Genomic DNA, 56,682 nt, shown 5'->3' with positions numbered 1-56,682 from the left:
TATGAAGGCCGAGCAGCTAAAGTTATTCTTGATAACAGCAAGCTTGAAGAGGTAGAGAAATACTACCAAGCGTGTGCAGAAGCTGGCACTAATGAACATCAGATAGAAGAGAGCAAGAAAGCTTCTGCCAATATGAACGCGATTCTTGGCGACCCTGACCGTATTGAAGCTTTGGCGAAAGACTTTGTTGAACATTATGAAGGGCGAGTTAAAGAAGGTTCCACGATAAAGGGCAAGGCGATGTTTGTCTGTGCGAGTCGTGAAATCGCGTTTGATTTTTATAAGCAAGTCAAAATCTTAAGGCCAGAATGGTTCGAGGAAAAGCTATCAATTGATGGTGTCGAGCTGACGGATAAAGAGAAAGAAGAGTTAAAGCCACTTGCGATGGTGCAAATGGTGATGACGCGCGGCAAAGACGATGATCCAGATCAGTACAGCCTACTAGGGACAAAGGAATATCGAAAATCACTCGACCAGCAGTTTAAGAGTCCTAAGTCGAATTTCAAAATAGCCATTGTAGTCGACATGTGGCTAACAGGTTTTGACGTTCCTGAATTGGATACTATCTACATCGATAAGCCGTTGCAGAAACACAACCTGATTCAAACTATCTCACGTGTTAACCGTAAGTTTGAAGGCAAGGCGAAAGGGCTCGTTGTCGATTACATTGGTATCAAGTCGCGTATGAATCAAGCCTTAGCGATGTATTCAAAGGCTGATGAGACTAACTTTGAAGATATTCGTTTTTCCGTTATTGAGGTAAAGAACCATCTCGATCTGTTAAGGCAGATGTTCCACAAGTTCGATACGTCCGGTTATTACACAGGAGAGCCGTGCAAGCAGCTACAGTGCCTTAATCAGTCGGCAGAATACATTCTTCAAACCAAGAAAGGCGAAACCCGATTCATGGCTTTAGTGGGCCGTATGAAGGCGGCTTATGATGTTTGCTGTGGTAGTGAATTGTTATCTCAGCAAGAGCGTGACCAAATTCACTTCTATATCGCAGTGCGCTCTATCATCTTTAAGCTAACCAAAGGTGATGCACCAGACACGGCACAAATGAATAAGCGTGTTCGTGAGTTAGTAGCAGAAGCACTTCGTGCCGATGGGGTAGAAGAGATCTTTACCATTGGTGATGAGCACGCCGAAGCTATCGATATTTTCGACGAAGATTACCTAGCTCGCATCAACAAGATTAAGCTGCCTAACACCAAAATTCAGTTACTTCAAAAGTTACTAGAGAAGGCGATAAGTGACTTTAAAAAGGTCAACCAGCTACAAGGTATGAACTTCTCTAAGCGCTTCCAATCGCTGGTGGAGCAGTATAACGAACGTCGTGAAAATGATGTGTTGAATGGTGAGGAGTTCGATACCTTCTCTCAAGAAATGACCGACATTATCTTTGATATCGTGAAAGAAATGGGCTCGTTTGAAGATCTAGGCATCGATCTAGAAGAGAAAGCGTTCCTCGATATCTTGAATCACATGCGCAAGAAATACGATTTCACTTACGACGATGACAAGATGCTCGAATTGGCGAAGGAGATGAAAACCACAGTAGACAATGTCGCCCAATATCCAGATTGGGCAGGGCGCGATGATATCAAAGCCAAGTTGAAAGTGGATTTAATCTTACTGCTACACAAATACGGCTTCCCACCAGTAGCCAACGATGATGTTTACAAAGGCGTGCTAGAGCAGGCTGAGAATTATAAGAAGAATGTGTAGTCGCTTTAAATTTGATGACATTTGATTTTATCAATGAGTATTTCAGCTAAAACAATCACTTTAGCTGAAATACTCGAATAGAGATCTAACCTCGAATGATCATTTGCTCGCGCTCAGGACCTACCGATACCATCACGATTGGCACACCCATCAGCTCTTCGATACGAGTAACGTAATCTTGCGCTGCTTGAGGAAGGCTCTCAAACGTGCGGCAACCCGTGATGTCTTCATCCCAGCCAGCCATATCTTCATATACGGGCTTTAGCTCAGCCGTTTGTGGCCAAATCGGGTTCTCTGTGTGCTCTCCTGAGTAAGCAGTACAGATCTTAAGCTCAGACAAACCAGACAGGCAATCAATCTTAGTCAGTGCGATTTCCGTTGCAGCTTGCAGGTCAACACCGTTGCGAGTTGCCACTGCATCAAAGTAACCCATATCACGTGGTCGACCCGTAGTTGCGCCGTATTCGTTAGAGCTTTCGCGGAAGCTGTCTTGTTCTTCCATTGCAGTTACTAGCGTGCCAGTACCAACAGACGAGCTGAATGATTTAGCAACAGCGATAACACGTTCAGGACGAAGTGCAGGTAAACCGCTACCAATGCCAGCATAAGCTGCGGTTACATTCGAAGATGTTGTCCAAGGGTATTCACCGTAGACAAGGTCGCGACCTGCGCCTAACTGAGCTTCAAACAGTAGGTTTGCGTCTTGTGATTGCAGCGCTTTAAGCGGCTCAGTTACGTTGCAGATGAACGGGCGCCACGCTTTAGTTACTTCAAGTAGCCATTCTGTCATTTCAGAAGCAGTCTGGGAGAAGTCACATTGAGGGTAGAGCGCTTTAAGCTGAGGCATCTTCCAATCAAGTAGGAATTGAATACGCTGCTCTAAAATTTCAGGTTGATTCAGCCAACCGACAAGAATGCCTTTCTTCATTACACGATCGCCGTACGCTGGTGCAATGCCTTGACGTGTAGAGCCGTAAGCGCCATCGCCCAAACGCTCTTCTTCAAGCGTATCTTCAAGAGCATGTAAAGGGAGACACAGTGTCGCACGATCTGAGATCGCCATTTTCACTTTGATGCCAGCCTCTTGAACTTCTGCAATCTCTTTAGTTAGCGCAGCAGGGCTGATCACCATGCCAGGGCCAAGAACCGCCGTACAATTAGGATTAAAAATACCACTAGGTAGTTGGTGCAGTTTGAATGTACCGAAGTCATTTACCACAGTATGACCTGCATTGTTTCCGCCTTGGAAACGAATGCTAGCAGAAGCTTGGTCTGCTAAAAAATCGACGATGCGGCCTTTGCCTTCATCACCCCAGTTTGCGCCCACAACAACGATAGATGGCATAATTTTTCTCCTAACTGATTGAGGAATCATGTTAGGCCTACAAGGTGGATAAGAGAAATTAATTATCTTTATTATCTTGATAAGGATTCCATATATCCTTAAAGTTTTAACCCACAAGCGAGATTCCCTATCACGCTCGTTCCTCACTGTAGGGAATGACGATGGGGCATTCTTTACTTTAGGGAATGATGTAAGTGACACGAGAGAGGGGACATGATGCTCGATATTAATTTGTTGAAGACGTTTGTGACGCTAGCGGAGTACAAGCATTTTGGGAAAGCGGCCAATGCACTGCATATGACACAACCCAATGTGAGTTTGCACCTAAAACAACTGGAACAACAAACACGCATAAAGTTGATAGAAAGAAGCCCTTTTCAATTGACTCAAGCGGGTGAACGGCTATTGGAAACAAGCCAAAGAACGCTACTCGAACTGCAGATTTGTCAGGCCGATCTCAATGCCATTAACGACCTTAAAATAGGGACGTTAACCATTGCCGTAAGTGACATCATTTCTCGATTTTTGCTAATTCGTCCGTTCCAGAAGTTCAAAGCGCAGTATCCCGGTATTGACCTTACGCTCTTGAATACCACGTCATCTCAGGCATCGAATTTAGTTAAAAATGCTCAAGCGGATATTGGTTTTGTTATCGCCAAAGAGCAGCACAACGAGTCTTTGTATTTCACTAAGCTGCAAGAGCTTTCTTGGTGTGCGCTTGGCGATGGGGTTGATATCCGAGACTCTGATGCAGAGCTCACTTTGATTCTACTAGGTCATGATACGAGAACGCGTGACTTTATTGATGAAGGTTTACCAAGCCTTAATCTACCTAATTATAGGGTGATGGAAGTAGGGAGTGTCGATGCTCAAATCGACTGGGCAGAAGCGGGATTTGGTGTGGCTATTGTCCCGGAGTTTGCGGTATCAACCAAGCAGCACCTGCATTCGAAAGTGACACCATTGACCAACTTCTCGAGCACCAGCCTTGGTTATATTGTTCGGCAGAACCAAGTCTTGTCGAAAGCAACCAAGCAGCTGTTAGGTTGGGTGAATGATGAGATTATTTCATTGCAAAACAAATAAATACAATCATTGAGTTTGACTCAATCAGCCCACCTCGAGTGGGCTTTTTTGTCCCTGGAAAGCCTCGTTTTTACTGAATCAATAATCTTTGGAACAAACTAGCGCTCACCATCAACTATTCGTCCCGCAAATCAGAGTTTCAAAATTCATCGTTGACAAAGTTTGATAATCAAACTAAATTTCAAATTATTACTTTGATTGTCAAATTACTTGTCAATCAAAGGGCTTTTATTTGCAACGATCATCTAACCACAAACACAAGCTAAGGACGCCATTTTGAGTTTTCCAACACGTCACCAACACAACTTTTCTTCACATAACAGTCAAGGTGAGAAACGCACGTTCTATGTCCTGTTATTGACCGTCGTTACCATGGTTGTCGAAATTGTTGCAGGTACTATTTACGGCTCGATGGCATTGCTTGCCGATGGTTGGCACATGGGGACGCACGCCGCAGCGTTTGGTATCACCTTATTTGCATACCGTTATGCGAAGAAACATGCCGAGAGCGAACGTTTCTCTTTCGGTACTGGCAAAGTCAGCGTGTTAGGGGGCTACACCAGCGCGATTGCATTGGGGATTGTGGCATTGTTGATGCTGGTGGAATCAGTACATCGTTTGTTTAACCCACAAGCGATTCAGTTCAATGAAGCGATCATCGTTGCTTGTATTGGTTTAACTGTGAATGTGGTGAGTATGTTTTTACTTGGCGATCACCATCATGATCACGGACACGAGCATGGCCACAATCATAGTAAGAATCACGGTCATTCACATAGCCATGAGCACGACAGCGACCATGGTCATAAACATGGCGAGCATCACGGACACCATCATGATCACAACCTACGCGCAGCCTACATGCATGTGTTGGCGGATACTCTAACTTCGCTGCTTGCGATTGTTGCGCTGCTATTTGGTAAGTTTTACGATTGGAACTGGTTAGATGCAGCAATGGGAATGGTTGGCGCATTCGTGATTGCTAAGTGGACGATGAACCTTATGAAACAAACCAGCCCAATCCTGCTGGATGAGAATATCGACCAAGATTATCGTGACTCAGTGACCAAAACCTTAACGCCTTATGCGTCGGTCACCGATTTCCATATGTGGAAGGTGAGTGGGCATCACTATTCAGCAGCGATTACTCTTGAATCAAACAGTGATAAAACCGTCTCTGAATATAAACAAATGCTCGCCAAGTTTGATAAGATTAATCATCTTACTCTTGAAGTGCATTCAAACGACCATGCGAAATATAGAACAGCTTAACCAAATACTGACTGAGTTCTACGATAAAATGTCTTCGTGGGAGCAGTCTGTTGTCAAAGAGACGGGTTATTCCCTGGCTCAAGTACACACCATTGAAGTACTTGGTATGCATGGTGCGTTAAGAATGAAAGAGCTCGCTGAAAAGTTGGGTATTACCACGGGTACACTTACTGTTCAAATAGAAAAGTTGGTTAAAGCTGAATTGATTGAGCGCCATGAACACCCAACAGATCGTCGTGCGATTGTGGTTGCCTTGACGGATGAAGGGCAGAAGATACACGTTCACCACAATCAGCTTCACTTGAATTTGGTTAATGAGCTGACGCAAGATATCGAAGAAGACGAGAAAGCGGTGTTATTGAAGTGCCTAACCAAGATGGTAAAAGCGTTTTAGCCAGCCTTGAATTCGCACCTAACTCTTTAGCTGCAAAGCGATTGACTAGAAAATCAAAAGATGGACCTGACTCGAATTGAGTAGGTCCATTTTTTTCGCCGTTTACGCTCTACTGTACAATCATCAATAGACGGATTCACTGTTTAAAAACCAAGTCAAAACCTCCAATATTGCGCTTCGCTCGAGCTCTTCTGGAGAGCCAAAAAAATGTCATCATAAATAATGCATCCAAATGTGCGTCAAAGTCTTTTAATTCAATGCCTTGTATACCATGACATTCAAGCCATTTATGTTCCGTCAAATAGCTGTCTCTCACTTTTATCATTCAACTAATGTACATGTATTCAGCAAGCAGAACGCATCAATCGACCACAGAGATAACTTCAGTGGTGAGTGCAATTCAAAGCCAGATGCAGGCGTCGATGGCAGAGATTGGCGAGTGTAATCAACAAGGTCAACTAACGCTGAAAGATTCGGAAGAGCTGGATGCGAGCTTGCAACTTATCTTGAGCGACATGGAAAGCATCCAAGGTAATTCAGAACGTATTGCTTCAGCGATTGAAGAGCAGGGCGCAGTAATGGCGCAAGTGAGTGACTCAATTACTGATCTGAACACTATCTCGAACGACAATAACGCTTCGGCGCAGCATTGCTTAGTTGAAGTGGACAAGGTAGCAGAGCAAGCGAACGATATGGACCAAGCGGTCGCGCAGTTCAAGACTTCATAAACAACATAGAACTTACTAAAACAAAAGGCGTGGATTATCTACGCCTTTTTTGTGCCTGAAATTCAAATAGATAAATGACGAGAATAAAAAAACGGCCCGATCTGGGGGAAGATCTGGGCCGTTATATTACGTATTAAAGGGGGGACTACTTATTTCGGCCTTCCAGCACATCCAGTGCCAGTTCAACCGCTTTATCAATATTGTCGCATCCCGCTAACTTACCTGAGCTGATAGGACCAAGCACATTAGCGTATAACGAGAGCTGCTTGTTAAATGGCAGGCTCAACTGCTCATATAAACGCTGGCGAATCTCGGCATGTTGCTCAGGAGCGTGAGCAGCAAGGCTTTTCAAAGTGTCATAAACAAGAGTGGTGGTAGTGTTCATTCGTCTCTTTATCATTAAGTGGGAGGCGCTTATTTTATAATCTTTTCGTATTCTTTTACTGTGACATAAGTCATACAATATTATTAATGTGTTTATCTTTTCTATCTAATGAGAATAAGGCATTCCAAAATAGACTTAAGTATCTGTGAAATATAACTAAAATAATGACAGACTATCGAACACACAAACGAATTGGCGCGTTTCTGGCAAACGGTTAAATCTATAGGAAGAGGAACAACATGCACTACGACGTATTCAACGGAGACGCAGATGGCATAATCGCGTTGTTACAGCTGCGATTAAGTGAGCCAAGAGAGAGCGTGCTCATTACTGGTGTTAAGCGTGATATTAAGTTGGTCTCTCAAGTTGTTACTCAAACTATGGAGCCGGGTAAGCAAGGTGATGTTTCTTCCGTTACCGTTTTAGATGTATCGATGGAGAAAAACCTGCCTGCACTGCACTCACTGCTAGACGCAAACATCAATGTATTTTATTGCGATCACCACCGAACAGGGGATGTCCCAACTTCTAGTCATTTAGATACTCTGATTGATAACGCGCCAGAGAGCTGCACGAGCTTGCTGATTAACCAGAAGCTGAATGGTGCGCATGTGGCTTGGGCAATCGCAGCTGCCTTTGGCGACAATCTAAAAACGGTGGCGGCGCGGCTAGCGGATGAAAATGGATTCGCTCAATCTCAAAAAGAGTTTCTAGAAGAGCTAGGTACCTTGATTAACTACAACGGTTACGGTTCGTCACTGAGTGATTTGCATTTCACGCCAGCTGAGCTCTACAAAACCCTTTATCAATACCCGAATCCGTTTGATCTTTTGGATGATAAAGACTCTGTGTTTTATCGACTACGAGATGCTTATCAAAATGATCGCCAGCAGTTATCAAACCTTGCTCCTGTTTATGAAAGTGAAGTCGCACGTGTGTTTGAACTGCCAGGTGAGACGTGGGCAAGGCGCATCAGTGGCGTATTTGGTAATGAAATCGTTAATCAAGATCCAAACCGAGCGCAAGCCGTTTTAACGAAGAATCAAGACGGCGAGTCTTACACGGTGAGCTTACGTGCGCCATTATCAAATAGAACGGGTGCAGACGAAATTTGCTCAAGTTTTGCGACTGGCGGAGGAAGAAAAGCAGCGGCTGGAATTAATCAACTTAATGAACTTGATAAGGTGAATTTTATTTCACTATTGGATGCATATTATTCATCTGGCACTGACGGTTAACTGAAAAACTCCCGATGTATACATTCAAAATCCTACAAATTCTTGCTCCTATATTCCGTTATACGTGCGTATTGCTAGCACATGTATGATGGCTATATCCAGGCTGTTTTAGTGATATCACTCGCAATGGTATCTGGTCTTAGGTCAGTAATTACGGCGTATTTGGGATGATTTTTGCCGATTTAAAGTTTATTTTTTCCTATCGGTGATTTTTTATATTTTTGGTTAATTATCTTAGTGAATTAAGGTTGATTAAATATTTATATGGCCAATGCATTCAGCCGAAAATAACAGTTTTTAGCATTTCAATTTGAATGAAAAGTCAAAATCATATTGATTCTGATATTCAATCTGTGACTCAAAATCACAAGTTAAATCAAAGGTCATCTTTTCCTATAAATTCCATTACTTCTCTATAAATATTCATGATTACAATGAATTGGTTCGGTTGTGATTGGCACAGCTGTTAAGTAAGGAAGTGGGACTAATGTTGAAACGTAAAGCTCTACAATTAGCAGTATCGGTCGGCATGGCGGCTATGTCTGGCGCTGTTTATGCGAATGGTTCAGATATGACGAATCCAGACTCTGGCGTCGTGGTTGGCTATTGGCATAACTGGTGTGACGGTGGCGGCTACCAAGGTGGTAATGCGCCATGTGTGACGTTGGATGAAGTGAACCCAATGTACAACATCGTGAATGTGTCATTCATGAAGGTTTACGATGTGGCTGATGGTCGAATCCCAACTTTTAAACTGGACCCAACCATTGGGCTTTCAGAAGAACAATTTATTGACCAAATCTCTGAGCTCAACAAGCAAGGTCGCTCTGTACTGTTGGCTTTGGGTGGTGCGGATGCACACGTAGAGCTAGAAACCGGTGATGAAAGAGCCTTTGCTGATGAGATTATCCGTCTAACTGAGCGTTACGGTTTCGATGGCCTAGATATCGACCTTGAACAAGCAGCCGTAACCGCCGCAAACAACCAAACCGTGATTCCGGATGCACTTAAGCTAGTGAAAGATCACTACCGCGCAGAAGGTAAAAACTTCCTTATTACAATGGCGCCTGAGTTCCCGTATCTAACGACAGGCGGTAAGTACGTTCCTTATATCGATAATCTAGAAGGCTACTACGACTGGATTAACCCACAATTTTACAACCAAGGTGGCGATGGTATCTGGGTTGAAGGCGTGGGTTGGATTGCTCAAAACAACGATGCGTTAAAAGAAGAATTCATCTACTACATTTCTGATTCTCTTATCAACGGAACGCGTGGCTTCCACAAAATCCCACATGACAAGCTCGTGTTTGGTATTCCTTCAAGCATCGATGCTGCAGCAACCGGTTTTGTACAAGAGCCACAAGATTTATACGACGCATTTGATAGCCTAACGGCGCAAGGTCAACCGCTACGTGGTGTGATGACTTGGTCTATCAACTGGGACATGGGCACCAACAAAAACGGCCAACAATACAACGAGCAGTTCATTAAAGACTACGGCCCGTTTGTACACGGTCAAGTAACGCCACCACCAGTAGAGGGTGAGCCTGTTCTTAAAGGTGTCGAAAATACGCGTGTTCTTCACGGAACAACGTTTGATCCTATGGATGGCGTAACGGCAACAGACAAAGAAGACGGCGATCTAACGTCATCAATCGATGTTGAAGGATACGTCGAAACGGCGGTTATCGGCACTTATGTACTGACTTACCGTGTTAAAGATAGCGATAACAATGAAACAACCAAAGCAAGAACGGTAGAAGTTTACAGCCAAAAACCTGTATTCGATGGCGTGTCTGATACTACTGTCATGTTAGGTAACGCATTTGATCCGATGGCGGGTGTTAGTGCAAATGATGCTGAAGATGGTGACCTAACAAGCACCATCACACACACTGGCAGTGTCGATGTGAATGAAATCGGCAACTACACACTTGTATACAGCGTAACAGATAGCGCGAACCAAACCGTAACTGCTGACCGTAAAGTGTCAGTAACTGATGGTTCTAACTGTGCTGCTCCATGGGATTCAAACACAGTTTATGTGGAAGGTGACCAAGTTTCGCATGACGGAGCAACGTGGGTTGCAGGTTGGTACACTCGCGGCGAAGAGCCAGGAACAACAGGTGAGTGGGGCGTTTGGAGAAAAGTTTCAGACTCTTCATGTGGTGGTAACCCAGATCCGGGCGATGACTTAGAGCTTTCGGTTTCAGGACTTCAATCACAATATGCGCCAGATAACGGCAACGTGCGTTTAGATCTGACACTGACATCAAATGAAGCATTAGATGTTACCGCTATGGTGATCAACAGTGCAGGTACTGTGGTTGAGCAAACTAAGGTTAACGTAACGGACAGCCGTGCTATTACCATCGACTTATACGATGTAGCGGAAGGGCAATATGCACTTGAAGTAGTCGGTAAAGCATCTGACGGTGAAATGGTGATGGTAAACGATTCGTTCGCTGTTAAAGACGGTGGCGGAACAACACCTCCTCCAGGTGATTACCCTCCATATGAAGCGGGCACAAACTACGCAGCGGGTGACATTGTGGTCGGCAGCGATAATGGCTTGTACGAATGTAAGCCTTGGCCATACACGGCATGGTGTGCAAGCGCGTCTTACGCTCCAGCAGATAGCCAATACTGGCAAGATGCTTGGACAAAGCTGTAGTCTGATAGCTCAACGCTAGCAATATAAAGTAGACGATCAAAGAGAGGCCATTGTGCCTCTCTTTTTTATGTTTAAACAGTTCTGACTTAGAGCTTTAAAACCCACTTAACCTTAAACTCTGCTCTGCATATTGCTCTAGATCAAAATAGGAGTGATTATCAATTGTATTACATGTTAAGAAATAGCACTATGCGCACATTGAATTTTATATATTGTTAATATTTGCATAATGAATCTTGCTCAAGTCGACCTCAATCTACTCGTTATTCTTAAACACCTTCTTGAAGAGAAGCACGTTTCCAACACGGCATTGGCGCTGGATATGAGCCAACCTACGGTGAGCCGATCTCTGCAAAAACTGCGTACCGTTTTCAATGATGATCTATTGGTGCGAGCGGCTTATGGCTATGAGTTAACGCCAAAAGCAGAAGCCATTAAGCAAGATCTCAATTCGGTACTGACACGTTTAGAAAAGCTGGTACATGGCGATGTATTCGAACCGCAAAGCAGTGACAGTACGGTTCGCTTCTTTGGTTTAGTGCCTAATGTCGCGCACTTGCTGCCCAAGGTAGTTGCGGAGATACGTCAACAAGCGCCAAACATGACTGTTGATATCGACTCGATTCCTAAACGACACTTTGAGCCTCTGTTATCCGGTGATGCGCACTTTGTGTTGTCGACCCACGAGCCGTTAAGTTCAGAGCAAAATTTGTATCGAATGTTCGTGATTAGCCGCGATTATCGTTTGCTGATGAGTAAAAAACATCCTTTGGCGGACAAAGAGATCACGGTTGATGACTTGTTGAATAGCCAACTTGGTCAAATCTCACTGCAAGGGGATAAGAAGCTCTCGATCGAAAGTCGATTTAAAGATCTTGGCTTGATTGATAAGCAGCGCCAGCTGTCCATTCCAATTCAGCTTTCCAATTTTAACGTCGCGCCGGATATGGCAGAAGCAACCGACATCATCTTTCATTTACCGACACCTTTTGCTCAACAAGCCGCTACGCAAAGAGATCTTGTTTGTAAACGCGTGCCTAAAGCGTTGCGCCACCCATCAGAAGACGTCTACTTATACTGGCATAAGCGCTTTCATAACGACCCGATGTGTCGCTGGGTTCGCAATATATTCAAAGAGCTTTATACATAATCCATCTACAGGGTGAATGAAAATTACGAATACCTATCGAGTTGGATATAGATCTCTTTCATTATTTGAATGGTGAATAACGAGAATCGATTTTTGGTATGAAACTTTCGTTGATAAGAGTGGTAGTTGGTTGTTTAATGCAAACCATTATCATTACCAATCACATATAAGAATGAATATCATGTCTGAGAGATCTCTTTTGATTCGCAAACCTCTTTTGGTTCGTAAACCCCTTTCGATCGCAGTCGCTGTTATTTGTACCTCACTTTCAGCTAACGTGTTGGCGCAAGAAGAAGCGCAAGCAACAGATGAGCAAATGGTTGTTACGGCAACTCGTACCGAGATGGCACTAAAACAAGCGCCAGCTTCAATGTCGGTTATCACCGCGCAAGACATTGAAGACAGCCCTGGTATTACCTTGGCAGACATCGTTGCCGAATCAACGAGTGTTGAGTCTGATTTTGATAGCACACGTGCTGGCCGTCAGATGATCTCTATTCGTGGTATGGATTCAGATTACACTCTTATCATGGTGAACGGCCGTCGTTTAAGCTCTGCAAGTGCCATCATCCGTGGTAACGACTTCGACCTATCAACGATTCCTGCTGATTCGATCGAACGTGTTGAAATAATCCGTGGCCCAATGTCTGCACTTTACGGTTCAGATGGTATGGGCGGTACAATCAACATCATCACCAAGGCTCCTGAAAATGATTGGAGCTCTACGTTAAGCATGGACACTTCATCTCCGTTAGACGGTGATGGTGGAGAAGAGTACTCGATGGGCTTCACAACATCGGGCGCGTTAATTGAAGACGAGTTGTTTGCTCGCCTATCTGTTAACCAAACTAGCCGTGATGCTTGGCAACCCTATTCTGGTACGCATAGCTCTGGTTACGATCGTTCAGACATTACTGCGTTAGAAGAAAGAGAGACATTAAGCTTACTCGCGAGCCTGACATGGAATGCAACAGACAACCAAACCATCGATTTCGATTTTGGCTACAGTGACGACGAACGTGAATCATCTGCAGAAAACGTATCGTCTGTGATTGAGTCTGACACACGAGTAGTGCGTCAGAGCCAGGCTATTACGCACAGTGGCTTTTGGAGCTGGGGTGATACGCAAGTTCGCTACTCACGCGAAAATGTGACAGATAATGATGCTGCGGACTCAGATACTAACTATAGCAGTGACATCGAAGAGCTGACTCAAATTGTTGAAGCTTCGGCGACCACTTATCTTGGTGATAGTCACACCGTAACGTTTGGTATGGACTACCAGTTGAGTGAATTAACCAACAAAGAAAACTTAGTCAATGGTACATCTGAAGCTTATCAAGGTGCGTTATTTGTTCAAGACCAATGGTTAATGACGGATCAACTAACGGCAACCATTGGTGGTCGTTTAGATAAGCATGAACTATACGGTGAAGAGTTCAGCCCACGTGTGTACTTGGTTCATCAAACAACGAATGACCTGATCATCAAGGGTGGTGTGGGTAAAGCATTTAAAGCACCAACATTGACTCAAAATCAGACAGACTACACAGTTAATAGCTGTAAAGGCGTATGTGATTTACATGGTAATGAAGATCTTAAGCCCGAAACCAGCTTGAACTATGAGATCGCTGCGATTTATAGCCAACCTCGTTGGAATGTTGAAGGTGCCTTATTCCGAAATGAAATCAACGACCTAATTGATCGTGATGATACCTATTGTGAGAACGGCGGAGTGTTTGAATCGGGTAAAGGTTGCGCTGATAGTTCAAGCTCAACTGGCTATGTGAATGGTAAGCGTACTTATACAAACGTATCAGAGGCTGTAGTTCAAGGTGTTGAGCTTACAGGCCAATTCCAAATTACTGATGAATGGGGTGTGTCTGGTAATTACACATTCTTAGACACTGAAGATAAGTCTACTGGTGACGAATTACTTGAGCGTTACAAGCATTCGGGTTTAGTTAAACTGAACTGGAGCCCAACTTACGATCTAAGTACCTTCGTGAGTGCGCGTTACCGTGGTGAACGTCAGATCGAAAGCGATCTAACTCAAGACGCTTACACAACGCTGAACCTAGGTGCTATCTACAACGTGAATGCTTCAGTACGACTACGTGCAGGTATCACGAACTTAACTGACGAAGCTGTATCACAAGAGCTAGAGAGCATGGGCTATGTTGAAGAGCCACGTACTTACTACGTAGGTATGACAGCGGACTTCTAATTTAGAGTTCAGTAACTGATAGCTTGATACAAAAGAACCCACACTGGCTGATGCTCTAAAAGGAGAATGGCGAGTGTGGGTTCTTTTTTGATCTATAGATTTGGTTTAATTTGCCGTTTATCTATTAATCTAGATTTTGACACATGTGATCAGCGCATTACCGGACTGAGTATCCCAAGGAATCAGCTTGTCGTAATCGTGCTCGAAGATATTAACCTCGAAGTAGGGCTTCAATATCTCGATTAACTCTTTAAACGAGAATGCCACCATTGGGTGTTCATCATTCCACACTTGAGTTTCACCAGCAGTCGTCTTTTCGATGCTAAGCTTTAGCGCTTGCTTATCACCCTGACCAGAGTAATACCAACCAGAACGGAACGTGAAATCGGCTTTGTCTTGGTTTGTTGTGTGTCTAACAAACAGGTCGTTGCTGATCTTGTCTTTATCAACCACGTTAAAACAGAAAATACCTTCTGGCTTTAACGCACGATGCACACTTTCAATACACTCTTTAAGTTTCTCAAGGCCATCGTTGTAATGGATGGAATACAGGAAGCAAGTGATAAGATCGAGTGGTTCCGTGACCTCAAAGTTACTCATGTTTTGTACTGAGAACTTGGCTTCCGGGCAGCGAACTTCTGCGATATCTAACATCGGCTTGTTAAGATCTAGGCCACCGCTTTGGTAACCGAAATCAATAAAATGACGAACGTGTGGGCCAGTGCCACAAGCTAAGTCGAGGTGTGTTTTTCCTTCATTTCCAAAGATTTGATGGAGTCTACGTACGCAGTTACTTTGCGCTTGGTAGTCAATATCTACACACATTAAATCATAGTAACCGGATAGGTCGGTATAGAGTGCGTTGGCGGACATATTTGCCTGCAGCATAAGCTGAAAAATTAGGGTGGCGCTATCTTTTTGGGTGTCTATTCATTCTTAAGCTTCCGATCAGCATTTACCGAAAACCACGCCTTAGAAGCCACGGCAGAAACTAAAGACTCATTAACCAAAGCGATTGCGATGTGTTTGGCGCTGGGGCGGTATCGGCGTCATTCGTGTTCTTCTTTTCACTTGGATATGGCGCTCGCTTCTTGGCTCCAATGTTTAAGAACCCGAGAGCGTGGAAGGTGTTGGAATTTGTCGTTGGCGTGATCATGGCATCTATTGCAATATCTTTGATTGTCTAGCTGCGCGTAATTAGGCTTCCATTTTGGTATAGGTGTTGAATACACGCCAGTAGAAAGCCTAACCTTACGTTTAATCTCACAAGCAGATGCAGTAAATATCGAATTCTTCGGCCCGAAAGCCGTGATGTAGCGTTTAGCACAGTAACTCTGGGCGCTTCGTACAATTTTTGACGACCTCTGTGAAATAGCTTAAAGCTAAAGCTATGGACACCTAAAACCGCTCTAACGTTGAGCGGTTTTTTATGTCAAAAATAACGATTGGTCACGCTATGGGCGGAGTTGGTCCAAAGCCTGAAATTAGTTGGTTTTCACAAGCTTATAAAAGGGAATTATCTCGACTATTTTGGTAGATTAAAGGTATTACCGACTTCCAGTGAGCAGCAATGAAGATTCTTCACACGTCCGATTGGCACCTTGGCCAAAACTTCTACAATAAAAGCCGTAAGAATGAACATGAACGGTTTTTACAATGGTTACTTGAGCAAGTTACAGAGCACGACATCGACGCGATCATTGTTGCTGGCGACATTTTCGATACCAGTACACCGCCGAGTTACGCTCGTGAGATGTATAACAAGTTTGTGGTCGATTCGAACAAGATCGGTTGCCAATTGGTGTTATTAGGTGGAAATCACGATTCAGTCTCTGTGCTTAAAGAGACGCAACAGCTGCTCAAATACATGGGCGCAGACGTGATTCCTAATACCAATGAAGATCATGCGACTCAGGTTGTCGAACTAAAAGGCAAGAACGGCGATGTAGAAGCGCTGGTTTGTGCCATTCCTTTTATTCGCCCTCGCGATGTGTTGATGAGCCAGGCGGGTGTCACTGGCGTTGAGCGTCAGAAGCAACTCGGCGATGCAATCAAACAGCATTATCAAAGTGTTTATGATGCGGCGGTTGCTAAGCGCGCGACGTTTGTAAACAGCGAGCACATGCCGATTATCGCTACCGGTCATTTAACGGCGATGGGTGTCCAACAATCGGATTCTGTGCGTGATATCTATGTCGGCAACCTTGATGGTTTCGCCGCTGATGGCTTCCCAGACGCAGACTATATCGCACTTGGTCATATCCATCGCCCACAAGTGGTGGCAAAGCGTGAATACATTCGTTATTCAGGCTCTCCAATCCCACTAAGTTTTGATGAACTTAAGTCTCAGAAACAAGTGTGTGTGGTTGAGTTTGTTGAAGGTGAGCGCACCATTTCTCAATTGCCTGTTCCCACATTCCAACCTCTAGCTGAAATCAAAGGCGACTTGAGCGAGATCGAATCTCAGCTGAACCAATACATAGGTTTAGATAGCGAACAAAGCGTGTGGTTATCGATCGAAGTGCAAGCGCAAGATTACCTTTCAGATCTCCAAGAACGTATGCGTGCATTGACCGAAGGCTTGAACGTTGAAGTACTTCAACTGCGCCGTGCAAGAGAGCGTCGTAATCAAGCATTAGAGCAAGAGTCGGCAGAAACCTTATCTGAACTGAGCCCGATGGACGTGTTTAGCAAGCGTATTGCCTTAGAAGAGTTTGAAACGGATTCTGAAAAAGCGCGTTTAGAGCGCATGACGGTGAAGTTTAAACAAGTGATGGTTGAAGTGTCTGAGAGCGCTCAAGCGCCAAACAAAGTAGAAGAGTAACCAGTATGAAGATTTTAAGCCTAGAATTTGAAAACCTGAACTCTTTGAAAGGACGTTGGAAGCTCGATTTTACCCAATCGCCGTTTGCAGAAAACGGTCTGTTCGCAATTACTGGTCCAACTGGGGCGGGTAAAACCACCATTCTTGATGCGATTTGCTTGGCACTTTTCCATCGCACACCGCGTTTGAAAAGCATTGCTAAAGGTAATAATGAATTAATGACTCGTGGCACGGGTGAGTGTTTTGCTGAACTGGAATTTGAAGTTCAAGGTAAAACGTACCGATCTAATTTCCACCAAAAGCGAGCGCGTGGAAAACACGATGGCGCATTGCAAACGCCAACGTGCGAGTTTGCCGATGCGGACACAGATAAAGTGTTAGAGACCATGTTGACCAAGAAGATCAAGCTGGTGGAGCAGGTTACAGGGCTCGATTTCTCACGCTTCACTAAATCCATCATGTTGTCTCAGGGTGAGTTTGCGGCGTTCTTAAATGCCAATGCTAACGACCGTGCAGAGCTACTTGAAGAGCTGACGGGAACAGAAGTTTATAGCCTGATTTCAGAGCGTATCTACGATCATTTTAAGTCGAGTGAAGAGTCGCTTAATCAACTTAAAGCGAAAGCTGAAGGTGTGAGCTTACTGTCTGAAGAGCAAATCAAAGAGCTGACCGCAGAGCGTGAAATGCTAGAAGTAGAGCAGAAGCGTTTAGCCGAGCAATTAAAAGAGTGGCAAGTGCATCTTAGCTGGTGGAAAGACGTGACCAAAGCTGAGCAAACTATTGCGGCCAGTGAGCTCGATCTGAAAACCGCTCAAGATGAACTAGACCGTAACCAACCGTCACTAGAGCGCTTGGCAAACAGTGAGCCGGCTGAAAAGCTGCGTCCAGTACACAAAGATTTAAAGCGTTGCGAACAAGAGGTGAACACTACTCAAGCTCACCTAGATAACAGCACCAAGTTACTTGCCGTTCGTGATGCAGAAATGCAAGACGCGCAAACTAAACTGACTCAAAGCAGTGCGATTGTCGAACAGGTAAAAGCCAAACAGCAGGATCAAGAGAAGATCATCGAGCAGGTTCGCCCGTTAGATAACCAAATTGCCGTACTCAAAGATAAGCAAACTGCGGCCGTTAGTGCAGCGAATACGCTTAACGAGCAACATACGCAGCAGCTTAATCAACAGGTCGTTTTGGTTCAAAAAATAGATGCACTAAAGCAACAAGATCAACGCAGTACTGAGTACTTAAATACGCATCAAGCTGACCAGCATTTGGAAAAATACCTAGGTCAGTGGCAAGCAAAGGTCGAGCAAGTTCGTACTCTAGAGCGCCAGCATTCAGAGCAGTTGAATTCAGCGAAGCAAGCGTTGTCTGCGGTTGATGCACAGCAAACGATTATCAAATCTGCTCAAGACGCTAAAGCAACGCAAGATAAAACTTTAGCTGAATTGGTTGTGCTAGAAAGTAGTGCAAAGCAACAGTGGGAAGCCTTGCAAGGCAACACTAGCGAGCAAGTGTTGAATTCGCAAAAAGATCTGTTGGAGTTTTGGAATCGCAATACGCACTCATTACTCGAGATCAATCGTGGTTTCCTAAATGCCCAACAACAGCTGCACGCAAAAACACAGGCACATCAAACCAACACCCAGTTGGTCGACAAGCTTTCGAAAGAGCGTGAAGTGTTGCTTCTGCGATACCAAGAAAAAAAGACCTCACTTGAACGTTTAGTTCGCTTAATTGATCAAGAAGGTGACCTTGCGAAATACCGAGCGTCATTGAAGCCAGGTATGGATTGTCCATTGTGTGGTTCAACAGACCATGCGATCGAACAATCACAAAGTTCGAAGGATTTGAATGCCCAGAAAGAGCTTGAGGAACAAGAATTAGCAGCGATTCAGAAAGAAGGCCAAGAGCATCGTCAGCAGTTAGATTCTCTTGCCCCTATGATTGCAGCGCTTAACGATGACATTCAACGTGCGCAAGCGGATATTCAGCAGGCTCAATTGAATTGGCATGGCGTTGTTGGCAAGCTTCAGCAGAGCTTATCGGATTTCGTTGGCATGGCTCCTGAACTGGCGCTGCTAACGATTAACGATTTAGGTAATGAAGCTATAGTCGCGACCTTTGCTCAGCAGTGTGAACTTCAACTAAGTCAGAGTGCGCAGCAACTCAAAGCGTTGGGTGATGCTAAAGCGCATTACGCTGAAGCTGAGAAACAACGCCTGTCTGTAAGTGTTATGGCTGACAAGGCGCAGTCTAATCTCGAGTTGGCCGAGCAACGCTTAGCTGATTTGAATAAGCAAAACCAAGTCGCAAACGAGCAAGTGACTCAAATAGCTCAAGCGAAAGGCCAGCAATGGAACGCTTTGAAAGAGAGCATTGTTCAAACTTCTATCGAAGCACCTGAACTTGAGCATATCGATGATTGGTTTACTGCGAAATCGCAAGCATCAAGCACATGGCAGCAAACCAAACAGCAACAGGCCGATATTGAGAAGCAACTGATTACTCAAAATGCCGAATTGAAAACCTTAGACGACAAGCTAAGCAGCGCTGAGAAAGAGCTTGCGACACTGACGCAAGAGAGTGAGTCTCTAGTGTCAGAACTCACTCGTGTAACGGCTGAAAGAACAGAGTTGTTTGGTGACAAAGACATTCAAGCCACCAGCAATGCGATGAAGCAAAGAGTCACTGAAGCATTAAATGCATTTGATGCCGCGCAGTTAGTGCTTAACCGCAGCGAACTTGAACATCGAACCGAGCAAACCAAACACACTGGTTTCTCGGACGAGTTAGTCAGTAAGCAATCGAGCTACACACAAGCGTCGAATGCTTGGTTAGAAGCGCTGAAAACTAGCCCGTTCGAAGATGAGGCTAATTTTGAAGCAGCGTTGTTAGATGAAGAGGTTAGAACTCAACTTCAAAGCCTGAAGAAGTCTTTAGACGAAGCGATTGTCAGTGCGCAAGCTAGGTTGAACGCCGCCAAAGCGACACAAGTGGATCTACTAAATCACGAAAATGCGAAAGCATGGCAAGAGCAAGACCAACAGCAAGTTGAAGAAGCGACTACTGAGTGTCAAAACGCACAGCAAAGCCATGCGACCAAGATCGGTGCAATTTCTGCCAATCTTGAAACGGATAGCCAGAACCGCAGTAATCAGCAAGATCTGTTTAAGCAAATTGATGAGCAACAAGTCGAGTTTGATGATATCTCTCGTTTGAACTCACTTATTGGCTCTAAGAACGGCGACAAGTTCCGTAAGTTTGCCCAAGGTTTAACATTGGAAAACTTGGTGTACCTTGCGAACAAGCAGCTACAACGTTTGCATGGTCGTTACGAGCTTAAACGTAAAGCCGACGATGGTTTAGAACTGCAAGTGCTCGACACATGGCAGGGCGATGTGATGCGTGACACCAAGACGTTATCAGGTGGCGAAAGCTTCTTGGTGAGCTTGGCGTTGGCATTAGCGCTTTCTGATCTTGTGAGCTACAAAACCAGTATTGATTCTCTGTTCCTAGATGAAGGTTTTGGCACACTGGATAGCGACACATTGGACATTGCACTTAACGCACTGGATAACTTGAATGCATCAGGCAAGATGATCGGTGTCATTAGCCACGTTGAAGCACTGAAAGAGCGAGTGCCCGTTCAGCTTAAAGTGACAAAACACTCTGGCTTAGGTGTGAGTGAGATGGAGAAGCAGTACAAGGTTGTCGCTTAGGTTGTTACTTTGGTTCTTGCTAAATTTATCTGCGCAGAAATAGAAACAGAGCTAGATGAAGCAGATCCCCGACTCAGTCGTTCCTCCTTCTCGAGGATGACGGAGTCGGGAGTACTCACAAATCACTACGCAGTCACTCCTTAAAGTCAGGAATGAACGTCATAGAGAACTAGGCTTTGTTCGTATTACCTTCGTCATTCCCTAAAGTGAGGTACGAGCGTAATAGGGAATCTCTAGTAAACGCAGGAAGTGGATGCTTCAAGAAGGGAACGGCCATGCACAAGAAACCCCATTTACCGACTAAGATATGTCCTGTTTGCCAAAAGCCTTTCGCATGGCGTAAAAAATGGCAGCGCTGTTGGGATGACGTGATCTACTGTTCTGAACGTTGTCGTCGTAATAAGTCTTAGTCCCATAATCTGAATAGATCAGGTCAATCCTCATGATCTAAACCCGTTAACTCCAATATTTCCTTCCTTTGTCGTAATTTTGATGATCCTTTAATCGTTTCGTCATTCATTTCTCAAGTTAATATTTCTATCTGTAAGATAAGTGATGTATAAAGGCGGCATGAAGATACCTAAAAGAATACAGCCCTTAGTTGACGATGGTTTAGTCGACGAGGTGACAAGCCAATTAATGAGTGGCAAAGAAGCGTCAGTGTACATAGTGCGCTGCGGCGATACGATCCGTTGTGCCAAGGTATATAAGGAAATAAGCCAGCGCAGCTTTAAAAAAGCAACGGCGTATCGTGAAGGCCGAAAAGTACGTAATAGCCGCCGTGCCAGAGCGATGGAAAAAGGCTCTGGTTTTGGTCGTGAACAACAAGAGAAAGTGTGGCAAAACGCTGAAGTGGATGCCTTGTATAAACTGGCTGAAGCGGGCGTACGTGTGCCTGTGCCTTATGGCTGTTTTGATGGCGTGCTGCTTATGGAGCTAGTCACTGACGATGACGGTTATGTGGCTCCAAGATTGAACGATGTTGTAATGTCAGCAGAGCAAGCGATCGAAGACCACGCCGTGATGATGACTTACGTAGTTAAAATGTTGTGTGTTGGTTTGATCCATGGTGACTTGTCTGAGTTCAACGTATTGGTGGATGAGTACGGTCCAGTAATTATCGACCTACCACAAGCGGTTGACGCTTCGGCTAACAACAACGCTGAGTGGATGCTGGCTCGTGACATCAATAACATCCGTGACTATTACGCTCAGTTTGCTCCTGAACTGGCAAAAACCGAGTATGCCAAGGAAATGTGGGCGCTGTACGAGAAAGGCGACTTGAAGCCAGACAGCAAACTGACGGGTGAGTTTACGGAAACCGACGACTTGGCTGATATCGAAGCCATCATGCAAGAGATAGACGCTGCGCGAATTGAAGAACAACATCGACGCGAGCGAGCTAAAGAAGAGAAAGAAGGTGTTGACGATACTAAGTTCAATTGGGCTGAATAATCGTGATGATCAGTTTTGATCTTTAGCTAGATATCAACCAAACGCCTTTTAAAACAGAGGCGTTCTTTCTAAATAAAAACCCAATGGAGCTTCAACTCTGTTGGGTTTTCTTTTTTAGCACTTATCAAAGACGACGAGTGGTATTGGTTTCTACCAACTTAACTGTTCACCATCGTAAGCGTAGAAGTGCCCACTGTTATCCGGTGTGGCAGTGCGAATAATATCGACCAACTGATGGGCGACATAGCTTGACTCAAACAACTTACCTTCAGGGACATTGGTCTGAAAAGGCTTCGACAGAGCTGTGTCTGTCGTGCCCGGGTGCAGAGCCAACACGGTGCCTTTCTTAATGGTGCGTTGCCATTCGATCGACATGGTTTTGATGAACATATTTAGGGCTGCTTTCGATGAGCGGTAGCTATACCAACCGCCTAATCTGTTGTCTGAAATACTACCTACTTTTGCGGATACCACAGCAAATTTTGGATTGTCACTCGCTCTAAGAATCGGCGTGAAGTGCTTTGCCAATAATAAGCTCGGTAGGGTGTTCACAGAGATGTTTTTGAGGAAAAACTCAGGGTCGATGGACGACAAGTTCTTTTCCGGTCCAAGATCTGGAGTGTGGAGCATACCCACGCAGTTGATCAGCCAATCAAGTTGTTCAAACTCAGAACTCAAGCGCTTAATATCAGCTTCGTCGGTGGCGTCGACTTTGTGCCAGCTCAAGCGATTGTTTTCTAGTTCCGGCTGTTGAGAGTGGTAAGTCGCGTCTACATGCACATCAAGAAAATCAAACCGAGAGAGCTCAGATAATAGGTGTTTAACCACAGCGAAACCAATACCGCCGCTCCCACCGACCACCAATATGTGTAATCTGAGTTGCTCCACCATTATAAGTTCTCCAAGTTTGTGATTCGTTGTTCAGCAGTATCGAGAATCGCTTGTTGTGATTGCTCATCCATGTTGTCCCAAGAGCGATATAACATGCCCATACGTGGGTTGCGGTTTAACGCATCGCGGTGCTGGTCCATAAAGCGCCAATACAAGCTATTGAAAGGGCAAGATTGCTCGCCGCTGCGTTCTTTTATCTTGTAGTGACAGCCTTTGCAGTAGTCACTCATGCGGTTGATATAAGAACCGCTGGCAGAGTATGGTTTGGTTCCTACGATCCCGCCATCCGCAAACAGTGCCATACCTCGCGTATTTGGCATTTCAACCCACTCAATCGCGTCGACGTAAATACCGAGGTACCAACTGTCGACTTGGTCAGGGTCTATACCCGTGATTAAACAGAAGTTGCCAGTGATCATTAACCTTTGGATGTGGTGCGCGTAAGCAAACTCAAGAGACTGGTCAATCGCATGCTTCATGCAGTTCATCTTGGTTTGTCCGTCCCAAAAGTAATGGGGCAGGTTATTATGTGCTGAGTAATGGTTTTTGTTGGCGTAAGCAGGCATGTTTGCCCAATAGACGGCGCGTATGTACTCTCGCCACCCCAGTATTTGGCGTACAAATCCTTCGACCTGTGCAATATCGATGCTTGGCTTATCTGGTGAGCTGTCTCGAAGACAGGATGCTTGGTAGGCCGACAGTGCTGCATCAATCACTTCTTTAGGGCTCAGCAGTTTACTGTTCAGCGAGAACGATATACGGCTATGATACAAGCTCCATTTAGAGTCGTGCTCTGTCGTCATCGCATCTTGAAACTGCCCAAATAACGGCAAGCAGACTTGGCAGAAATGAGCGAGTAGAGACAAGCTTTGTGCGCGGTTCACCGGCCATAGTAACTGGTTACCGACTTGACCAATAGTTTGCACTTGGTGGTGCTCGATACGCTGCAAAATGTCGGTTATGTCATTGGTAAACATTAGCGGCTGAGGCAGGTTTTCGATGTCTTGTTTCTTGAGTTTCTTTCGATTGTTCGCGTCGTAATTCCATTTGCCGCCAACGGGCTTTCCGTCTTCTAACAAAATGTCGAATCGCTTTCTCATTCGGCGATAGAAGTGCTCCATCATGATGTGTTTGTCTTTCGGAAACTGTTGTTCGATCTCTTCGAATGGAAAGAGGAAGTGTTCTGTATCACAACAACCTTTGGTCGCATTGGTGAGCTTGAGCTTGTTCATCTGCTCTAAAAGGCGATATTCATCTGGCCTTTGATATTCGAATTTCTCTGCGCCGAATTCGTGTACATAGTGCTTTAGGAGTGTGTCTAGGTTTTCAAATTGCGTTGTGTCGTCAAGAGTAAGGTGTAGTACTTGATTACCTTGTTCTTTGAGTTCGTTAGCGAAGTAACCCATCGCACAGAAAAACGCGGCCACTTTTTGAACGTGAGAGGCAACATAATCTGTTTCTTGTTTTAGCTCAGCAATGATGTAAATAACGTCATCGTTAACCTGTCTAAACCATGAATGCTCAATGTTGAGTTGGTCACCTAATACAAGTCGTACCGTTTTAAATTTCATAATGCGTCCTGGTTTGTGAGGCTTGTTGTGACTGCGTTACCGCCTGTCCATTGATTGATGAAGGCATGGTCTGGGTCGTACATTTCAGTACGTTGATTCAAATCGAAATGACGTGATTTGTTAATTATTAGACGCTTACGAGTTGATAGGCTGACAAGATCACAAATGATTACTCTAAGTGGGAAATAGGAGATTTCGATCAGGATGAGTGTGTTGAAGAGGATATCAAGCCAACCAATAATACCGATAGAGGTTGGCAATGCCGGTTATTTTTGAGTGTCGAACTGGAGCTTCTATTCCATTGGAACAACGAGAATATCGATAGGGGAAGTATCGATGATCTGTTTAGAATGGGAGATGAGCTTATGCCAAAAATCATGGTGATGGCCGCACAGCAATAGGTCAACGCCGTTTGCTTCGATGGCATTTTTGAGCTTATCGTTCAAATCACCCGTTCCCACGAAAATGTGCTTGATTGGGTGCTTGGCGTAGGCTTCAAACTCTTTCAAATGCTTAACGGCATCTTCATTGATGGGTAAATCACCGTCATTTCCCTGAATATCAACGAGCTCTGGATAAATTTCTCCATGCGTACCATCGATATAAACAAATGAAATGCCAGCCTCCAGTTTATCAGCGAAGAAGGTCGCTCTATCAATGAGAATCTTGGTGTCGTCAGACAGTTCAAGTGCGACCAGAATATGTCGGTAATCCATAATTAAAGCCTCTTGTTGTGAGTTATGTAACAAGCATAGTTTCTGTTGACGCAAATGATATCGAAGAGATCTCATATTCCGTAAAATCATCATTCAATGTTCTTCTAAGCACTATCGTATTTATATCGCTTTGATTGGTAAGAAATTTACAAAAGGTTGATATAGTGGTTGAAGCGCTAGCTTATGCTGTTAGATAGGCTTGATAGTTCAATGCGCCAATAACGAAGAGGCATCAATGACAGCACTACTAACCATTCCCACTCGAACATTAGGTTTCGACTACGATATTGAGATCCGAGACTGGTCTCAAAAGCTCGTCGGCTTTCATGTGTTTGAAGATGGTAGACGACCGCTTGATGGAGGCATTGGGCTGAGCCTCAACCTTGTTGAACAGTTTGACGTGAATGGTCGTTGGCTAAATTCATTACCTGCGCGTTATCGTGAAATCACCGACGACTTTCCAGAATACCAATACCAGATGTTGTGGCTTGCTGCGAATACTTATGAAGCCGCGCAATTGCTTGAATTAAGGCCTGTTATTTTGGCTTTGATCTGCATGAAATACAGTGTCGACAACAAGAAAGCACTGGCACTAAGTCGCTTAGGGCAGAAGAAGATCCTTACCAAGTTGGGCTTAGACGGCAGCAAGGCGACACTCAAATTCATCGACAAGCTAGAGCTTCATTACAATGTTGGTGATGAACTCGACCACATTGTTCGCATTCTCGAGCCACTGCAAAGACGAGTTCTTAAGTTTAAGCATTACTCAAAAGTTGGATACACAGCCCTGCGTTTGGACCAAGTTCATCCATTTCTAACTGGTAGCAGGCTAGGGATTGCAATGGTGGAAGAGGGCAGACTTAACGCACCGTCGAAGATGGCGATGTTCCAAGATGCGATATTGCTAGGGCAAGATTTGGAGATGGATGATCCACTGCGCGCGATTACCAGTCAGAACTCTTTTGCGATGTTTGAACAACTCCATGACCGCTGGACGGAGCAACGCCAATTACGTCGTTTGGAGGGTAACTGCCCAATGGATAAAGACATCCCTTATCCCGTTCCTTTACTTGGCAATGACAACATTCATCCGCTCACGGATTATTACGACCTTGAACACGAAGGCATCGAGCAGAAGCACTGTATTGGCGTGTATCACAACCGAATCATGGGCGATCGTTATGTGGTGTTTCGCATGCTCAAGCCTCAGCGTTTAACCATAGGTTTACGCCGTGTCCCGAGCAAAGCATTTCCTTTTGAAATAGACCAAATCTGCGGAAAACGAAATGCACCTCCGTCGGAATCCGCTCGCCAAGTGATTCACGACTGGTTGGAAGCGAGTAAGCAGAAGTATCCTAAGCAATAACCATCCCAATCAATAACCATGAAGTAGAAGGAATACAGGATGTTTCAACAAGGCGATCTTTGCCCGCATTGTGGTTTGATTATTGTGATGCCTACGGATCTGCAAGGTGAATGCCTAGGATGCGGCGAAGAAATTAATCAAGACCCAGCAGACGATTACGACGAAGAAGAGTAGCTTTACCTACACTTAGATTAAACAAGGCTAGGATAGCCGAATTACTCTCTTTAAAAGGACGGAAAAATGCAGAAAGTAATCTTTAGAAATTGCGATGAAAACTCACCTTATTGGCATGAGTTAGAGGGCTTATTTCAAAGTGAATGGTCTGATTTCAAGTTTAAAGATACATATAAAGAAAACGTACAACTCCCTCCAGTAATAACAGTACTTCGCGATAATGTGGTCATTGGTGGCTTGGCGTATTCCTATTTTCAAGAACCTCACCAAGTTCGTGATGTAGTGTGGATCAACGCTGTGTTTGTCGACCCTCAATGGCGCGGTCAAGGCATTGCCAGTGAACTGATTAATCGTGGTGTCAGACAGGTTTCTTCTGCAGTGCAAACTCAACTCTACGCGTACACCAATATCATGGGTCTCTACCAAGGGCTAGGTTGGTCAATCGTAAATATTGAATCAGAACCGAACCATAAAGTGATGAGTATTGAGCTTAATCGATAAGCTCGGAATAAAAGCCTGATATTAGTTTATCTGCCGTTCGAGTAATGAATTTCTCCCTTTCATCCATAATGCATAAACCTGTTAAATTTTCGTTGAAACTCATGCCGATATCGCCTTTAAATCAAACAACTAGCTGTTGATTAAAACGATCAAGACGATTTATTGCAGCAGTTGTTGAGCACAAAGCCTATATTGACTAGAATGACGCACTTTTTTTATTTACGTACATACAGGTAATGAACATGAGCGATACTAATTCAAGACCAGCTTTACCAGATCATCTTGCAGGCAACCCACGCAGCCCACACCACGTTGCTGAGTGTTTCGAATACCCAATCGGCATTCGTCTAAATGGTAAAGAGCGTACTGATGTTGAAGAATACTGCATCAGCGAAGGTTGGGTTAAGATCCCTTCTCCAAAAGCGCTAGATCGTTTTGGTCAGCCAATGCTTATTACTCTAAAAGGCACTGTAGAAGCTTTTTACATCGACGCATAATCATGTCGTGTGGCTAGCTAATACTTCGAGTAATTAGCTAATGTTTGCTTAATTAGCCAACATCAAGACACCAAGCGTTATTACCTAAAAGGGTCTAGAGAAATCTAGACCCTTTTTGTTTGCATTGATTTTAGCGAACTTCTTTAACCAATAGCCCAAACCACCTTCATAACTCCACAGATTCAACCAAAATTGTTGTTATTCACTATGCATTCGCAGTAATAACAAAGTTGTTGTTGGTTGATTTATGTTCGCTCGCTCTTTTTGGATTTATTCGTACTCGAAAGTTCTGATGTTTAATTAAACGAATACAAACAAAAATATGAAGCGCAGTCTAATTAAATGAAACTAATATTCTGTATTTAAAGTTATTTTTTGTTAATAACTACCTCTATCACAGAAATTAATCCTGAAGCACATACAATTCCCTTGATTTCGAATGAGCGCTAAATTTTTTCGTTCGAGCATTTAAATTCTTCCTTCGCCCAATAATTATGAGGTTCCTATGTTTGGAATATTCAAACCTATGGCGCATATCGATCGCTTGTCATCAGATAAGATCGATAGCACCTACACACGACTACGATGGCAGCTGTTTCTTGGCATCTTCGTTGGCTATGCGGGGTACTACTTAGTCCGTAAAAACTTTAGTTTGGCGATGCCTTATCTCATTGAACAAGGTTTTAGCCGTGGAGAACTAGGGGTTGCATTAGCGGCGGTATCTATCGCTTACGGCTTATCTAAGTTCTTAATGGGCAGTGTTTCTGACCGTTCTAACCCTCGTTACTTCCTCAGCGGTGGCTTGTTAATGTCGGCACTGGTGATGTTCTGCTTTGGCTTCATGCCTTGGGCAACAGGCAGCATCACTGCGATGTTTATCCTGCTGTTCTTGAATGGTTGGTTCCAAGGTATGGGTTGGCCAGCTTGTGGACGAACCATGGTTCACTGGTGGTCACGAAAAGAACGTGGTGAGATAGTGTCAGTATGGAACGTTGCTCACAACGTGGGTGGCGGTTTGATTGGCCCAATGTTCTTGTTGGGGCTGTGGGCTTTTAACGACGATTGGCGAACCGCTTTTTATGTTCCTGCATTTTTTGCCACTCTCGTTGCTGTCTTTGTTTGGTTTACTGTAAGAGATACACCTCAATCTTGCGGCTTACCACCGATTGAAGAACACAAAGACGATTACCCAGACGACTACGATACGTCTCATGAGAAAGAAATGACGGCGAAAGAGATCTTCTTTAAGTACGTTTTCTCTAACAAGCTGTTGTGGTCAATCGCGATTGCTAACGCGTTTGTATACCTTATCCGCTATGGCGTACTCGATTGGGCTCCAGTTTACTTAAAAGAAGCAAAAGACTTCTCGGTAGATAAATCGTCTTGGGCTTACTTCCTGTATGAGTGGGCAGGTATTCCTGGCACGTTATTGTGTGGTTGGATTTCAGATAAATTGTTCAAAGGTCGACGCGCTCCAGCAGGGATCCTGTTTATGGTTCTCGTAACTGTCGCAGTGTTGGTGTACTGGTTGAACCCAGCGGGTAACCCAACGGTTGATATGCTGGCACTGGTTGCGATTGGTTTCCTTATCTATGGTCCTGTAATGCTGATCGGTTTGTATGCACTGGAACTTGCGCCTAAGAAAGCAGCGGGTACAGCGGCTGGTCTAACGGGTTTGTTTGGTTACTTAGGTGGCGCGGTTGCTGCGAACGCAATACTCGGCTTTATGGTTGACCATTACGGCTGGGATGGCGGCTTCATTATTTTGGTCGGCGCTTGTGTGGCTTCAATCATCTGTCTGCTTTACGCCTTCTTAGGTGAGCGTGCGCACCATAAACAAAAAGATCTCGAACGAGAGAAAGAAGCGTTAGCTCAGTAGTGTATTTACTGAATCACATCTATAAATAACAACAGAGGCAGGTATATCCTGCTTCTGTTTTATCAAGGGAAACAATAATGAAACAACGTCACTGTTTCTGACCTTATTAGCACTAAGCTTATCTGCACAAGCGTTCGCTGAGCCTTTAGTGATTGCTCATCGCGGTGCTTCTGGTTATTTACCTGAACACACATTACCCGCCAAAGCGCTGGCTTATGCGATGAAACCCGATTACATCGAACAAGATGTCGTGATGACCAAAGACGACCAATTGGTGGTGTTACATGATCACTATCTAGATCGAGTAACAGATGTCGCGGATCGCTTTCCAACACGCGCTCGCGCAGATGGCCGCTACTACGCGATTGATTTTACGCTCGCTGAGATTAAATCATTAAAAGTGACCGAAGGCTTTAACCTCGATGACCAGGGTAAAAGAGTGGCAGGGTACCCAACGCGCTTCCCAATGTGGCAGTCTGATTTTCGTGTCGCTACCTTTGCAGAAGAGATCGAGCTGATCCAAGGCCTAAATAAGACCTTAGGTTATGACGTGGGCATCTATCCTGAAATTAAAGCACCTTGGTTCCATCGTCACGAAGGCAAAGACATCTCCAAAGCGGTACTTGCGACCTTGCATCAATATGGTTACCTATCGAAAGACGACAAAGTGTATTTGCAGTGTTTCGACGCCAATGAACTTCAACGCATTAATGATGAGCTCATGCCAGCGATGGAAATGGACCTTAAGCTCGTTCAGTTGATGGCCTATACAGATTGGAATGAAACCATGACCTACCAAGGCGACAAAGCAACGCCGTACAGTTACGACTGGATGTTTGAAGCTGGTGGCATGGAAAAAGTGGCGTCTTATGCGGAAGGAATAGGCCCTTGGAAGCCAATGTTGGTGGACGATGCATCGACCAAAGATAACATCATTATTAAACCGTTAATGAAGTCAGCAAAAGACGCGGGCTTAGATGTTCACCCGTACACGTTCCGTGCTGACCCAGGAAGAATCCCAGCTTATGCTGATAACTTTGATGGCATGTTGGATGTCTTCTACAACCAAGTCAAAGTTGATGGTGTGTTTACCGACTTCCCAGACAAAGCGGTCGACTTCTTGAACCGTTAATACCCCGTCAGTTACAAGCTATTAGTAACGAGATACTAAGAGCCAAAATACCGACTAAAGGTGCTTTTGGCTCTTCTTTCACTTTTTGGATCTCCTTGTACTGGCCTCGAAATCCTACCTATATTCTTCTTTCTCAGCCCGCATTTTGATATTCACTCGGTTTACAGCTATAACCTGACTTGATAGGTTACTCCCAATGCAGCCAGATGCTTAATCTATAAGTGTTTATCGGCTCAACCTGATATTGAATTTGGAAAGATCATGGAAGAAAGAAGCAAAGCTTATCTTGATAGCTACCTCAACACATTACCAGCAGACGTTGCTTCGCAATACACCTCTTTTAGTGCCGACTATTACTGTGCTGATGAATACAACGCCAACCTCTGCGCCCAGTTAATTCTCAAGGGTGAAAAACAAGCGTCTTGCAGCCTTGAATATTGGTACAGCCATGAAGGCGAGACGAGACCAGTAGTTGGTCACTTGCAAGTCGTCACTGACTGGGATGGCAAGCCAGTTTGCATTGTAGAGATCACTTCAGTCTCACAGTGCAAATATAACGAAGTGACGGCGGAGTTTGCTGCTGCCGAAGGCGAGGGTGACAAAACACTCGAATGGTGGAAAGAAGCTCACTGGAACTTCTTCTCTCGTGAATGTGAAGAGCTCAAGATCTCACCAAGTGAAGACATGTTACTTATGTTGGAGCGTTTCAAAGTGGTTTATCAATAAAGGGTATTTTGTGTTTAGAAGATCGTGCTCCATAAACAGTAACAAGGTTGTCCATAATGAGCCTAACCGTCCGAGAAGTTTTTATAGGCTCGCTTAAACATTAGATAATTCATCGTATGCAGGAGGCAAGATGACAAAGCTAATCGAATTAACAGAAATAGTCTTATTCGACTGGGGCAATACGCTGATGGTCGATTTCCCAGACGCACAAGGGAAGATGTGTGACTGGGAAACCGTACAAGAAGTGAGTGGTGCTCGTGCATTACTGGGGGAGTTGTCGAAAACTCATCTAGTTTATGTTGCTACCAATGCTGGTGATTCCAGTAAAGACGACATCATTCGAGCCTTTGAGCGTGTTGGCCTATCTCAATATATCTTGGGTTACTTTTGTAAGGCGAGCATTGGCTTTTCTAAGTTTGAGCCGGGGTTCTATCCTGCCATTATTTCTAAGCTCGGTGTTTCACCACAAGAGATCACCATGGTAGGCGACACTCTTGAGAAAGACATTTACCCAGCACTTGAAGCGGGTTTGCAAGCGGTGTGGTTGAACACGGAAGGTGCTGAGCTTAAGTCACAGCATCCAGGTATCGTACAAGTTCAATCCCTAAGCGAACTGTTGGAGTAGCGCGATTAACTCTCTGATATTAAGTTCAGATAAAGCGCTTGTCCGTTTTGACGTAAACCTCTCATCTCTTTGCTGTTTAATCCTCTAAGCTAAGTCTAGTTTCCACTATGAGGGCTAGGCTATGAATATCGAACGTCACGGAATATCGGTTGGAATTGAACGTGTTAGCGGTGAAACCATTGTTGTGTTCAAAGCGAAAGGCAAACTCACACACGATGACTATCAAGCAATGATGCCAATTCTAAATACCACGCTAGAAGAACTCGATTCATCGAAACTCAAGATGCTGGTCGACATCTCCACCTTAACGGGTTGGGAGTTACGTGCTGCTTGGGATGATTTCAAACTGGGATTAGAGCTCAATTCGAAGATAGACAAAATCGCGATTTATGGTGACAAAAGCTGGCAAGAAATGGCATCAAAAGTCGGCAGTTGGTTTGTGTCCGGTGAGATTAAGTCATTCGAAGACCATGACTCTGCGCTTAAGTGGCTAGTCGATTGATTCTATCTACGAACAACTAGAAAGCAATCCGTAAACATCGCCAATGACAGTTGACGAGAATTGTCTCGAACGCTGTCATTTTTCGTTTTGGCGATGATATTTCCTATTCGATTCAATAGAGTATATTCCTTCCAGCGTGTAACATACCCAGGCTTTGTTTGGTCGTGACTAATAGAATAGCGCGGCCAGATTCAGTAAGAACGAGAACTAAAACAGAAATAAGGTCTAACGACATGCATAAGGTAATTGATAAGCTGGCTTGGATATTCATCAAAGACGGCAAGCTGTTGATGGTCAGATCAAAAGGCAAAGAACTGTTCTATCTACCGGGTGGTAAGCGTGAAGCTGGCGAAAGTGATGAGCAAGCACTGGTTCGCGAAATCAAAGAAGAGATCTCAGTTGATTTAGTGCCTGACTCCATCAAATACGTCGAGACGTTTACAGGCCAAGCTGATGGCAAAGCGGAAGGCGTATCGGTGCAATTGACTTGCTATCTTGCTGATTATACTGGCGAACTGTCTCCGGATGCCGAAATTGAAGAGCTTAAGTTTGTGGATGGCAACGACAGAGCGGTATGCTCATTGGCGGCACTGGTTGCGCTTGATTGGTTAGAAGCGAACCAGTATTTGGCTTAAGGTTTTAGCGGCTACTAGCTAATACTGAAGATTGATCTTCAAAAGATCATCGCTTACGAATAGCTTGAAGGGCGGCTGTCTTTCATCAACAGGTCGAGTTTCCTTTGAGCTTTCTTCGTGTCTTGTAAATCCACCACCTCAATCATTTCACACTCATCTCGTACCATCTCATTAATTAGGCTTGGGTAGTGTCGGCAATCTTCTGGTCGGTCTAAGTAAATGCTACATGTGTACTTGGCTTGAGCCTTGGTGTCTTTCGTCGGAACCAGCTCCAGAAAAGGGCAGCGAGTTAAACGTTCGCCAGATTCAGGGTCGAACCAGATCTCGCTTCCTCGAACATATTCAAAGATGTCTGGGTTGAACAACTCCCACAAATCGATCTCTTCTTGAGTCGCGGCAAGGTCGCCATCTCCGTATTTGATACAGCATTTTCCGCATTGATTACAATCTTTCATTATCGACTTCATAAGTTGGTGAGCTTTTATCATTTTACCACTGATAGGCGTGGCACGTTGATTTTGTTGTTCATGGTTAAGCCGTTACGGGCGGGAACTTGGAATAGCGGTGCTTAAAATCAATTTATCTATGCACCACCACTCCAATCAAAGCTGTAAACAGTGATACAATTTGCGCCTCTCACGTTATTCAAACAAAGGCATCAAGATGAGAACCGTATACACCACCGAAGGCAACATTAACGCAAAGAAACAAAAAGAGGCTTACCCAAAGCTCGCTTTATGTGACAAGTGCGTTGGTGACTATGTGGTTATCGAGCAAGGTGAACGAACTTACAAGCCTTGTGCTAAATGTGGTGCCGACGATTAATGCGCCTTGATAAATACCTATGTAAAAGCACTGACCTAACCAAGCCTGAAGCGATTGAACGCATCCATAATGGCGAGGTGAACGTAAACAGTGAAACAGTTACTGATGAGTCAGCCCAGGTTCATGAAAGCAACACCATCTTGTTAAATGGCACGCCGCTTAAGTTGCGTGAATTTCGTTACCTCCTGATGCACAAGCCTGCGGGTACCATCTGCTCTAATATCGATGAAGTTTATCCTTCATTGTTTAACTACATCGAGATAGACAAAGCATCAGAACTGCACATCGCAGGGCGCTTAGATGCCGACACCACAGGCTTAGTCTTGCTTACCGATGATGGGCGATGGTCATTCAACATCACGATGCCAACCAAGTCATGTAAGAAGGTCTATCGCGTGACATTGTCACGAGGTATCAAAGACGATGTCGCTGATAAGTTCAAAGCGGGCATTCAATTGCAGGGCGAACAAAAACCGACGCGTCCGGCAGAGCTCGAGGTGATTACCAGTAAAGAAGTGCTGTTGACCATTACAGAAGGCAAGTTTCATCAAGTAAAACGAATGTTTGCTGCGGTCGGGAATCGAGTTGTTGGCCTACACCGTGAACAGATTGGTGATGTTCGTTTAGATGTTGAAGCAGGCCAGTGGCGTTATCTAACTAAAGCCGAAGTTGACTCATTTTAGCAAGACTCTGAATAAGAGCTCTGAATAAACGCCGTAACCACTTAAAGCGTTAAGCGTGTCAGCACCGGAATATCAATACTATAAGGATGTAGGATGGAAAACCTCAAAGTCTCAGAAATTAAGTCTTTCGTGCCCGCGAAAGACTTCGATTTATCTAAGCGTTTTTACCAGTCAATCGGCTTCGAAGTGATGTCTGAATTTCACGATATCGCCTATCTACGACACGGCAGTTGTGCGTTCCTTCTGCAAAATTTTTATGAATCTGCGCACTGTCACAATTACATGATGCACTTGCTGGTTGAAGACGTAAAAAGTTGGTATCAACACATTCAAAACTCTAATGTAGTGTCGGAATTTGAAGTCAACGTTTCCGAGGTTGTTGAACAGCCTTGGGGAATGCTTGAGTTTTGTATCACTGACCCAAGTGGTGTGCTGTGGCGTGTGGCTGAAAACATCAGGCCGCGTTAATTCATCCAACTTGCATTAAGGCCAGTGAAAACTTCAAATTATCCATCTGTTTCTTTATTTATGCCGACATAAGGCAATGATCAAATAGGTTCAAACATGGATATAAAGGCTAAAATGCACAGCCAAGACGTTTACTACTGTGACGACGTTGATTTGGTTGTTGAGCAAACTCAATGCTTAGAAGTGCTATACGATTTCAACCACACTCGCCCGAGCGAAGGTAATAAACGACAACAGATCATGAAGCAGTTGTTCGCCGAAGTCGGTGAGGGCTGCTACATTGAACCACCACTACATGCGAACTGGGGGCGTCACACGCACCTAGGCAACAACGTATACGTGAACTTCAATTTAACTCTGGTCGACGACACAGACGTATTCATCGGCGACAACGTGATGATTGCGCCTAACGTGACCATCGCCACTGGCACACATCCCATCAGCCCAGAACTCAGGCTAAAAGCAGCGCAGTTCAATATCCCCGTTCGTATTGGCAACAACGTATGGCTTGGCGCACACACCGTCGTACTTCCCGGTGTCACTATTGGTGAAAACTCAGTAATAGGGGCAGGGAGCATCGTCACCAAAGACATCCCAGCCAATGTCGTCGCAGTCGGCAACCCATGCAAAGTGGTACGCGAAATCAACGAGAGCGACCGAGAGTATTACCACAAAGATCGCCGCATTCCAGATGAACTAAAGTAGGCGGTTTTTCACACGCCTGAAATTAGCTGTGACATAAGTCATTGCTATGCAATGGCTTAGTTGCATATTGCTTGCCTATCTTAGAAACTACACAGAAATATTCTGGATTTAAGTGCGGAATTTTTCTGTCTGATAGCTGTTATATGTACAGGGAGTTTCAATGAAGGGTTTTCTCAAAGGGATTTTATCTTATCTTGTTGTGATCTCGGTAGCTCTGCTAATTTCTCGCAATTTTTTTGATTACCTATCCACAATAGACTTGGTTGACTACATTGCATATGCCGGGGTTTTACTTGTTGTATTGGCTGGCATTACATTTGATGGTAACAATCCAGCTAATCAAGACTTTTTATCGTTAATGATTCATCGTGAACTTGTGTCCCGAACCAATGACTTTCAAGACGAAACGAATAAAGTAAGTTTTGCAGTTAATGTCGGATTGATTGGTATATTTTTACTTATTGCTAGTGGTGTAATGGCTTGGCATATTAGTAAGTAAAACATATAACAAGGTGCCTAAATCTGAATCGTAAACGCGTGCCGAACTCGCTTCGCTCAGACATGACACACCCACTCACAGCGTAGCTAAGCGTTATGGCTCGTATTTCTTCCAGAGTTAAAGCAACTACCATATCTAGTCTTAATAGTTTGTTTAGGTTCACGGTGCCTTTCTTAACTATTTGGTAGAGTGACATTTCAATGAGCATGGAGGTTTTGTAATGGGAACTCTAATCGGTTTGGTGATTCTAGCTGCTATAGATTGGTATCTTGTTCGTAAAACAGGGCTTCATATTCATAAATGGATCTCTACAAAATATGCCGCGTATCTGTCGGAGAAGGGAAACAAAAAATAGCCTTTCTTATTAAGTCATCGGTATAAAAAGTGTTATCTGCTATTCATTTTACACACATTGCAAAGATTGGAGGATTCATGAAAGGTAAAGGAAAGTGCCTATGTGGCTCGGTTGAGTTGGAAGTAGAGTACGCCAGTAATGAATTGGGGGCTTGTCATTGTAGTATGTGTAGAAATTGGTCTGGCGGTCCGATGTTAGTCATTGATTGCTCTGATTCCGTCAAAATATCAGGTGAATCAAATGTAGTGAGATATAAGTCATCCGATTGGGCTGAGAGAGGGTTCTGCGGTAAATGTGGTACTCACTTGTTTTACTTTTTAGTGCCAAATAATCAGTATCACCTTCCTGTCGGTTTATTGATGTCTGGGGATGACTACAAGTTAACTCATCAGATATTCATCGATGAAAAGCCCGAATACTACGAATTTAAAAATGAAACACATAATATGACTGGTGCAGAGGTATTTGCCCACTTTGAAAGTGGAGAGTAAATATGAAGCGAGATTTTTCTAAATTAGCGACAACCGATTACGGAAACATACTAAGTAACGAGCACTTTATTGACTTTAGTATTGGTCCTCTTTGGCAGGGAATGCCGCCAATTTTTGGAGAAGCGTTTACTGTCCAGTTAACGTCTGGTGATAATTTAATGCTTCATTCAGCCATATACGAAGCACCAAAAGGTTCCATCATTGTAGTGGATGGAGTTGATAGCGAATATGCAGTAGCCGGCGGTAATGTATGCGCAGTCGCTAAGAGTCGAGGTATCAAAGGTTTTATTATTGATGGTGTCATTCGAGATTTGAATGAAATTTCAGATATGAATTTTCCAGTTTTTGCGAAAGGTGTTCATCCAGTTCCGGGAAAGAAAGAGGTCTATTCTGAATTGGGCGCTCCAATCACTTGCGGCGGAGCAAAGGTCTCTACGGGAGATATCATTGTTGCCGATGTAGAGGGTATTGTCGTTATTCCTAAATCAAGAAAAGATGAAGTGTTTCTAATGGCTTCAAAGAAAGCAAGTGACGAAGCTTCATTAACACTCGCTGAGTGGGAAATGAGTCACAGGGCTAAAATAGCCCAAGCAATAGGGTCTGCGAAACAAAAACCTGAGAGCACTGTAAGCTGATTCGCAATGCGCGGCATTCTTGTCTGTTAACAAGCGAAGTCATCATCCGCCTCTCACATCTCATGGACGGCAAGTCCGCACAATAAGAAAGCGCATGATTTCTACAAAAGGTTGGGTGCAAAGGTTGAGCGAATGGATGGTCAAAGACCTTATTTCCGTTGGGCGATGTACGATTCGTGATTAGATAAAAAGGGAATGATGAATAAACAAAAACTAAAGAACCTCATTCAACAAGTTCCTGAGCTAATCGAAACAGCCAACGTATGTCGTGAGGTGGGTTTGCCAAACTTCTATATTGCAGGCGGCGCCATCACTCAAATAATCTGGAATGATATCGAAAACAAACCGCTTCTAGACCAAGTTAAAGACTTAGATATTGTCTATTTCAATAATGCATCAGCCCTCACTGAGGACGAATTCAAAAACCGCATTCGTTCGCGGTTAAGTCATCGTGTCGACGTGGATGTAAAGAACCAAGCGACCATCCATGAGCGTTACGCTAAGAAGTTCGGTTGCTTGATTCAACCATACGATCGTGTTGAACAAGGTATCGAGTCTTGGCTCTCTGCATTTGCTATCGGGTTTACTTTGAATGATTCAGGCGGCATCAAGTTGTTTTCACCATACGGTGTAGAGGATGCGTTTGATATGCTGATTAAACCGAATAAGCGAGCAATGACAGAAGAAAATTACAACAAAATGACCACTGGCTATAAGGCTCGATGGCAGCAAGTAAAAGTGCTTCCTTGGAATTGATCTATAAAGCTTTGTGGGATCGCTCTTAACATTGGGTATTTAATTCAGTTTGGCGTCAGTGGTAAATTTGAATCTAGTCTCAGCATTGTTAGTGACTTAGTTGTACGTTATGTGATTTGGAAACAACGAGGTCTGGTTTATGAAATACGCTCCAATTAAAGATGAAATTACGTTTGATGATTTCGCGAAAATCGACATTCGTGTGGGTTTAATCACCGAGGTTTCTGAAGTCGCAAAATCAGATAAGCTGATGAAACTCACCGTCGACTTTGGCGATCATCAGCGCTCAATCTTGGCTGGCATCAAACAAGAGCGTGAAAACCCCAAAGAAATCGAAGGTAAGCAAGCCTTGTTTGTCGTGAATCTACCTGAAAGAAAGATGGCGGGTGAAATGTCTCAGGGTATGTTGTTTGATATTGGTTATGAAGACAAATTAAATCCGTGTTTAGCTTGTCCTGAAACCGAAATGCCTAATGGTGCTCGAGCTGGGTAACGTACACACTTGGATGTTGGAGTTGTTTTGGTCTTTGTTCGAAGTTCCAGATCCCAATGAAAATGTGGTTTGGGTTCAGCAAGCGCTCTCATTGCAGAGCAAACTGGCTTTATAGCGATTGGAACATCGAGTGTGGCAATTGCACGCAGTCACGGAGTGGATGACGGTACATAAGTGAATAACTGAAACAAAAAAGGATAAATAAATGCAGTTTGCGAAGGCATTTGAATACAAAAAGTGGGCAAATAGTCAGTTACTTGATTTTGGAGCGAGACAATTCTCAAAATTGCCGGAAAACGATGGCACATTTTTCGTTAGAATTTTAAACCATACGACCGTAGTGGATAGTCTATTCATAAGTCGAATTCTCGGTGAACCAGAAAAATATACTGCTGATAATACCGTTGAAACCCCTTCGTTTTCAGAGCTGCGTGAGAGAATGGCTCACAATGACAAATGGTTAGTGCAGTATGCGCTGTCGGCCTCAAAAGAAGAATTAGACAAGGTTATTCAGTTTAACTTCGTAGATGGTGATATAGGAACAATGTCTGTTGAAGAGATTCTTATCCACTTACTCACACACGGTAATAACCACAGAGGTATGGCGTCTAGGGTGTTGGCTGAAAACGATTTAGAACGCCCAAAGGACACATTTACCCGCTATCTGCACTTTGCTGAGCCATCACGTAGAGGTAGCGACGTGTTGAAAGAAAAGTAAAAGGTTATGTACTTAAGAACAGCACATACGCATGAGTTGGATGATATTTATCTCATGGGTTTTGATGTATGGGGAAGCCAGTTGTCGGTCGATGAGTATCTAGCTTCTTGTTACAACAGTGGTAAGTATCAGAAAGGAACTTGGTATGTGCTAATAGAACAGGAACAAATTGTGTCTTCTTTGATTGTTTATCAGAGAGAGTTTGGCCTTTTGGAAGGAAGCCGTGGGTTGGGTTCCATTGCAACGCCACCAGAATTAAGGGGCAAAGGCTATGCTTCAAAATTAATTCACTTGGTAAAAGATGAGCTATTCCAAAATCAAAATAGTAAGGCGTTGTTTCTGCATAGTGATATTGACAAAGAGTTTTATAGGCGACTAAGATTTACCGCAATTGAAGGGTCTGACTGTATGTACAGTACGAGTGATAACGCGGAATTCAAAGGCGCGATACCTGCGTATTTTTAATCGCTAACATTATATTTGTTTTTATGAAGAATAAATGGTCAACGGTTGAAGCTTGGTGTTTAATTTAGGGAATGAATGAGAGTTTTAATAGCAGGTGCCAATGGTTATATTGGTCGTCACATTACGAAGGCATTCGTAAACAGTGGTTTTGATGTTTTTGGATACAGGAGGGACAAAGGCATTGTCCCTTGTTCGGATTACATCAAAGACCTATCCACAGATTATGAAGATTACTTCGATGTGGTTATCAATTGCGCACGCCCTCACTGGTCAGAATTTTCGCCAGTTGAAATCGTAGACATTGAACATGGTTTGCTCACACAGCTTGATAGGTTTGCGTCTGAAGATGCGATAAAGATCCACACATCGGGAGTTTGGCTGTTTGGTCATGCATCTCAACAAGACCTTAAAGAGTTTAGGCTTAAACCTTTAAAGGCCGTTGAGTTAGACGTAAAAACAATTCATTCCGTGATTGGTACTAACTGGCATATCGTTTACTGCCCGAGCTTGGTATATGGCGGTGACAATTGCCAATTAAAGCGAATCATCGAATCGTATGCAAATCGAACCGTTAAGGTAGCTGTCCCATCCCAAGGGTATAATCAATACGTCCACGTCTATGACATCGCCAAATTCTATTTGTTGTTAGCGCAAAAGCAAACCTCAGAAAAGCAGCATTTTATTGCAGAAACTAAGGGTTACAACCCAGCTCATTTTGCTCAACTTTTATTAGAATCAAACGTGATTCGAAAAGTAGATGAATGTTCTTGGGTTGAATTCGAGGCTTTAAATGGCTGTGAGGTTGTAGATATTGAACAACTGAACCTCACACTTCCAATTAGCCCTTTTTTCAAAGCCAATGAACTTATCAGCGACTACATAAAAAGTTGGATGTAATGAAATCAATAACAAAACAATCAATTTAGCTTTCGTGTTACGGTGTAAAGTATCAGTGAGGATCTGAGATTGGCGAATGGTTATTGCTTATCGCAGCGTTCTCTATTTTTATCATAATCATTCAAGGAAGAAGCATTGTGAAATTAGCTCAGTTAAATATTGCTCTAGCGAAGTACGCTTTAGATGCACCAGAAATCAAAGACTTTATCGATAATTTGGATCTTGTTAATGGCATAGCCGAAAGCAGTGAGGGATTTGTCTGGCGTCTTAAAGACGAATCTGGTGATGCGACCAATATAAAAGCGTTCGATGATCCGAATATGATCGTCAATATGTCGGTGTGGGATTCAGTAGACTCGTTAAAGAACTTCATGTTTAGAACTCACCATCGCGACTTCATGCGAAGAAAAAACGAATGGTTTCATCGTTTAACTGAAGATACGTATGTTCTTTGGTGGGTTGATGATGAACATATTCCGAGCCTTGATGAAGCCATCGAGCGGTTAGAGCATCTAAGAGAAGTGGGTGATTCGCCTTATGCATTTACATTCAAAACCAATTTTACTGAGTCAGAAGCTCCTAGATGAAGCACTTGCAATGTCTACACCTCGGTAATACGTTATATAGCTAATGTATTTTCGCAAACAAATAAGGGGGACACTGTGAGCACTTTGCCAGATGAAAACCAGAAACGATTTATTGCTGTTTTAAGTAAGAAGATGGATTTGGGAAGAACGCTGAATGTACTAGGGCATTTAAGTGTTGGCTTGTCGAATCAATTGAACGAGGGTGAAACCTGTTACGTCGACTATCAAGATATGGATGACGGCACTCACCCTAATTTGTCTCACTATCCTTTCATTGTTTTGAAAGCCGACAATTCAAACAAGCTTCGAAAAGTACGTGAAGAGGCTATTAGCCGTGGTATCAAATTTACCGATTTCACGAGTACGATGATCGAAGGTGGCTCCATCGAGCAACAGCAAAGAACTAAGCAAACCAAAGAAGCAGACTTAGAGTATCTCGGAGTATGCTTATTTGGTGACACTGAAACCCTGCGTGAATTTACAAAGAAGTTTAGCTTGTATAAGTAACTCACTTTAGTGGTTTAGCTATCTGCTAGTAAGTGCATCGAACATGTTACATAAGCCGTTAATCTATAGATAGGAAGTCAATGGAATACCAATTAGATATTGAACCTTCCGATGACGACATTAATGAAGTCCGAGGCGGGTTAATCAAACACAACACACCGTTTCTGGAAGGGATCCCCAAGTCTCAAGTTGCGTACTACGCGATGGAAGAAGGTAACAAAGTCGGTGGCATTATCGCTGACCTTTGGGGAAGCTGGTTACTGATTAAGTTCCTCTGGGTTGACGATTCGATGAGAGGAAAGCAAGTCGGCAGTGAGCTGCTTGAGCGTATTGAAGAGTATGCGAAGTCTCAAGGTTGTACGTCGTCATTGGTCGATACATTAAGTTTCCAAGCTAAGCCTTTCTATGAGAAACGAGGGTATGAATGCCAGATGGTGTTAGAAAATTACCCTGTAGATTCCTCGCTATCGTTTCTCACCAAGTCGCTCGTCAAAAAGTAGCGTATTAAGCGCCCGTTTATACAAGGAGAGTAGATTGGTCAACATTCGGGAAATGGCAATTTCAGACTACGACTCAGTGATCGCGTTGTGGTGCCAGACAGAAGGCATGAGTATTCGCGATGCCGATTCGAAAGAAAGCATTGCGAGCTATTTAGATCGTAACCCCGGTCTAAGTTTTGTGGCTGAAAGCAACAACGAGATCATTGGCGCTGTGTTGGTCGGTACGGATGGACGTCGTGGGTATTTACAACATTTAGCTGTCTCGGCCAACTTCAGAGGGCAAAAGTTAGGTTGTAAGCTTGTCGCAGAGGCGGTCAACGCCCTTGCAGGGTTAGGTATCCCGAAGACCCACTTGTTTGTCTATAACGACAACATCAATGCTCAACAGTTTTACGAAAAATTGGGCTGGTTTCCTCGAGATGAAGTTCGAATGTACTCGTTTAATAGCTCGGATAATAGTAACGTTTAGCCTTAAAGGTTCGCGCTGGCTGAGCTTGAATTTGTAACAGATTCGCGTGCATCTTCCCAATATCAAAACAATCCTTGGAGTATTTAGAAATGTTGTTTTCTAGTCTGTCTAAACCATTGGTTCATGGCTCCGAGTTATGTTCTGAACTGGTCAATTTCTTAACCGAGCATAAGAGTGATTTCGAAGAAAAGTTAATCCCTGATCTGTCATACATCGATGATATGGCACATGTGGTGAACGGCATTAAAATCAAAGACGTTCTACACATCAATGCGAATCAATATCGAGTTCAATATTCGTTTGATTGGGAGTTGTTTCTAGGTTGTTCAGATAGGAACGAAACCGGTGTAGAGAATGGAAGTGTTCTATTCACGCTTGAGGACGATAACGTTCTTAATATCAACTTCCCAAACTACGGTTCTCGAGACACTAGCGATGAGCTCTAGTCGGTTCAGACTAACTTGTTTTATCCTGAATAATCGGTAACAACGAAGAAGAGGTAAATTTGAGTCCAATCGCTATCCTTGTCCATGTCCCAAATATTGAAGAAGGGCTGAACTGGTACCAGAAAGCATTTCCACATGCCGTTGCCATTTATCATCCAGATTCTGATTTTACAGTTTTGGATCTTAATGGGTTCTCTATTGAAGTTGTGCAAGCCGACAGTAAAGTTAATGCAGGTAAAAAAGGAACAGTACTGTATTGGTCAGTCGACAGCGTTGAAGAATCTCTTGTTTATTTTCAGTCAATTGGAGCAACGTTATATCGTGGTCCAATGGCCATAGAAGGTGGGCTAATCATGTGCCAAGTAGAGGACCCATTTGGTAACCTAATTGGCTTACGAGGTTAGAACTTCTCCCGCCTCTCAATAAGGGACTATGTGGTTTGTATAAAAAGGAACAACAATGATAACTATCGAAAGGCTTGAAGAATCACATGTGGCGTTAGTTCAGGCCATCCAACTCGCCGATGAACAGGTCAAGTTCGCTGGTACAGCTGCAGAGTTTTTATTAGACGGCAGTGAAACCACGCACTTGCACGTGATTAAGTCTAATAACGAAGTTGTTGGTTTCTTTAAGCTGGATATCGCTTACGCAGAGCACTACGAATTCTGCCCTGAAGGAAGCATTGGCTTGAGAGCTTTTGTGCTTGATAAAAACCAGCAAGGTAAAGGTTTAGGAACAGGCACGGTGAAGGCTTTGTTTCCGTATTTAAAAGCGAATTACTCAGCGTATGAGTCGATTTACTTAACTGTGAATTGCAAAAATCCGGCAGCATTCAACTGTTATAAGAAAGGCGGCTTCGAAGATATCAATCAACAGTATTTAGGTGGCGCAGCAGGCCCGCAATTTATCATGCGCGGTCGAATTGCTTAGTAATAAATTATTGATGAGAAACACCTGCACAGCTGTATGCAGGTTGAGAGTCTTAAAGAACACGAGAAGGAAATTTGATGAAGGTTCAATATCTTGAAGTGGTTACCCCAGAGGTCGATGTCGTTTGTGCAACATACGCTCAGCTCTACAACGTGAAATTCAGTGGTGCAGATGTGAACCTTGGTGGGGCGCGCACTGCAAAGCTATCTAATGGCGGGGTAATTGGCATTCGAGCACCGCTTCGTGAAACTGAAGAACCAACTGTTCGTCATTACACGTTGGTTGAGGATATTCAGTCTGCAGTAACTGCAGCCGAGAAACTAGGCGCCGAAGTTGCGGTGCCGCCAATGGAGTTACCACGTCACGGGATGTGTGCCATTGTCATTCAAGGTGGCGTCGAGCTCGGATTCTGGCAGTTATAAATGATGTATACCTTTTAGATTGTGACGGACGAGATACTACGATTTATGATGCGACACCTAGTGTCTTTACCTGCTTCATGGCATCATTCCACGCAGCTAAAACCCCAACAAGGTATGTTATGAAACAGAATATTGTCCACATTGCACTCGTGGTAAAAGACTACGATGAAGCGCTTGATTTCTATGTAAACAAGCTTAAGTTTGATCTCATCGAAGACACGTATCTGCCAGAAGAAGATAAGCGTTGGGTTGTTGTTGCTCCACCAAATTCAACCGGTGTGAGCCTGTTACTTGCTAGAGCTTCCAAGCCAGAGCAACTCGATTTCATCGGCAACCAAGCTGGTGGACGCGTATTCCTATTCTTAAACACCGATGACTTCTGGCGTGATTACGAACGTATGACGTCTTTGGGCATTAACTTTGTCCGAGAGCCTAAAGAGCAAGGCTACGGCACCGTTGCTGTGTTTGAAGATCTTTACGGTAACTTGTGGGATCTGCTTCAGTTAAATCCTGAACACCCTATGGCTAACAGGTAGATAAGCTTAGCCCACAACCATCGGGTGTTGCGTATTACAAAATGTCGGTTCATTGGGAGTAACGCTTCTCTTTCGTTAGGTTAACCCTCCGCACCGCTAAATCATCAACTTAAGTTAAGGAAGCTCATCGTGGAAGAAATCAAAGGCATTCTGCAATTCATGGTCGAGATTGAACAATTAAAGGATGTTCATCGACAGACAAAACCGGTTGGATTGGATCGATATGAAAACTCCGCTGAGCACAGTTGGCACGTCTGTTTGAGCGCACTCATGTTGAAAGACTATGCCAATGAAGAAATCGATATTACGCGAGTAATGAAGATGCTGCTGATTCATGATCTTGGGGAAATCGATGCCGGAGACACCATCATTTATGCCAGTGAAACCGAAGAAAACAAGCTCAAAGAGAGAAACTGCGTCGAGCGGTTGCTGAAATCATTGCCGAGCCATTCAACAAGCGAGTATTTGGATTTATGGCTTGAGTTCGAAGCCGGTGAGTCACCAGAAGCTAGATTTTGTAAGGCGATCGATAGAGTGCCGCCTTTGCTTCATAACATCCATGGTGGTGGTCACAGCTGGAAGAAGCACAACATATCCAAAGACAAAGTACTGACCTTCAATGGCGAGCGTATTTCTAAAGGCAGTCGTGCCTTATGGAAAGAGCTAGAAGTGCAACTTGAAGGTGCTGCGGAAAAAGGGCTATTAAAGTAAAAGTTAATTTCATACCTTAGCGTAAGAATAGCTTTAGCTTTTCAATGAGGGAGATCTCGATGGTAACTGATTCAAGATGCATGGCACTTACCTTGTGTCTCATTTCTTTCAAATAAAGATCTAGTGGACAACAATAAGTTCGAGAACCGAGTGATAAGTTGTTAGTATGTATCAAATTTATAAATATCAGTTGGCTTATATAAATGCTTGATAATAAGTATATTAAACACCCTTATCACTGTGAGCAGTGCGACGCACTTACCCCGCACCTTGCTGTTAGCGCTTCCGATGCTGAATCTAAAGCGGACGCTGAATTTGAAAAGAAACAATGGAAGTTAGGCGTGTTGATGGAGTACCTGATGACGTTATTGTTTAAAGGTGACCATAATGTTCCCGGCTTTTACGTCGACAGTGATTACGAATACCAGTGTGAGAAATGTGGGACTAAGTCGTGGCACTGATCGTGTGTTTAACTTTTGAAAAAATCCCCACCTAAACTGATGATAATAAGACGCATTAGAAAAGTGATCCTCTCTGCAAACTGAGAATGGAATCGCGTCTATACTGACATGGGTTACGTCGCTGAATTTGGAAGTGGCGCTATGAATGTAAGTTTGATTAGGTTAAATCTCAGAGGTGACGATGCAAAAATTACTACCACTATGCGCCATTTTACTCTCGGCATCATTTTCAGCTGCGGCTTCTGATGGTTTGATTAAATACCAAAGTAATTATTCAGTGAAAGAGACCGCTGACCGCTTTGAAGAAATTGCCAAGAGCAAAGGTTTGACCTTGTTTGCGAGAATCGACCATCAGAAAAACGCGAGTAAGGTCGATCTTGAATTGAGACCAACGGAAGTCATCATCTTTGGTAACCCGAAAGTAGGGACACCATTAATGCAATGTGCTCAAGAAGTCGCGATAGATTTACCGCAGAAGGTGTTAGTCACTGAGGATTCTAATAAGAAAGTATGGTTGTCTTACAACGATCCTAATTACTTGGTAGAGCGTCACGCGATCAATGGCTGTGACGAGGTCGTTAAGAAAGTATCGGGTGTACTAAGCAAGCTATCAGAAGCGACAGTGGCGAAAAAGAAAGCAAAATAACCAAGATCAATAAGCACTCATTAAGACTATTAATGTGTGCGATATGACGATGATATCGCCCATTAGTTATTGTGTTGACAACTAAGCAACAGTATATAAAAGTAGTTTTATGAAACTGAATTTAGCGCAATCTAACCAACGAATTATCATCATTCCATAGGAATGGTGGGATTGTTGATGCGCTTTGTTTATCGAACCCACCCGTAAGGTGGGTTTTTTGTCGCTGTCTTATGGGTTTTATCTGAATAGAGGAAGTCATATGAAAAAGATCGCGGTTTTTGGCAAGCCTGGGAGTGGAAAATCCACAGTCAGCAAGGCGTTAGCACTAGCTACAGGGATAGAGCTTCACCAGTTGGACTCTATTGTTTACAAGGCCAACGGAGAGTTTGTTGAACGTGAAGTATTTGAGGAGGCTCATGAGAGCATACTTAAGTCAGAAAGCTGGATCATCGATGGTTTTGGCCCTCTAGGCTCGTTCAACACACGTTTAGATGCAGCTGATACCTTGGTTTATATCGACCTTCCTTATTCAATTAGCTACTGGTTTGTAACCAAGAGAATGCTCAAAGGTCTATTCGTTAAACCTGAAGGCTGGCCTGATGGAAGTTCAGTTATAAAAGGCACGATACAAAGTTATAAGACACTAAAACTGTGTCCTAAATTTTGGAATGACGACTTTAAAGCGCAGTTAGAATTGCGCGCTAAAGAGAAAGAGGTTTACATCATCAGAAGTGTGACTGAATTGAATAACTTTGTTCATCAACACGTCACTTAACAGTCGAGAGCTTACCTTTCTTTGAAACGCTTTAATTTGCTCATAACTTCATGAAAATATATAGATTTAACTCTACGTGTGGCATATTTGCCATATGTTTAGTTTGTGCTTTGAGTTAAGGCGATAGATATTATGTATGGAAGTGAGAAGACGAGAGCGTTCTGCTGTAACTGTAAGGAACTTACACTGCATAGGTACACGATGTTCAGTAGCCAAGTGCAAAAGGCACCACAAGCTGAAGATAAAGAACCGAGCTTACTCCAACGAATTTTATCGGAGTTTCTATCTTTTGGTGTTACAGGTTCGGGCGCGACAGGTGATTACAAATGTACCCAATGTGGAACATATCTGAATACACCAGACAACCTCGACTGAGTTTGTGAGTTTGGCTTAGGCAAATAAAAACGGGAAGACCTCAATGATCTTCCCGTTAGATATTACTTAACTCATCGTGCTATTGGCAGTTTGAGTGAGAAGCCTTATGCACAACACTTCTTGTATTTTTTACCGCTGCCGCAAGAACACGGATCGTTACGGTTAGGGGTCTTTTCAAACGTCATCGTTTTTGGCTTGTTCAGTAGAGTATCAAGCTCGATGGTGTTCTCTTCTTTGTCTGCGTCGACTGTAACAGTAACGAAGATAGTATTTTCAGCGGCTAGTGCTTCAACTTCTGCTTTGCGCGCTTCAGTTTGAACCATTACTGCGATTGGAGATTCTTCAGTACCCGCTTTCACATCGCGGTTTACGTTGTAGCCAGCAAGAACGTGGTTCTGTCTTGTTTCGATACGGCCTTTGAAAAATAGTTTCGACATTGGGTACTCATTAAAAATGTTGAATGGCGCTATTTTTAACGGCGATAGCGCAATGGAGCAGGGATTATACGCATATATTGCAATTGATAAAGCAGTGATGTGAGCAAACACTGTTTGGTTTTTGTTTGCTAGTAACGGTTTGTTCTCTAGCTTTGCTTCTATTCGACAAATTTCGAAATTCAAGACAATAAAATTGCCCTAAATAGGCTTATGAATGATAAATTCAAATTACTAATCGAAACAAAGAGATAGTGTATGAAGTTAGATGCCATCCTGTGGGATTACGATGGAACCATAGTCAATTCCGTTCCAAAGAATATCGCAATCACAAAAGACATTATCTCTTTAGTCGCGCCACACTTGTCAGGCGACAACTTACCTAAATATTTGCTTAGCGAAGCGCTTTATCATGAAGCCAACCACGGGGCTAAAAACTGGCAAGCCTTATATGTCGATTATTACGGCTTATCCCATGACGAAATGTTGATCGCTGGTGGAATGTGGGCAGAGCATCAAGAGAAAAACCAAACAGCCGTTGCCTTGTTTGAAGGAATGGAAACCGTGGTTAATCAGTTTGCTCATCTTCCTCATGGGATCTGCTCTCAAAACTCTCAATTGAATATTCGTGGTGTGCTCGACAGTTATGGCATCGGCGATTTGTTTAAATCGGTCGTGGGCTATGACGATGTCTCGAACGGTAACCAAAAACCCCATCCATTTGGTGGGGTGAAATGTGTCGAGAACATATTTGGCGCCGATCCGACTAACGAGCTTTGTTTGATGTACATCGGTGACCATGAAGCGGACACACAGTTTGCTCGCAATATTGAAGCCGCGCTGGGTAAAAACGCAAAAGTGATTGCCGTTGCAGCAGGTTATAGCCGATCGAAACCTGAAAATTGGCAAACCAAGCCCGATTACATTGCTAACAGTGTCGATGATCTTTTAACGATCATTAGCAAGTACGCATAACGAAGCAGACATTTAAAAATCACCACACGTAAATAACTTTAAGGAAGAATAATGACACCAAAACAAGTGGTATTGGGATTTTGGGATGCAATGCGCAGTAATGATTTTGCAAAGGCAGGTGAATGGCTAACCGCAGATTTTGAAGGCTATTGGCCGCAGTCGTCTGAATTGACGTTAGGGCGCGACAACTTCACTGCAATCAATACTGAATACCCAGCCAATGGTGTTTGGGAATTCACGCTCAATTCGATTGTCTGTGAAGGTGATACGGTAGTCACGGACATTTCGGTCACTGACAGTGTGTTGAAAGGCCGAGTGATCACCTTTCACACGGTGGTTGACGGTTTAATTCAAAAGCAAACTGAGTTTTGGCCAGACCCATTCGAAGCGCCGGCGTGGCGATCGCAGTGGGTTCAGATCGTATCGAAAAATTAGTTTGTATCGATACGATCAGTTTGTCACGAACAACTAGGTCGTATCGAATAATCAGGTTGCACAGAATAAGTAAACATTAGGAGGTTTCATTGAGCAAGGTAGTGGTTGTAACCGGCGGAAGCCGAGGCATTGGCGCAGCGACGTCTAAATTGTTGGCCAGTCAAGGCTATGCTGTATGCGTTAACTTCATACACAATGAGTCGCGAGCTGAAGATCTAGTGAATGAGATTCGCGAACAAGGCGGAACCGCGATTAGTGTGCGTGCGGATGTGTCTGTTGAATCGGACGTGAAATCCTTATTCGAGATTGCTCGTAACAAGCTAGGTCCAGTGACTCACTTGGTTAATAATGCCGGGATCTTGTTTACCCAGTCACCATTGGTTGATATTGAATTGGATCGCTTTGAAAAGGTGATGAAGTCCAACGTATCAAGCTGCTTTCTGTGCAGTAAAGCCTTTATCAAACAAGCCGATGGCGCGGGTTCGATTGTGAATGTATCGTCTGCCGCTTCTCGTACTGGCGCACCGTTTGAGTATGTGGATTACGCTGCATCGAAAGGTGCGATGGATTCACTCACCAAGGGCTTATCGCTTGAATTGGCTTCACGTAACATCCGAGTGAATGGCGTAAGGCCAGGTTGTATTTATACTGAGATGCACGCAGACGGCGGAGAGCCAGATCGCGTAGACAGACTAGCTTCACAGTTACCGTTACAACGAGGTGGCACACCAGAAGAAGTCGCGAACTCTATCGCATGGTTATTATCGGATGAAGCTTCGTATGTCACCGGCTCATTTATTGATATTGCAGGCGGTCGATAGGGCACGTTTGCCTTTACACTAAGATAAACAAGTTAAAACCATAGACACGCAACAAAAGTACCTAACTAAAAGAACGAAACTAAGAGTACAAAAATGAAAAACTATTTTGAGAGCCCGTTTGTTGGAAAGTCACTCAAAGAATAAGTGACCAACCCAAACATCATCGTGGGCGAGCACAGCTATTACCGGATAGAACCGACATCGATAAGCTGATCATCGGCAGCTATTGTTCGATTGGTTCTGGCGCTGTGTTTATGATGGCGGGCAACCAAGGCCACCAAAATCAGTGGGTGAGTACCTTCCCGTTTTTCTATCAAGACGATGAGAAGTTTGAAGGTGCGATAGACGGCTTTGAACGCTTTGGTGATACCGTGATTGGTAACGATGTGTGGATTGGTACAGAAGCCATGATCATGAGTGGTGTTAAGGTTGGTGACGGAGCCATCATCGCAAGTCGAGCGGTTGTGACTAAAGATGTCGCGCCATACTCGATTGTCGGTTCAAACCCAGCACGCCATATCCGTTATCGTTTCAATGAGACTGAAATCGCTCAGTTGCTAGAAATGAAATGGTGGGAATGGAGCGAAGAACAAATCAAAGGCGCAATGTCGCTAATGTGTTCTTCAGACATTGGTGGTTTGTACCATTATTGGAAAGGATTCTTGAAGCCTTAAATTGTCGTTCCCAGATGAAATGTGAATGGTGAGAACGAGATTAAATTTAACAAATTACTCAATAATCTGATTATGGCAATGCGATTGTGATACGAGTAACTTATTGATTATATGCATATTGCATAGTATGGCGTGTCGCATTAGCGTGGTGGATGAATTGGAGGGGTATTATGATTAGTTGCAACGATTACGATTATATTGAAATTGTGTGTATGCACCGATACCCAATCAAGTTAACGCTGAAGTCTGGCGAGCAGATTGAATGTGTCGGGTTAGATACCCAGCGCAATGACAGCCGTGAAGAGTGCATTAAAGTCAGTACTCAAGGCGAGCAACAACTTGTCGTATTAACTCAAATAGCGACATTGGATGTCTGTGTCGACAACCCTCACTTTCAGCATGTTTCATTCAAAACGTCATAGGCTTTCAAATGAATAGAACCATAGAACAATGCTATTGCACCGCGTGCAGAGAAGAGACACAACATGTTGTTGTGTTGGTCAGAAAGACGAGTGCGTTTGCAGACAAACCTAACCAAAAGCGAAGTGAGTTTTGGGCAGGCATGATAAAAGGTTGGTTCCTTGGCCCGTTTGTCGCGTCAATGGATGAGTTTTCTCGTCACCTTGTCTGTGAAAAATGTGGACACAAAGAGATTCAAGATTAGAATTCGATTCAACGCGTACTGAACCTTCTGGTTTAAGAAAATGGCTTAGGAAATAGAAGAGTGAAAGAACAAATATTAGAAGCGGTAAAAGCATATGGTTTCTCGGTAAGAACCAACAATACCGATGAGGTTGATCCGGCTAAGGCGCAAATTGGGCAATTGTGGCAAGGCTTTTTCGAACAAGCTTTTCCCAAGCTGACCCCAGACTCAAAGGTATACGGCGTTTACACCAACTACGAGTCAGATTTTACGGGCGAGTTTGATGTTATCGCGTGTACCAATGCGCTTACCGATAATAGTTTAGATAATCTAGTTGAAACCAATATCGAAGCAGGCAAGTACTTAACGTTTTCTGCTGAGGGTGAATTACCGCAAGCTGTGATCGACCTATGGGGTGAAGTGTGGGCGTATTTCAACGCAGCAGACTGCCCACATGTTCGAGCTTACACAACAGATTTCGAATTCTACAAAGGTGAAACTGAAGTCGAGATTTCGATTGCGATTAAGTGATTGGTTTAAAATGAACAAAAGGCTTAGCTTAGACTGTGGTCGCTAGTTAAGAGACAGTAGTTACCGGTAAAGAGACAACGGAAACCCAGTTAAGCCTTTGAATATCTGCTCATTACAAAGAAGATACAGTGTCACGTACTTACCTTGATTACTACGCTTTCTCTATCTTTGAATTACCATTATCCACCAAAAAGACAATCTTGCTTGGTTTCATTCCACAAAGGGTATTGCTTCATGACTTGGGTGTAGAGCTTACTTTCAAGGTGCGCTCTTAACCAACGTCCTACGTTTTGATATTCCGATTTCACAAACCACTTCTTTTCGACTCGCACAAACTGACTGACGAAAGGCATCACCGCAAAATCGGCCAAGCTTGGGCTTTCTCCAAAAAAGTAGGGCTGATCGGTAAGTCGCACTTCTAACTGCTTAATGAAGGTTTCGCAGGCTTGTCGGCGTTGTTCAACATCGATGTTTCGGTAACGAACCGATGCACGATACCTTTCTAAGTGACCAATAAATTCTTCATCGTTGGTTTTAATGAGCTGCTGAACTTGTTCGCTAAGCGTTGGATTGCTTGAACGCAGAAGATCTTGAGGATCGTTTTGTTGAAGTGACCAGTTCATCACATCCAAGCTCTGTTCAATGACTTGTCCATTGGGTAACACCAATACAGGCACTGTTCCTTTTGGCGAACTGGCCAATAGTTCGCTAGGCTTGTCTTTGGTAACGATTTCTCGAAGTAACACTTTTTGCTGTGATAGTGCGATGCCCATTCGTCCGCGCATTGCATAAGGGCAACGGCGTAAAGAATAAAGGATAGGTAGATCGGATTCGTTCGGAATTATTGAGGTCATTTAGTTTGAAAAGTGTTGTACGGTGGTAAAGAGATCGTGATGTGGGTAGAATACGCGGCTTAAAAATTATAAGTAAGTGAGCGACTTCAAAAATGAGCAGAAAAATTGAGTTATTAGCCCCAGGTGGCGATGTAGAAGCGATAAAAGCCGCCATCGTAGCGGGTGCTAATGCAGTTTATTGTGGTTTAGACACATTCAACGCTCGTAACAGAGCCTCTAACCTGTCGTTAGACGAATTGAATGGTGTGATTCGCCTTGCTCATGAATACGGCTGTGAAGTGTTCCTGACTCTTAACGTTGTGCTACTGGAGCACGAGACTAAGAGCATCACCAAACTGCTGAACCAGCTTGTGAACACCAAAGTGGACGGCATCATTGTTCAAGACTTGGGTTTATTCAACCTGGTTAAGAAGCATTTCCCATCGTTAGACGTTCACGCGTCGACTCAGTTAACTACGCACAACGAAGGCCAGATTAAGTTCTTGTCTAAGATTGGCGCGACGCGCGTTAACTTGTCTCGTGAGTTGAACCTGCCTGAAATCAAGATGCTGACGGAAGTGGCACACGATCACGACGTATTAACCGAAGTGTTCGTACACGGCGCTCTGTGTATCGCATTCTCTGGTCAATGTTACTCAAGCTCAGTAAGTGTGGGTAACTCAGGTAACCGTGGTCGTTGTAGCCAAGCGTGTCGTGATGAGTACGAAATCACCAACGCGGGCAACAAGTTCCCACTTAACCTGAAAGATAACTCAGCTTACTACGACCTACCTGAATTGGTTGATGCGAAAGTCGACTCATTGAAAGTAGAAGGCCGTATTAAAGGCGCACACTACGTTTACACTGTGGTAGACACATGGCGTAAACAAATTGATAGCTTTGTAGAAAGTGGTTTGTTGATCGAAGACGATTCGAACCTACACAAAGTATTCAACCGTGATTTCACCAACTCTTTCCTAAAGGGCAACCTAACGAAAGACATGTTCATCGATAACCCGCGCGACAACAGCATGAACTACGCTGTTGAAAAAGCGACGGAGCAGAACAACGAAATCTCAGTTGTACAGATTCAAGAAGTGACCAACGAACTTCACCAAGCGAAAGACGTTCTTGGTAACGAAATGCGTGACAAGATCGAGTTCCTTGATATTCGCAAGACACCAGTAGCACTGTCGTTCAGCGCAAAAGTGGGTCAACCATTTACGGTGACTGTGAACACGCCAAAAGAGAACTTTACTCTTCAATCTAAATCGCTATTGAAAGCGGTTGAAGAGAAGGCGATTACTCAAGAGCTACTTGAGAAGCGCTTCAAAAACGTGAAGAGTGCAGTTCACACGCTAGAAAGCCACGACTTCAGTGAAGTGGATGCAGGCTTGTTGATTCCTCTAAAAGAAGTTTCAGACCTAAAAGACGAGATCGACTTCATTCTGAACGGCTCTGTGGAAGTGATTAAGCACGTTGAAGTGCCAGCACTGCCTCAGCACCCTAAAGTGAACGAGAAGCCGACTATGTCGATGCTTATCGCCGATGTAGAAGACTTACACCTGTGTGACGTGACTGACGCGGATGTTTACTTCAAACTTCCAGAAAGCTTCAAGAAGCGTTGTAACAAGTACATCAACATCTTGGCAGCAAACCCACGTTTGATTCCTTGGTTCCCAGCGGTATTGATCGGTAAAGATTACGACGAAGCGGTTCGTATTCTTGAAGAGATCAAGCCAGCTCGCATCGTAACCAACAACACGGGTATTGCTTACAAAGCTTACGAGATGGGTATTGAGTGGGTTGCAGGCCCGTTCATGAACACGACCAACTCTCACGCACTGGTTACTCTGAAAGAAGAGCTGAACTGTGCAGGCGCATTCATTTCGAACGAGATCAACAAAGGTCAGATTCGTCATATTCGCCGCCCAGAGAACTTCAAACTGTTCTACAGCATTTACCACCCAATCTTGATGATGACCAGCCGTCAGTGTTTCTTCCAAAGAACCGTGGGTTGTAACAAGCCAAGCATCGAAGCAGGTTGTATGTTGAAGTGTGAGAAAGCGACCACGATTACCAACGTGAAAGGCATCTCTTTTGCGGTTGATAAACAGAAGGGTGGCTACCCAAGCATTTACAACCACGAGCAGTTCTTGAACCACGACGCAGTAACTGACTTCTCTGGTCTGTTCGACGAGTTCTTCATTGACCTAACCAACATCGGTGCAGGTTCTAAAGAAGTGAAAGACAAAGTTGAGCTTATCAAGCATTTCGAAGCGCTACTGAACGGCGTTGAAGGTTCACAACAGAACCTAGAGCAGATGGTTGAAGTTCGAACTAATGCTCAGTACGTGCAAGGTCTATAGCGTACAAGGTTTATAGGGTTCAATGTCTATGGGCTGTAAGGCTTATAGCTTCTAACGCAAAGAGCGTTCAAGGTTTATAACGCTCAACCGCTTATAAGCACTCTGAACCAATAAACAAAAGGCCACTCAATCGAGTGGCCTTTTTAATGGTGCGCCGAGCATGGCG

Annotated in this window: 64 protein-coding genes and 5 pseudogenes (1 of these 69 only partly in view); 60 read left to right on the top strand and 9 right to left on the bottom strand. The window is 43.8% G+C overall.

What is annotated here, in order from left to right:
• On the top strand, positions 1-1,728 hold the 3' portion of the coding sequence (locus tag AB4583_RS10880; protein WP_372117300.1) for a type I restriction endonuclease subunit R. 1,569 nt of this gene lie to the left of the window's left edge; the window shows 1,728 of its 3,297 coding nt (coding positions 1,570-3,297); the start codon falls outside the window, past its left edge; it ends in the stop codon at positions 1,726-1,728.
• Between the two features lie 85 nt (positions 1,729-1,813).
• Here AB4583_RS10880 and AB4583_RS10875 read toward each other — a convergent pair whose 3' ends face one another.
• Positions 1,814-3,073 carry an adenylosuccinate synthase gene (locus AB4583_RS10875; RefSeq protein WP_372117298.1) on the bottom strand — a complete coding sequence of 420 codons (1,260 nt, stop codon included), beginning with the start codon at positions 3,071-3,073 and terminating at the stop codon, positions 1,814-1,816.
• Between the two features lie 213 nt (positions 3,074-3,286).
• On the opposite strand from AB4583_RS10875, the gene AB4583_RS10870 reads away from it, so the two are divergent.
• The 4 genes and pseudogenes from AB4583_RS10870 to AB4583_RS10855 form a co-directional block, all read left to right on the top strand.
• A complete protein-coding gene (locus tag AB4583_RS10870) occupies positions 3,287-4,159 on the top strand; it encodes a LysR family transcriptional regulator (protein ID WP_017068305.1) in 873 nt (290 codons plus the stop codon).
• A gap of 276 nt (positions 4,160-4,435) precedes the next feature.
• Positions 4,436-5,431, top strand: coding sequence for a CDF family Co(II)/Ni(II) efflux transporter DmeF (gene dmeF, locus AB4583_RS10865; RefSeq protein ID WP_372117296.1), 996 nt, complete (start codon positions 4,436-4,438; stop codon positions 5,429-5,431).
• The gene (locus AB4583_RS10860) at positions 5,409-5,825 is read left to right on the top strand and encodes a MarR family winged helix-turn-helix transcriptional regulator (protein ID WP_017059185.1); all 417 of its coding nucleotides are present in this window, start codon (positions 5,409-5,411) and stop codon (positions 5,823-5,825) included. Before dmeF ends, AB4583_RS10860 begins: the two co-directional genes overlap by 23 nt.
• A 347-nt stretch (positions 5,826-6,172) precedes the next feature.
• Positions 6,173-6,553 (top strand): annotated as a pseudogene (locus AB4583_RS10855) (methyl-accepting chemotaxis protein); the annotation flags it as partial.
• Between the two features lie 145 nt (positions 6,554-6,698).
• Here AB4583_RS10855 and AB4583_RS10850 read toward each other — a convergent pair.
• Positions 6,699-6,938 (bottom strand): PAS factor family protein, encoded by a 240-nt coding sequence (locus AB4583_RS10850; protein WP_004733935.1) that lies wholly within the window; start codon positions 6,936-6,938, stop codon positions 6,699-6,701.
• A 239-nt stretch (positions 6,939-7,177) separates the two neighbouring features.
• Here AB4583_RS10850 and AB4583_RS10845 point away from each other — a divergent pair, with 239 nt between their 5' ends.
• From AB4583_RS10845 to AB4583_RS10830, 4 genes are all read left to right on the top strand, one after another.
• Positions 7,178-8,176: a DHH family phosphoesterase gene (locus AB4583_RS10845; RefSeq protein ID WP_372117295.1), complete on the top strand. Its 999-nt coding sequence runs from the start codon at positions 7,178-7,180 to the stop codon at positions 8,174-8,176.
• Positions 8,177-8,663: 487 nt separating this feature from the next.
• Positions 8,664-10,853 (top strand): immunoglobulin-like domain-containing protein, encoded by a 2,190-nt coding sequence (locus AB4583_RS10840; protein ID WP_017068309.1) that lies wholly within the window; start codon positions 8,664-8,666, stop codon positions 10,851-10,853.
• Positions 10,854-11,082: 229 nt separating this feature from the next.
• Positions 11,083-12,003 (top strand): LysR family transcriptional regulator, encoded by a 921-nt coding sequence (locus AB4583_RS10835; RefSeq protein WP_017059189.1) that lies wholly within the window; start codon positions 11,083-11,085, stop codon positions 12,001-12,003.
• A 181-nt stretch (positions 12,004-12,184) separates the two neighbouring features.
• Entirely contained in the window at positions 12,185-14,230 is a 2,046-nt protein-coding gene (locus tag AB4583_RS10830; RefSeq protein ID WP_017068310.1) for a TonB-dependent receptor domain-containing protein, read from the top strand.
• Positions 14,231-14,359: 129 nt separating this feature from the next.
• On the opposite strand, the gene AB4583_RS10825 is transcribed toward AB4583_RS10830, so the two are convergent.
• Positions 14,360-15,103, bottom strand: a complete 744-nt coding sequence (locus AB4583_RS10825) for a class I SAM-dependent methyltransferase (protein ID WP_372117292.1) — start codon at positions 15,101-15,103, stop codon at positions 14,360-14,362.
• Positions 15,104-15,133: 30 nt separating this feature from the next.
• Here AB4583_RS10825 and AB4583_RS10820 point away from each other — a divergent pair.
• The 6 genes and pseudogenes from AB4583_RS10820 to AB4583_RS10795 form a co-directional block, all read left to right on the top strand.
• Positions 15,134-15,417 (top strand): annotated as a pseudogene (locus tag AB4583_RS10820) (LysE/ArgO family amino acid transporter); the annotation flags it as partial.
• Positions 15,418-15,430: 13 nt separating this feature from the next.
• Positions 15,431-15,588, top strand: a pseudogene (locus AB4583_RS10815) (porin family protein); the annotation flags it as partial.
• A gap of 212 nt (positions 15,589-15,800) precedes the next feature.
• Positions 15,801-17,054, top strand: a complete 1,254-nt coding sequence (sbcD, locus tag AB4583_RS10810) for an exonuclease subunit SbcD (RefSeq protein WP_017067000.1) — start codon at positions 15,801-15,803, stop codon at positions 17,052-17,054.
• 5 nt (positions 17,055-17,059) lie between these two features.
• A complete protein-coding gene (locus AB4583_RS10805) occupies positions 17,060-20,776 on the top strand; it encodes an SbcC/MukB-like Walker B domain-containing protein (RefSeq protein ID WP_372117290.1) in 3,717 nt (1,238 codons plus the stop codon).
• Positions 20,777-21,051: 275 nt separating this feature from the next.
• Complete coding sequence (locus tag AB4583_RS10800; RefSeq protein ID WP_081324519.1) at positions 21,052-21,186, top strand: DUF2256 domain-containing protein; 135 nt, start codon at positions 21,052-21,054, stop codon at positions 21,184-21,186.
• Between the two features lie 160 nt (positions 21,187-21,346).
• Complete coding sequence (locus AB4583_RS10795) at positions 21,347-22,231, top strand: PA4780 family RIO1-like protein kinase (protein WP_372117288.1); 885 nt, start codon at positions 21,347-21,349, stop codon at positions 22,229-22,231.
• A 150-nt stretch (positions 22,232-22,381) separates the two neighbouring features.
• Here the strand turns inward: AB4583_RS10795 and AB4583_RS10790 are convergent, their stop codons facing one another.
• From AB4583_RS10790 to AB4583_RS10780, 3 genes are all read right to left on the bottom strand, one after another.
• Positions 22,382-23,122, bottom strand: coding sequence for an SDR family oxidoreductase (locus AB4583_RS10790; protein ID WP_017068314.1), 741 nt, complete (start codon positions 23,120-23,122; stop codon positions 22,382-22,384).
• Complete coding sequence (locus AB4583_RS10785; RefSeq protein WP_017068315.1) at positions 23,122-24,693, bottom strand: cryptochrome/photolyase family protein; 1,572 nt, start codon at positions 24,691-24,693, stop codon at positions 23,122-23,124. The genes AB4583_RS10790 and AB4583_RS10785 overlap by 1 nt, the downstream gene beginning before the upstream one ends.
• Positions 24,694-24,986: 293 nt before the next feature.
• On the bottom strand, positions 24,987-25,409 hold the full coding sequence (locus AB4583_RS10780) for a universal stress protein (protein ID WP_017063967.1): 423 nt from the start codon (positions 25,407-25,409) through the stop codon (positions 24,987-24,989).
• Positions 25,410-25,644: 235 nt separating this feature from the next.
• Here AB4583_RS10780 and AB4583_RS10775 point away from each other — a divergent pair, with 235 nt between their 5' ends.
• The 10 genes from AB4583_RS10775 to AB4583_RS10730 all read left to right on the top strand — a co-directional run bounded on the left by AB4583_RS10775 (position 25,645) and on the right by AB4583_RS10730 (position 33,446).
• The gene (locus AB4583_RS10775) at positions 25,645-26,775 is read left to right on the top strand and encodes a PcfJ domain-containing protein (protein ID WP_372117285.1); all 1,131 of its coding nucleotides are present in this window, start codon (positions 25,645-25,647) and stop codon (positions 26,773-26,775) included.
• Between the two features lie 39 nt (positions 26,776-26,814).
• Positions 26,815-26,949: a hypothetical protein gene (locus AB4583_RS10770; protein ID WP_017059202.1), complete on the top strand. Its 135-nt coding sequence runs from the start codon at positions 26,815-26,817 to the stop codon at positions 26,947-26,949.
• A gap of 66 nt (positions 26,950-27,015) precedes the next feature.
• The gene (locus AB4583_RS10765; RefSeq protein WP_017059203.1) at positions 27,016-27,450 is read left to right on the top strand and encodes a GNAT family N-acetyltransferase; all 435 of its coding nucleotides are present in this window, start codon (positions 27,016-27,018) and stop codon (positions 27,448-27,450) included.
• 242 nt (positions 27,451-27,692) lie between these two features.
• Positions 27,693-27,947, top strand: a complete 255-nt coding sequence (locus tag AB4583_RS10760) for a DUF3297 family protein (RefSeq protein ID WP_017059204.1) — start codon at positions 27,693-27,695, stop codon at positions 27,945-27,947.
• Positions 27,948-28,452: 505 nt separating this feature from the next.
• Entirely contained in the window at positions 28,453-29,826 is a 1,374-nt protein-coding gene (gene glpT / locus AB4583_RS10755; protein ID WP_029235560.1) for a glycerol-3-phosphate transporter, read from the top strand.
• A gap of 61 nt (positions 29,827-29,887) precedes the next feature.
• On the top strand, positions 29,888-30,958 hold the full coding sequence (gene glpQ, locus AB4583_RS10750; RefSeq protein WP_372117332.1) for a glycerophosphodiester phosphodiesterase: 1,071 nt from the start codon (positions 29,888-29,890) through the stop codon (positions 30,956-30,958).
• Between the two features lie 261 nt (positions 30,959-31,219).
• Positions 31,220-31,684, top strand: a complete 465-nt coding sequence (locus AB4583_RS10745; protein WP_017059207.1) for an ASCH domain-containing protein — start codon at positions 31,220-31,222, stop codon at positions 31,682-31,684.
• A gap of 130 nt (positions 31,685-31,814) precedes the next feature.
• Positions 31,815-32,309, top strand: a complete 495-nt coding sequence (locus AB4583_RS10740; protein ID WP_017068318.1) for an HAD family hydrolase — start codon at positions 31,815-31,817, stop codon at positions 32,307-32,309.
• Positions 32,310-32,430: 121 nt separating this feature from the next.
• Positions 32,431-32,811 carry an STAS/SEC14 domain-containing protein gene (locus AB4583_RS10735; RefSeq protein WP_017068319.1) on the top strand — a complete coding sequence of 127 codons (381 nt, stop codon included), beginning with the start codon at positions 32,431-32,433 and terminating at the stop codon, positions 32,809-32,811.
• Positions 32,812-33,044: 233 nt separating this feature from the next.
• Entirely contained in the window at positions 33,045-33,446 is a 402-nt protein-coding gene (locus AB4583_RS10730) for an NUDIX domain-containing protein (protein WP_017059210.1), read from the top strand.
• A gap of 53 nt (positions 33,447-33,499) precedes the next feature.
• Here the strand turns inward: AB4583_RS10730 and AB4583_RS10725 are convergent, their stop codons facing one another.
• Positions 33,500-33,901 (bottom strand): YkgJ family cysteine cluster protein, encoded by a 402-nt coding sequence (locus AB4583_RS10725; protein ID WP_017065706.1) that lies wholly within the window; start codon positions 33,899-33,901, stop codon positions 33,500-33,502.
• A gap of 208 nt (positions 33,902-34,109) precedes the next feature.
• Here AB4583_RS10725 and AB4583_RS10720 point away from each other — a divergent pair, with 208 nt between their 5' ends.
• The 27 genes and pseudogenes from AB4583_RS10720 (at position 34,110) to AB4583_RS10590 (ending at position 48,801) form a co-directional block, all read left to right on the top strand.
• Entirely contained in the window at positions 34,110-34,271 is a 162-nt protein-coding gene (locus tag AB4583_RS10720) for a hypothetical protein (RefSeq protein ID WP_017059212.1), read from the top strand.
• Entirely contained in the window at positions 34,271-34,954 is a 684-nt protein-coding gene (locus tag AB4583_RS10715; protein ID WP_017068320.1) for a pseudouridine synthase, read from the top strand. The genes AB4583_RS10720 and AB4583_RS10715 overlap by 1 nt, the downstream gene beginning before the upstream one ends.
• A 93-nt stretch (positions 34,955-35,047) precedes the next feature.
• Entirely contained in the window at positions 35,048-35,422 is a 375-nt protein-coding gene (locus AB4583_RS10710) for a VOC family protein (RefSeq protein ID WP_017068321.1), read from the top strand.
• Between the two features lie 96 nt (positions 35,423-35,518).
• On the top strand, positions 35,519-36,127 hold the full coding sequence (locus tag AB4583_RS10705; protein WP_032546177.1) for a sugar O-acetyltransferase: 609 nt from the start codon (positions 35,519-35,521) through the stop codon (positions 36,125-36,127).
• Positions 36,128-36,287: 160 nt separating this feature from the next.
• Positions 36,288-36,626, top strand: a complete 339-nt coding sequence (locus tag AB4583_RS10700; RefSeq protein WP_017068323.1) for a hypothetical protein — start codon at positions 36,288-36,290, stop codon at positions 36,624-36,626.
• 432 nt (positions 36,627-37,058) lie between these two features.
• A complete protein-coding gene (locus AB4583_RS10695; RefSeq protein ID WP_017068325.1) occupies positions 37,059-37,472 on the top strand; it encodes a GFA family protein in 414 nt (137 codons plus the stop codon).
• 2 nt (positions 37,473-37,474) lie between these two features.
• Positions 37,475-38,107: an RraA family protein gene (locus AB4583_RS10690; protein ID WP_372117281.1), complete on the top strand. Its 633-nt coding sequence runs from the start codon at positions 37,475-37,477 to the stop codon at positions 38,105-38,107.
• 30 nt (positions 38,108-38,137) lie between these two features.
• Positions 38,138-38,287: pseudogene (locus AB4583_RS10685) on the top strand (GNAT family N-acetyltransferase); the annotation flags it as partial.
• Positions 38,288-38,305: 18 nt separating this feature from the next.
• Entirely contained in the window at positions 38,306-38,863 is a 558-nt protein-coding gene (locus AB4583_RS10680) for a nucleotidyltransferase family protein (protein ID WP_372117330.1), read from the top strand.
• Between the two features lie 139 nt (positions 38,864-39,002).
• Entirely contained in the window at positions 39,003-39,356 is a 354-nt protein-coding gene (locus AB4583_RS10675; RefSeq protein ID WP_017068329.1) for a tRNA-binding protein, read from the top strand.
• Between the two features lie 205 nt (positions 39,357-39,561).
• Positions 39,562-40,074, top strand: coding sequence for a DinB family protein (locus AB4583_RS10670; protein ID WP_017063942.1), 513 nt, complete (start codon positions 39,562-39,564; stop codon positions 40,072-40,074).
• A 6-nt stretch (positions 40,075-40,080) separates the two neighbouring features.
• The gene (locus AB4583_RS10665; protein WP_017068330.1) at positions 40,081-40,539 is read left to right on the top strand and encodes a GNAT family N-acetyltransferase; all 459 of its coding nucleotides are present in this window, start codon (positions 40,081-40,083) and stop codon (positions 40,537-40,539) included.
• A gap of 75 nt (positions 40,540-40,614) precedes the next feature.
• Positions 40,615-41,436, top strand: coding sequence for an NAD-dependent epimerase/dehydratase family protein (locus tag AB4583_RS10660; protein WP_372117278.1), 822 nt, complete (start codon positions 40,615-40,617; stop codon positions 41,434-41,436).
• 137 nt (positions 41,437-41,573) lie between these two features.
• Positions 41,574-42,023: a DUF3291 domain-containing protein gene (locus AB4583_RS10655; protein ID WP_017068332.1), complete on the top strand. Its 450-nt coding sequence runs from the start codon at positions 41,574-41,576 to the stop codon at positions 42,021-42,023.
• 75 nt (positions 42,024-42,098) lie between these two features.
• Positions 42,099-42,530: a DUF2000 domain-containing protein gene (locus tag AB4583_RS10650; RefSeq protein WP_017068333.1), complete on the top strand. Its 432-nt coding sequence runs from the start codon at positions 42,099-42,101 to the stop codon at positions 42,528-42,530.
• A gap of 80 nt (positions 42,531-42,610) precedes the next feature.
• The gene (locus AB4583_RS10645; RefSeq protein ID WP_017063937.1) at positions 42,611-43,030 is read left to right on the top strand and encodes a GNAT family N-acetyltransferase; all 420 of its coding nucleotides are present in this window, start codon (positions 42,611-42,613) and stop codon (positions 43,028-43,030) included.
• A gap of 34 nt (positions 43,031-43,064) precedes the next feature.
• Positions 43,065-43,499: a GNAT family N-acetyltransferase gene (locus tag AB4583_RS10640; RefSeq protein WP_017078753.1), complete on the top strand. Its 435-nt coding sequence runs from the start codon at positions 43,065-43,067 to the stop codon at positions 43,497-43,499.
• Between the two features lie 89 nt (positions 43,500-43,588).
• Positions 43,589-43,945 carry a hypothetical protein gene (locus AB4583_RS10635; RefSeq protein ID WP_017063935.1) on the top strand — a complete coding sequence of 119 codons (357 nt, stop codon included), beginning with the start codon at positions 43,589-43,591 and terminating at the stop codon, positions 43,943-43,945.
• A gap of 59 nt (positions 43,946-44,004) precedes the next feature.
• The gene (locus tag AB4583_RS10630; protein WP_017063934.1) at positions 44,005-44,349 is read left to right on the top strand and encodes a glyoxalase/bleomycin resistance/dioxygenase family protein; all 345 of its coding nucleotides are present in this window, start codon (positions 44,005-44,007) and stop codon (positions 44,347-44,349) included.
• A gap of 55 nt (positions 44,350-44,404) precedes the next feature.
• Positions 44,405-44,875, top strand: coding sequence for a GNAT family N-acetyltransferase (locus tag AB4583_RS10625; protein ID WP_372052407.1), 471 nt, complete (start codon positions 44,405-44,407; stop codon positions 44,873-44,875).
• 77 nt (positions 44,876-44,952) lie between these two features.
• On the top strand, positions 44,953-45,297 hold the full coding sequence (locus AB4583_RS10620) for a VOC family protein (RefSeq protein WP_017061800.1): 345 nt from the start codon (positions 44,953-44,955) through the stop codon (positions 45,295-45,297).
• 119 nt (positions 45,298-45,416) lie between these two features.
• Positions 45,417-45,833, top strand: a complete 417-nt coding sequence (locus tag AB4583_RS10615; protein WP_017061801.1) for a VOC family protein — start codon at positions 45,417-45,419, stop codon at positions 45,831-45,833.
• Between the two features lie 129 nt (positions 45,834-45,962).
• Complete coding sequence (locus AB4583_RS10610) at positions 45,963-46,544, top strand: HD domain-containing protein (protein ID WP_017063928.1); 582 nt, start codon at positions 45,963-45,965, stop codon at positions 46,542-46,544.
• 203 nt (positions 46,545-46,747) lie between these two features.
• Entirely contained in the window at positions 46,748-47,005 is a 258-nt protein-coding gene (locus AB4583_RS10605) for a hypothetical protein (protein ID WP_017068334.1), read from the top strand.
• 181 nt (positions 47,006-47,186) lie between these two features.
• Positions 47,187-47,651, top strand: a complete 465-nt coding sequence (locus tag AB4583_RS10600) for a DUF302 domain-containing protein (protein ID WP_017068335.1) — start codon at positions 47,187-47,189, stop codon at positions 47,649-47,651.
• 259 nt (positions 47,652-47,910) lie between these two features.
• A complete protein-coding gene (locus AB4583_RS10595) occupies positions 47,911-48,426 on the top strand; it encodes an adenylate kinase (RefSeq protein WP_017063925.1) in 516 nt (171 codons plus the stop codon).
• Between the two features lie 132 nt (positions 48,427-48,558).
• Positions 48,559-48,801: a hypothetical protein gene (locus AB4583_RS10590; protein WP_029235167.1), complete on the top strand. Its 243-nt coding sequence runs from the start codon at positions 48,559-48,561 to the stop codon at positions 48,799-48,801.
• Between the two features lie 104 nt (positions 48,802-48,905).
• Here the strand turns inward: AB4583_RS10590 and AB4583_RS10585 are convergent, their stop codons facing one another.
• Complete coding sequence (locus AB4583_RS10585; RefSeq protein WP_017068336.1) at positions 48,906-49,238, bottom strand: PBPRA1643 family SWIM/SEC-C metal-binding motif protein; 333 nt, start codon at positions 49,236-49,238, stop codon at positions 48,906-48,908.
• A 255-nt stretch (positions 49,239-49,493) separates the two neighbouring features.
• Here AB4583_RS10585 and AB4583_RS10580 point away from each other — a divergent pair, with 255 nt between their 5' ends.
• From AB4583_RS10580 to AB4583_RS10550, 7 genes and pseudogenes are all read left to right on the top strand, one after another.
• Positions 49,494-50,210 (top strand): HAD family hydrolase, encoded by a 717-nt coding sequence (locus AB4583_RS10580; protein WP_017061811.1) that lies wholly within the window; start codon positions 49,494-49,496, stop codon positions 50,208-50,210.
• A gap of 51 nt (positions 50,211-50,261) precedes the next feature.
• Positions 50,262-50,645: a nuclear transport factor 2 family protein gene (locus AB4583_RS10575; protein WP_017068337.1), complete on the top strand. Its 384-nt coding sequence runs from the start codon at positions 50,262-50,264 to the stop codon at positions 50,643-50,645.
• Positions 50,646-50,734: 89 nt separating this feature from the next.
• The gene (locus AB4583_RS10570) at positions 50,735-51,466 is read left to right on the top strand and encodes a glucose 1-dehydrogenase (protein WP_017066537.1); all 732 of its coding nucleotides are present in this window, start codon (positions 50,735-50,737) and stop codon (positions 51,464-51,466) included.
• A gap of 144 nt (positions 51,467-51,610) precedes the next feature.
• Positions 51,611-52,140, top strand: a pseudogene (locus AB4583_RS10565) (CatB-related O-acetyltransferase).
• 170 nt (positions 52,141-52,310) lie between these two features.
• The gene (locus AB4583_RS10560) at positions 52,311-52,562 is read left to right on the top strand and encodes a Rho-binding antiterminator (RefSeq protein WP_017068339.1); all 252 of its coding nucleotides are present in this window, start codon (positions 52,311-52,313) and stop codon (positions 52,560-52,562) included.
• Positions 52,563-52,570: 8 nt separating this feature from the next.
• Positions 52,571-52,804 (top strand): hypothetical protein, encoded by a 234-nt coding sequence (locus AB4583_RS10555; RefSeq protein ID WP_017068340.1) that lies wholly within the window; start codon positions 52,571-52,573, stop codon positions 52,802-52,804.
• Between the two features lie 60 nt (positions 52,805-52,864).
• Positions 52,865-53,314, top strand: coding sequence for a GyrI-like domain-containing protein (locus tag AB4583_RS10550; protein ID WP_048664986.1), 450 nt, complete (start codon positions 52,865-52,867; stop codon positions 53,312-53,314).
• Positions 53,315-53,493: 179 nt separating this feature from the next.
• Here the strand turns inward: AB4583_RS10550 and AB4583_RS10545 are convergent, their stop codons facing one another.
• A complete protein-coding gene (locus AB4583_RS10545; RefSeq protein ID WP_372052425.1) occupies positions 53,494-54,087 on the bottom strand; it encodes a glutathione S-transferase in 594 nt (197 codons plus the stop codon).
• A 173-nt stretch (positions 54,088-54,260) separates the two neighbouring features.
• On the opposite strand from AB4583_RS10545, the gene AB4583_RS10540 reads away from it, so the two are divergent.
• On the top strand, positions 54,261-56,516 hold the full coding sequence (locus AB4583_RS10540) for a peptidase U32 family protein (RefSeq protein ID WP_372117271.1): 2,256 nt from the start codon (positions 54,261-54,263) through the stop codon (positions 56,514-56,516).
• Positions 56,517-56,682: the final 166 nt, after the last annotated feature.

Source organism: Vibrio sp. 10N.222.49.C12 (assembly GCF_041475025.1).
GTDB lineage: Bacteria > Pseudomonadota > Gammaproteobacteria > Enterobacterales > Vibrionaceae > Vibrio > Vibrio crassostreae_C.
The sequence above is the reverse complement of the archived record's forward strand: the minus strand, read 5'-3'. Positions and strand labels throughout refer to the sequence as shown.

Coding starts and splice junctions, on each gene's coding strand:
- AB4583_RS10875 (WP_372117298.1), bottom strand. CDS start 3,073: ATGCCATCTATCGTTGTTGTGGGCGCAAACTGGGGTGATGAAGGCAAA.
- AB4583_RS10870 (WP_017068305.1), top strand. CDS start 3,287: ATGATGCTCGATATTAATTTGTTGAAGACGTTTGTGACGCTAGCGGAG.
- AB4583_RS10860 (WP_017059185.1), top strand. CDS start 5,409: ATGCGAAATATAGAACAGCTTAACCAAATACTGACTGAGTTCTACGAT.
- AB4583_RS10850 (WP_004733935.1), bottom strand. CDS start 6,938: ATGAACACTACCACCACTCTTGTTTATGACACTTTGAAAAGCCTTGCT.
- AB4583_RS10845 (WP_372117295.1), top strand. CDS start 7,178: ATGCACTACGACGTATTCAACGGAGACGCAGATGGCATAATCGCGTTG.
- AB4583_RS10840 (WP_017068309.1), top strand. CDS start 8,664: ATGTTGAAACGTAAAGCTCTACAATTAGCAGTATCGGTCGGCATGGCG.
- AB4583_RS10835 (WP_017059189.1), top strand. CDS start 11,083: ATGAATCTTGCTCAAGTCGACCTCAATCTACTCGTTATTCTTAAACAC.
- AB4583_RS10830 (WP_017068310.1), top strand. CDS start 12,185: ATGTCTGAGAGATCTCTTTTGATTCGCAAACCTCTTTTGGTTCGTAAA.
- AB4583_RS10825 (WP_372117292.1), bottom strand. CDS start 15,103: ATGTCCGCCAACGCACTCTATACCGACCTATCCGGTTACTATGATTTA.
- sbcD (WP_017067000.1), top strand. CDS start 15,801: ATGAAGATTCTTCACACGTCCGATTGGCACCTTGGCCAAAACTTCTAC.
- AB4583_RS10805 (WP_372117290.1), top strand. CDS start 17,060: ATGAAGATTTTAAGCCTAGAATTTGAAAACCTGAACTCTTTGAAAGGA.
- AB4583_RS10800 (WP_081324519.1), top strand. CDS start 21,052: ATGCACAAGAAACCCCATTTACCGACTAAGATATGTCCTGTTTGCCAA.
- AB4583_RS10795 (WP_372117288.1), top strand. CDS start 21,347: ATGAAGATACCTAAAAGAATACAGCCCTTAGTTGACGATGGTTTAGTC.
- AB4583_RS10790 (WP_017068314.1), bottom strand. CDS start 23,122: ATGGTGGAGCAACTCAGATTACACATATTGGTGGTCGGTGGGAGCGGC.
- AB4583_RS10785 (WP_017068315.1), bottom strand. CDS start 24,693: ATGAAATTTAAAACGGTACGACTTGTATTAGGTGACCAACTCAACATT.
- AB4583_RS10780 (WP_017063967.1), bottom strand. CDS start 25,409: ATGGATTACCGACATATTCTGGTCGCACTTGAACTGTCTGACGACACC.
- AB4583_RS10775 (WP_372117285.1), top strand. CDS start 25,645: ATGACAGCACTACTAACCATTCCCACTCGAACATTAGGTTTCGACTAC.
- AB4583_RS10770 (WP_017059202.1), top strand. CDS start 26,815: ATGTTTCAACAAGGCGATCTTTGCCCGCATTGTGGTTTGATTATTGTG.
- AB4583_RS10765 (WP_017059203.1), top strand. CDS start 27,016: ATGCAGAAAGTAATCTTTAGAAATTGCGATGAAAACTCACCTTATTGG.
- AB4583_RS10760 (WP_017059204.1), top strand. CDS start 27,693: ATGAGCGATACTAATTCAAGACCAGCTTTACCAGATCATCTTGCAGGC.
- glpT (WP_029235560.1), top strand. CDS start 28,453: ATGTTTGGAATATTCAAACCTATGGCGCATATCGATCGCTTGTCATCA.
- AB4583_RS10745 (WP_017059207.1), top strand. CDS start 31,220: ATGGAAGAAAGAAGCAAAGCTTATCTTGATAGCTACCTCAACACATTA.
- AB4583_RS10740 (WP_017068318.1), top strand. CDS start 31,815: ATGACAAAGCTAATCGAATTAACAGAAATAGTCTTATTCGACTGGGGC.
- AB4583_RS10735 (WP_017068319.1), top strand. CDS start 32,431: ATGAATATCGAACGTCACGGAATATCGGTTGGAATTGAACGTGTTAGC.
- AB4583_RS10730 (WP_017059210.1), top strand. CDS start 33,045: ATGCATAAGGTAATTGATAAGCTGGCTTGGATATTCATCAAAGACGGC.
- AB4583_RS10725 (WP_017065706.1), bottom strand. CDS start 33,901: ATGAAAGATTGTAATCAATGCGGAAAATGCTGTATCAAATACGGAGAT.
- AB4583_RS10720 (WP_017059212.1), top strand. CDS start 34,110: ATGAGAACCGTATACACCACCGAAGGCAACATTAACGCAAAGAAACAA.
- AB4583_RS10715 (WP_017068320.1), top strand. CDS start 34,271: ATGCGCCTTGATAAATACCTATGTAAAAGCACTGACCTAACCAAGCCT.
- AB4583_RS10710 (WP_017068321.1), top strand. CDS start 35,048: ATGGAAAACCTCAAAGTCTCAGAAATTAAGTCTTTCGTGCCCGCGAAA.
- AB4583_RS10705 (WP_032546177.1), top strand. CDS start 35,519: ATGGATATAAAGGCTAAAATGCACAGCCAAGACGTTTACTACTGTGAC.
- AB4583_RS10700 (WP_017068323.1), top strand. CDS start 36,288: ATGAAGGGTTTTCTCAAAGGGATTTTATCTTATCTTGTTGTGATCTCG.
- AB4583_RS10695 (WP_017068325.1), top strand. CDS start 37,059: ATGAAAGGTAAAGGAAAGTGCCTATGTGGCTCGGTTGAGTTGGAAGTA.
- AB4583_RS10690 (WP_372117281.1), top strand. CDS start 37,475: ATGAAGCGAGATTTTTCTAAATTAGCGACAACCGATTACGGAAACATA.
- AB4583_RS10680 (WP_372117330.1), top strand. CDS start 38,306: ATGAATAAACAAAAACTAAAGAACCTCATTCAACAAGTTCCTGAGCTA.
- AB4583_RS10675 (WP_017068329.1), top strand. CDS start 39,003: ATGAAATACGCTCCAATTAAAGATGAAATTACGTTTGATGATTTCGCG.
- AB4583_RS10670 (WP_017063942.1), top strand. CDS start 39,562: ATGCAGTTTGCGAAGGCATTTGAATACAAAAAGTGGGCAAATAGTCAG.
- AB4583_RS10665 (WP_017068330.1), top strand. CDS start 40,081: ATGTACTTAAGAACAGCACATACGCATGAGTTGGATGATATTTATCTC.
- AB4583_RS10660 (WP_372117278.1), top strand. CDS start 40,615: ATGAGAGTTTTAATAGCAGGTGCCAATGGTTATATTGGTCGTCACATT.
- AB4583_RS10645 (WP_017063937.1), top strand. CDS start 42,611: ATGGAATACCAATTAGATATTGAACCTTCCGATGACGACATTAATGAA.
- AB4583_RS10635 (WP_017063935.1), top strand. CDS start 43,589: ATGTTGTTTTCTAGTCTGTCTAAACCATTGGTTCATGGCTCCGAGTTA.
- AB4583_RS10625 (WP_372052407.1), top strand. CDS start 44,405: ATGATAACTATCGAAAGGCTTGAAGAATCACATGTGGCGTTAGTTCAG.
- AB4583_RS10620 (WP_017061800.1), top strand. CDS start 44,953: ATGAAGGTTCAATATCTTGAAGTGGTTACCCCAGAGGTCGATGTCGTT.
- AB4583_RS10615 (WP_017061801.1), top strand. CDS start 45,417: ATGAAACAGAATATTGTCCACATTGCACTCGTGGTAAAAGACTACGAT.
- AB4583_RS10605 (WP_017068334.1), top strand. CDS start 46,748: ATGCTTGATAATAAGTATATTAAACACCCTTATCACTGTGAGCAGTGC.
- AB4583_RS10600 (WP_017068335.1), top strand. CDS start 47,187: ATGCAAAAATTACTACCACTATGCGCCATTTTACTCTCGGCATCATTT.
- AB4583_RS10595 (WP_017063925.1), top strand. CDS start 47,911: ATGAAAAAGATCGCGGTTTTTGGCAAGCCTGGGAGTGGAAAATCCACA.
- AB4583_RS10590 (WP_029235167.1), top strand. CDS start 48,559: ATGTATGGAAGTGAGAAGACGAGAGCGTTCTGCTGTAACTGTAAGGAA.
- AB4583_RS10585 (WP_017068336.1), bottom strand. CDS start 49,238: ATGTCGAAACTATTTTTCAAAGGCCGTATCGAAACAAGACAGAACCAC.
- AB4583_RS10580 (WP_017061811.1), top strand. CDS start 49,494: ATGAAGTTAGATGCCATCCTGTGGGATTACGATGGAACCATAGTCAAT.
- AB4583_RS10575 (WP_017068337.1), top strand. CDS start 50,262: ATGACACCAAAACAAGTGGTATTGGGATTTTGGGATGCAATGCGCAGT.
- AB4583_RS10560 (WP_017068339.1), top strand. CDS start 52,311: ATGATTAGTTGCAACGATTACGATTATATTGAAATTGTGTGTATGCAC.
- AB4583_RS10555 (WP_017068340.1), top strand. CDS start 52,571: ATGAATAGAACCATAGAACAATGCTATTGCACCGCGTGCAGAGAAGAG.
- AB4583_RS10545 (WP_372052425.1), bottom strand. CDS start 54,087: ATGGGCATCGCACTATCACAGCAAAAAGTGTTACTTCGAGAAATCGTT.
- AB4583_RS10540 (WP_372117271.1), top strand. CDS start 54,261: ATGAGCAGAAAAATTGAGTTATTAGCCCCAGGTGGCGATGTAGAAGCG.